General features: G+C 50.2%; 50 protein-coding genes (1 of these 50 cut by a window edge). 26 read left to right on the forward strand and 24 right to left on the reverse strand.

Annotated features, from left to right (window positions below; translation table 11 throughout):
- The 3 genes from AACS05_RS15195 to bglX all read right to left on the reverse strand — a co-directional run.
- On the reverse strand, positions 1-761 hold a 761-nt coding region (locus AACS05_RS15195), incomplete at its 3' end, for an osmoprotectant uptake system permease (protein ID WP_071829078.1).
- Between the two features lie 72 nt (positions 762-833).
- Positions 834-1,751, reverse strand: a complete 918-nt coding sequence (gene osmF, locus AACS05_RS15200; RefSeq protein ID WP_045444969.1) for a glycine betaine ABC transporter substrate-binding protein OsmF — start codon at positions 1,749-1,751, stop codon at positions 834-836.
- Between the two features lie 196 nt (positions 1,752-1,947).
- Positions 1,948-4,245, reverse strand: coding sequence for a beta-glucosidase BglX (gene bglX / locus AACS05_RS15205; RefSeq protein ID WP_071828986.1), 2,298 nt, complete (start codon positions 4,243-4,245; stop codon positions 1,948-1,950).
- A gap of 231 nt (positions 4,246-4,476) precedes the next feature.
- Here bglX and dld point away from each other — a divergent pair, with 231 nt between their 5' ends.
- Positions 4,477-6,216 (forward strand): D-lactate dehydrogenase, encoded by a 1,740-nt coding sequence (gene dld / locus AACS05_RS15210; RefSeq protein WP_045444972.1) that lies wholly within the window; start codon positions 4,477-4,479, stop codon positions 6,214-6,216.
- Between the two features lie 66 nt (positions 6,217-6,282).
- Here dld and pbpG read toward each other — a convergent pair whose 3' ends face one another.
- Together pbpG and AACS05_RS15220 are read right to left on the reverse strand one after the other, a co-directional pair.
- Positions 6,283-7,230 (reverse strand): D-alanyl-D-alanine endopeptidase, encoded by a 948-nt coding sequence (gene pbpG, locus AACS05_RS15215; protein ID WP_045444975.1) that lies wholly within the window; start codon positions 7,228-7,230, stop codon positions 6,283-6,285.
- A gap of 179 nt (positions 7,231-7,409) precedes the next feature.
- Entirely contained in the window at positions 7,410-7,997 is a 588-nt protein-coding gene (locus AACS05_RS15220) for a Yip1 family protein (protein WP_045444978.1), read from the reverse strand.
- Between the two features lie 163 nt (positions 7,998-8,160).
- Between AACS05_RS15220 and AACS05_RS15225 the strand changes: the two genes are divergently transcribed.
- A complete protein-coding gene (locus tag AACS05_RS15225; protein WP_045444981.1) occupies positions 8,161-8,730 on the forward strand; it encodes a DedA family protein in 570 nt (189 codons plus the stop codon).
- A gap of 37 nt (positions 8,731-8,767) precedes the next feature.
- Here the strand turns inward: AACS05_RS15225 and mdtQ are convergent, their stop codons facing one another.
- Positions 8,768-10,207 (reverse strand): multidrug resistance outer membrane protein MdtQ, encoded by a 1,440-nt coding sequence (mdtQ, locus tag AACS05_RS15230; protein ID WP_045444984.1) that lies wholly within the window; start codon positions 10,205-10,207, stop codon positions 8,768-8,770.
- A 169-nt stretch (positions 10,208-10,376) separates the two neighbouring features.
- Here mdtQ and AACS05_RS15235 point away from each other — a divergent pair, with 169 nt between their 5' ends.
- On the forward strand, positions 10,377-11,111 hold the full coding sequence (locus AACS05_RS15235; protein WP_045444987.1) for a class I SAM-dependent methyltransferase: 735 nt from the start codon (positions 10,377-10,379) through the stop codon (positions 11,109-11,111).
- Between the two features lie 71 nt (positions 11,112-11,182).
- Positions 11,183-11,266: a small membrane protein YohP gene (gene yohP / locus AACS05_RS15240; RefSeq protein WP_015572324.1), complete on the forward strand. Its 84-nt coding sequence runs from the start codon at positions 11,183-11,185 to the stop codon at positions 11,264-11,266.
- Positions 11,267-11,388: 122 nt separating this feature from the next.
- On the opposite strand, the gene dusC is transcribed toward yohP, so the two are convergent.
- Positions 11,389-12,327: a tRNA dihydrouridine(16) synthase DusC gene (dusC, locus tag AACS05_RS15245; protein ID WP_045444989.1), complete on the reverse strand. Its 939-nt coding sequence runs from the start codon at positions 12,325-12,327 to the stop codon at positions 11,389-11,391.
- A 217-nt stretch (positions 12,328-12,544) separates the two neighbouring features.
- On the opposite strand from dusC, the gene AACS05_RS15250 reads away from it, so the two are divergent.
- From AACS05_RS15250 to preA, 7 genes are all read left to right on the forward strand, one after another.
- The gene (locus AACS05_RS15250) at positions 12,545-12,943 is read left to right on the forward strand and encodes a CidA/LrgA family protein (RefSeq protein ID WP_045444991.1); all 399 of its coding nucleotides are present in this window, start codon (positions 12,545-12,547) and stop codon (positions 12,941-12,943) included.
- Positions 12,940-13,635, forward strand: a complete 696-nt coding sequence (locus tag AACS05_RS15255; protein WP_045444993.1) for a CidB/LrgB family autolysis modulator — start codon at positions 12,940-12,942, stop codon at positions 13,633-13,635. Before AACS05_RS15250 ends, AACS05_RS15255 begins: the two co-directional genes overlap by 4 nt.
- Positions 13,636-13,783: 148 nt before the next feature.
- Positions 13,784-14,668, forward strand: coding sequence for a cytidine deaminase (cdd, locus tag AACS05_RS15260; RefSeq protein WP_045444996.1), 885 nt, complete (start codon positions 13,784-13,786; stop codon positions 14,666-14,668).
- A 130-nt stretch (positions 14,669-14,798) separates the two neighbouring features.
- Positions 14,799-15,518: an outer membrane permeability protein SanA gene (gene sanA, locus AACS05_RS15265; protein WP_045449709.1), complete on the forward strand. Its 720-nt coding sequence runs from the start codon at positions 14,799-14,801 to the stop codon at positions 15,516-15,518.
- A gap of 2 nt (positions 15,519-15,520) precedes the next feature.
- Positions 15,521-15,760: a DUF2542 family protein gene (locus tag AACS05_RS15270; RefSeq protein ID WP_045444999.1), complete on the forward strand. Its 240-nt coding sequence runs from the start codon at positions 15,521-15,523 to the stop codon at positions 15,758-15,760.
- A gap of 245 nt (positions 15,761-16,005) precedes the next feature.
- Positions 16,006-17,247: an NAD(P)-dependent oxidoreductase gene (locus AACS05_RS15275; RefSeq protein ID WP_045445002.1), complete on the forward strand. Its 1,242-nt coding sequence runs from the start codon at positions 16,006-16,008 to the stop codon at positions 17,245-17,247.
- Positions 17,241-18,476: an NAD-dependent dihydropyrimidine dehydrogenase subunit PreA gene (gene preA, locus AACS05_RS15280; protein WP_045445005.1), complete on the forward strand. Its 1,236-nt coding sequence runs from the start codon at positions 17,241-17,243 to the stop codon at positions 18,474-18,476. The genes AACS05_RS15275 and preA overlap by 7 nt, the downstream gene beginning before the upstream one ends.
- Before the next feature lie 59 nt (positions 18,477-18,535).
- Here preA and mglC read toward each other — a convergent pair whose 3' ends face one another.
- From mglC to folE, 6 genes are all read right to left on the reverse strand, one after another.
- Entirely contained in the window at positions 18,536-19,546 is a 1,011-nt protein-coding gene (gene mglC, locus AACS05_RS15285) for a galactose/methyl galactoside ABC transporter permease MglC (protein WP_003027393.1), read from the reverse strand.
- Positions 19,547-19,561: 15 nt separating this feature from the next.
- Positions 19,562-21,082, reverse strand: coding sequence for a galactose/methyl galactoside ABC transporter ATP-binding protein MglA (gene mglA / locus AACS05_RS15290; protein WP_045445012.1), 1,521 nt, complete (start codon positions 21,080-21,082; stop codon positions 19,562-19,564).
- A 195-nt stretch (positions 21,083-21,277) separates the two neighbouring features.
- Positions 21,278-22,276: a galactose/glucose ABC transporter substrate-binding protein MglB gene (gene mglB, locus AACS05_RS15295; protein WP_045445015.1), complete on the reverse strand. Its 999-nt coding sequence runs from the start codon at positions 22,274-22,276 to the stop codon at positions 21,278-21,280.
- A gap of 296 nt (positions 22,277-22,572) precedes the next feature.
- Complete coding sequence (gene galS / locus AACS05_RS15300; protein WP_045445018.1) at positions 22,573-23,595, reverse strand: HTH-type transcriptional regulator GalS; 1,023 nt, start codon at positions 23,593-23,595, stop codon at positions 22,573-22,575.
- A 144-nt stretch (positions 23,596-23,739) separates the two neighbouring features.
- Positions 23,740-24,897: a DUF418 domain-containing protein YeiB gene (gene yeiB, locus AACS05_RS15305; RefSeq protein WP_045445021.1), complete on the reverse strand. Its 1,158-nt coding sequence runs from the start codon at positions 24,895-24,897 to the stop codon at positions 23,740-23,742.
- A 15-nt stretch (positions 24,898-24,912) separates the two neighbouring features.
- Positions 24,913-25,581, reverse strand: a complete 669-nt coding sequence (folE, locus tag AACS05_RS15310; RefSeq protein WP_043000121.1) for a GTP cyclohydrolase I FolE — start codon at positions 25,579-25,581, stop codon at positions 24,913-24,915.
- A 321-nt stretch (positions 25,582-25,902) separates the two neighbouring features.
- Here folE and fghA point away from each other — a divergent pair, with 321 nt between their 5' ends.
- Together fghA and AACS05_RS15320 are read left to right on the forward strand one after the other, a co-directional pair.
- On the forward strand, positions 25,903-26,739 hold the full coding sequence (gene fghA / locus AACS05_RS15315) for an S-formylglutathione hydrolase (RefSeq protein ID WP_045445026.1): 837 nt from the start codon (positions 25,903-25,905) through the stop codon (positions 26,737-26,739).
- Positions 26,740-27,199: 460 nt separating this feature from the next.
- Positions 27,200-29,185, forward strand: a complete 1,986-nt coding sequence (locus AACS05_RS15320) for a ligand-gated channel protein (protein ID WP_045445030.1) — start codon at positions 27,200-27,202, stop codon at positions 29,183-29,185.
- A 106-nt stretch (positions 29,186-29,291) separates the two neighbouring features.
- Here the strand turns inward: AACS05_RS15320 and lysP are convergent, their stop codons facing one another.
- Both lysP and yieE read right to left on the reverse strand, forming a co-directional pair.
- Positions 29,292-30,761, reverse strand: a complete 1,470-nt coding sequence (gene lysP / locus AACS05_RS15325) for a lysine-specific permease (protein ID WP_045445033.1) — start codon at positions 30,759-30,761, stop codon at positions 29,292-29,294.
- A 207-nt stretch (positions 30,762-30,968) separates the two neighbouring features.
- Positions 30,969-31,850 (reverse strand): DNA-binding transcriptional regulator YeiE, encoded by an 882-nt coding sequence (yieE, locus tag AACS05_RS15330; protein WP_045445036.1) that lies wholly within the window; start codon positions 31,848-31,850, stop codon positions 30,969-30,971.
- Positions 31,851-31,981: 131 nt separating this feature from the next.
- On the opposite strand from yieE, the gene AACS05_RS15335 reads away from it, so the two are divergent.
- Entirely contained in the window at positions 31,982-33,031 is a 1,050-nt protein-coding gene (locus AACS05_RS15335) for a YeiH family protein (protein WP_045445039.1), read from the forward strand.
- Between the two features lie 65 nt (positions 33,032-33,096).
- Entirely contained in the window at positions 33,097-33,954 is an 858-nt protein-coding gene (gene nfo / locus AACS05_RS15340; protein ID WP_045445042.1) for a deoxyribonuclease IV, read from the forward strand.
- Between the two features lie 47 nt (positions 33,955-34,001).
- Here the strand turns inward: nfo and hypT are convergent, their stop codons facing one another.
- Positions 34,002-34,907 carry a hypochlorite stress DNA-binding transcriptional regulator HypT gene (gene hypT / locus AACS05_RS15345; RefSeq protein ID WP_075261762.1) on the reverse strand — a complete coding sequence of 302 codons (906 nt, stop codon included), beginning with the start codon at positions 34,905-34,907 and terminating at the stop codon, positions 34,002-34,004.
- A gap of 339 nt (positions 34,908-35,246) precedes the next feature.
- Here hypT and AACS05_RS15350 point away from each other — a divergent pair, with 339 nt between their 5' ends.
- A complete protein-coding gene (locus AACS05_RS15350; RefSeq protein ID WP_045445049.1) occupies positions 35,247-35,966 on the forward strand; it encodes an aspartate/glutamate racemase family protein in 720 nt (239 codons plus the stop codon).
- 77 nt (positions 35,967-36,043) lie between these two features.
- Positions 36,044-37,342: an anaerobic C4-dicarboxylate transporter gene (locus AACS05_RS15355; protein ID WP_045445052.1), complete on the forward strand. Its 1,299-nt coding sequence runs from the start codon at positions 36,044-36,046 to the stop codon at positions 37,340-37,342.
- A gap of 109 nt (positions 37,343-37,451) precedes the next feature.
- Here the strand turns inward: AACS05_RS15355 and fruA are convergent, their stop codons facing one another.
- From fruA to fruB, 3 genes are read right to left on the reverse strand one after another with little or no spacing between them, the layout of a single operon-like run.
- Entirely contained in the window at positions 37,452-39,140 is a 1,689-nt protein-coding gene (fruA, locus tag AACS05_RS15360; RefSeq protein ID WP_045445055.1) for a PTS fructose transporter subunit IIBC, read from the reverse strand.
- 16 nt (positions 39,141-39,156) lie between these two features.
- The gene (gene fruK, locus AACS05_RS15365; protein WP_003027446.1) at positions 39,157-40,095 is read right to left on the reverse strand and encodes a 1-phosphofructokinase; all 939 of its coding nucleotides are present in this window, start codon (positions 40,093-40,095) and stop codon (positions 39,157-39,159) included.
- A complete protein-coding gene (fruB, locus tag AACS05_RS15370) occupies positions 40,095-41,225 on the reverse strand; it encodes a fused PTS fructose transporter subunit IIA/HPr protein (protein ID WP_045445058.1) in 1,131 nt (376 codons plus the stop codon). Before fruB ends, fruK begins: the two co-directional genes overlap by 1 nt.
- 368 nt (positions 41,226-41,593) lie before the next feature.
- Here fruB and setB point away from each other — a divergent pair, with 368 nt between their 5' ends.
- Entirely contained in the window at positions 41,594-42,775 is a 1,182-nt protein-coding gene (gene setB / locus AACS05_RS15375) for a sugar efflux transporter SetB (RefSeq protein ID WP_045445061.1), read from the forward strand.
- 19 nt (positions 42,776-42,794) lie between these two features.
- Here the strand turns inward: setB and AACS05_RS15380 are convergent, their stop codons facing one another.
- Positions 42,795-43,049 carry a YkgJ family cysteine cluster protein gene (locus AACS05_RS15380; RefSeq protein WP_045445064.1) on the reverse strand — a complete coding sequence of 85 codons (255 nt, stop codon included), beginning with the start codon at positions 43,047-43,049 and terminating at the stop codon, positions 42,795-42,797.
- A 281-nt stretch (positions 43,050-43,330) separates the two neighbouring features.
- Here AACS05_RS15380 and yeiP point away from each other — a divergent pair, with 281 nt between their 5' ends.
- The gene (yeiP, locus tag AACS05_RS15385) at positions 43,331-43,903 is read left to right on the forward strand and encodes an elongation factor P-like protein YeiP (RefSeq protein ID WP_045445067.1); all 573 of its coding nucleotides are present in this window, start codon (positions 43,331-43,333) and stop codon (positions 43,901-43,903) included.
- Between the two features lie 55 nt (positions 43,904-43,958).
- Here yeiP and torD read toward each other — a convergent pair whose 3' ends face one another.
- The 3 genes from torD to torC are packed head-to-tail and all read right to left on the reverse strand — an operon-like array spanning position 43,959 to position 48,222.
- Complete coding sequence (gene torD, locus AACS05_RS15390; RefSeq protein ID WP_045445070.1) at positions 43,959-44,591, reverse strand: molecular chaperone TorD; 633 nt, start codon at positions 44,589-44,591, stop codon at positions 43,959-43,961.
- The gene (torA, locus tag AACS05_RS15395) at positions 44,581-47,079 is read right to left on the reverse strand and encodes a trimethylamine-N-oxide reductase TorA (protein WP_045445081.1); all 2,499 of its coding nucleotides are present in this window, start codon (positions 47,077-47,079) and stop codon (positions 44,581-44,583) included. Before torA ends, torD begins: the two co-directional genes overlap by 11 nt.
- Positions 47,080-47,082: 3 nt before the next feature.
- Complete coding sequence (gene torC, locus AACS05_RS15400) at positions 47,083-48,222, reverse strand: pentaheme c-type cytochrome TorC (protein ID WP_045445084.1); 1,140 nt, start codon at positions 48,220-48,222, stop codon at positions 47,083-47,085.
- 166 nt (positions 48,223-48,388) lie between these two features.
- On the opposite strand from torC, the gene pdxR reads away from it, so the two are divergent.
- Positions 48,389-49,864 carry a MocR-like pyridoxine biosynthesis transcription factor PdxR gene (gene pdxR, locus AACS05_RS15405; RefSeq protein ID WP_045445087.1) on the forward strand — a complete coding sequence of 492 codons (1,476 nt, stop codon included), beginning with the start codon at positions 48,389-48,391 and terminating at the stop codon, positions 49,862-49,864.
- A 42-nt stretch (positions 49,865-49,906) separates the two neighbouring features.
- Here the strand turns inward: pdxR and uxuA are convergent, their stop codons facing one another.
- Complete coding sequence (gene uxuA, locus AACS05_RS15410) at positions 49,907-51,097, reverse strand: mannonate dehydratase (protein WP_045445090.1); 1,191 nt, start codon at positions 51,095-51,097, stop codon at positions 49,907-49,909.
- A 202-nt stretch (positions 51,098-51,299) separates the two neighbouring features.
- Here uxuA and AACS05_RS15415 point away from each other — a divergent pair, with 202 nt between their 5' ends.
- From AACS05_RS15415 to AACS05_RS15440, 6 genes are all read left to right on the forward strand, one after another.
- The gene (locus tag AACS05_RS15415) at positions 51,300-52,766 is read left to right on the forward strand and encodes a mannitol dehydrogenase family protein (protein WP_045445093.1); all 1,467 of its coding nucleotides are present in this window, start codon (positions 51,300-51,302) and stop codon (positions 52,764-52,766) included.
- Between the two features lie 267 nt (positions 52,767-53,033).
- Positions 53,034-54,020, forward strand: coding sequence for a CobW family GTP-binding protein (locus tag AACS05_RS15420; RefSeq protein ID WP_045445096.1), 987 nt, complete (start codon positions 53,034-53,036; stop codon positions 54,018-54,020).
- 33 nt (positions 54,021-54,053) lie between these two features.
- Positions 54,054-54,767 carry a phosphatase PAP2 family protein gene (locus AACS05_RS15425; protein WP_045445099.1) on the forward strand — a complete coding sequence of 238 codons (714 nt, stop codon included), beginning with the start codon at positions 54,054-54,056 and terminating at the stop codon, positions 54,765-54,767.
- Positions 54,768-55,180: 413 nt separating this feature from the next.
- On the forward strand, positions 55,181-55,750 hold the full coding sequence (mepS, locus tag AACS05_RS15430) for a bifunctional murein DD-endopeptidase/murein LD-carboxypeptidase (protein WP_045445102.1): 570 nt from the start codon (positions 55,181-55,183) through the stop codon (positions 55,748-55,750).
- A gap of 184 nt (positions 55,751-55,934) precedes the next feature.
- Positions 55,935-57,491, forward strand: a complete 1,557-nt coding sequence (locus tag AACS05_RS15435) for a cyclic di-GMP phosphodiesterase (RefSeq protein ID WP_045445105.1) — start codon at positions 55,935-55,937, stop codon at positions 57,489-57,491.
- A 112-nt stretch (positions 57,492-57,603) separates the two neighbouring features.
- Positions 57,604-57,671 carry the 5' portion of an extracellular solute-binding protein gene (locus AACS05_RS15440; protein ID WP_045445108.1) on the forward strand. 1,747 nt of this gene lie beyond the right edge of the window, so only the first 68 of its 1,815 coding nucleotides appear in the window; it begins with the start codon at positions 57,604-57,606; its stop codon lies off the right edge, out of view.

Below are 57,671 nucleotides of genomic sequence, written 5' to 3' on the forward strand. Positions count from 1 at the left end.
AGCGGTAATAATGCGTACAACACCAGAGCAATGAGCGCCGGTGTCAGACCGGTTCCCGCAATCCCAAGCCTGCCTAGCCAGGGAAAATGATTAACCAGACCGGCGAGCGGTGCGATCAGCAGGCCGAACAACGCCACAGAAGGAATGGTTTGAATGATGTTCAGTACGGCAAATACCGGCCCCTGCCGCGATGCAGATAAAGCGCACCAAATCCCCAGCGGCACGCCAATCAACAGCGCAGGAACAACGGTTCCAACCAGGATAGTCAGATGCTGCGCCAGTGCATCATCGAAGACGTCCTGGCGATTGGTATACTCTTTGAGCAGAGAAAGATCGTTGAATGTGCCGAAGAACAACAGCGCCAGCGGTACGACAGCAATTTGTGTATGCAGAATCCAACGCCAGAGTGGCTGAGATGTGATACGGCGAACGGCGTCACTGCATGCCAGCAGCATTAACCCCAGTCCAAGCCAGAACCCACTACCGAGGCTGGTTCTGGCCAGCGGGCTTCCCGTCTGAGCAAGCCAGGTTGCTATTTTCCCGGCGGTCATGAGTGCAGCAATCACCAGCAGTTGCATGACGACAAGCGTGAATACGCTGCCGGACTTACCGGGTTGCAAGCACAAAAAAAGCAGCAGTAAAAATAGAACCACCAGCCCCCACGCACTTGCGGGCCAGATATCCCAGAGCTGGCGACCTTCGCCGGAGACCAGGCGATTAGGGGCATAGCTGATGAAAGGAAGCGCCGCGGCAGCCATCATAAGAAGAACCAGCAGCAACAGCACCCGGTTGACTGATATCTTTGACACGACACTCACCTGCTGCAAAATCCGTTACTTCACCCATCCTTTTTGCTTCAGGTAGTCTGCTGCAACTTTTTTCGCATCCAGCCCTTCAACGGCGATACTGGCATTAAGTTGTTGCAGCGTTTTTTCATCCAGGCTGGCAAATACCGGTCGCAGCCATTCCTCTATTTGCGGATAAGTCTTCAATACCGATTCACGCACGACCGGCGCAGGAGCATAAATTGGCTGAACACCTTGCGGATCACTTAAAGTTTGTAATCCCAGTGCGGCTACGGGACCATCGGTTCCATAGGCCATTGCTGCATTAACGCCCGATGTCTGCTGCGCAGCGGCTTTAATTGTCACCGCCGTATCTCCCCCAGCCAGCGATAAAAGCTGGTTCTGATTAAGCTTGAAGTCATACGCTTTTTCAAAGGCGGGAAGTGCGTCAGTCCGTTCAATAAATTCCGCGGAGGCAGCCAGTTTGAATGTTCCGCCCTCTTTCAGGTAGCGCCCCAGATCGGCCAGTGAAACGAGTTTGTTCTTTTCAGCAACGTCCTGACGTACCGCGATGGTCCAGGTATTGTTAGCAGGCGCTGGTGTTAACCAGACCAGTTTATTCTGTTCTGCATCCAGCTTTTTGACCTTTTCAAATCCAGCCTGAGCATTTTTCCAGGCCGGATCATTTTCATCTTTAAAGAAGAAGGCACCATTTCCGGTATATTCCGGGTAAATATCCAGCTCACCAGACGTTATTGCCCCACGCACCACTGGTGTGGTACCCAGTTGCACTTTATTGACAGTTTTCACGCCGTGGCTTTCAAGTACCTGCAAAATAATATTGCCGAGCAGCGCCCCTTCGGTATCAATTTTTGAACCGACCGTTACGGGTGACGCGGCCTGCAAGGGTAAGCTCACCGCAGCTAACAACACCAGCGATCCCGCCCATACCTTTGAGATTGTCATGCTGCTCTCCTCATCCTTTTATTGCCCTTTTCAGAGACTTGAGGAAAAAGCATAGACGAAAAATCTGGCATTAACCTGCCAGCTAAGAGGTCACGAAGGAAATTATTCGCACTAACCCGGTGATTAATCCCCCCTGACGCAATATCTGCGCCCATAAAAAAGGCCGGTTTCCCGGCCCTTTATTCATCTCTAATGTTTACAGTAGCTCAAACTCACCCTGTTTCACCCGGGCGGAATCAACGCCGATGAAGACGTTAAATTTGCCCGGTTCAGCATCATATTTCATGCGCTGGTTCCAGTATTTCAGTGCCTCAATATCAATCGGGAAACTGACGGTCTGAGTTTCGCCAGGTTTAAGGTTCACTTTCTCAAACCCTTTCAGTTGTTTTACCGGACGGCTCATTGACGCGGTAACATCCTGTAAATACATCTGGATCACCGTCGCACCTTCGCGCTTACCGGTGTTGGTCACCTGCACGCTGGCCGTTACTGTTCCGTCACGTTTCATCGTCGGCGAAGAGAGCTTCACATCAGAAACCGTAAACGTGGTGTAGCTCAAACCATAGCCAAATGGATACAACGGGCCATTCGCTTCATCAAAATAGCGCGAAGTATATTTATTTGGCTTATCAGCGTTATATGGACGCCCGGTATTCAGGTGGCTGTAATAGACCGGGATCTGCCCGACAGAACGCGGGAAGGACATCGGCAATTTGCCAGACGGGTTGTAATCGCCAAACAGCACGTCAGCTATGGCGTTACCGCCTTCCGTTCCGGCAAACCAGGTTTCCAGAATCGCATCGGCCTGCTGATCTTCCTTCACCAGCGCCAATGGACGACCGTTCATCAGCACCAGTACCAGCGGTTTACCGATTGCTTTCAGCGCAGTAATCAGATCGCGCTGACTCTGCGGGATAGTGATATCGGTACGACTGGATGCCTCATGCGCCATACCCTGCGCCTCGCCGACCACTGCGACAACCACATCGGACTGCTTCGCCACATTGACTGCTTCATCAATCATCGCCTGCGGCGAGCGCGGGTCAACTTTCACCGCCTCTTCATACAGATTGAGGAAGTCCACAATACCTTTATCGTTGGTGATATTCGCCCCTTTGGCATACACCACTTTGCCCTTCTCACCCAGTGCATTTTTAATACCTGTCAGCACCGTCACGGACTGATCGGCAACACCGGCAGCGGACCAGCTTCCCATCACGTCACGTTTGCTGTCCGCCAGCGGCCCGATAACAGCAACGGTACCTGATTTTTTCAGCGGCAACGTTTCCAGACGATTTTTCAGCAGCACCAGGCTTTCACGCGCCACGTCACGCGCTTCTTTACGGTGTAAACGACTTTCGGCGTTTGTGTCCTGCGGGTCTGACTCTTTTGCCCCCAGATGGCTGTAAGGATCGTTAAACAACCCCATATCATATTTCACATTCAGCACGTGACGCGCAGCATCATCCAGTTCTGCCATAGTGACTTTTCCTGATTTAATCAGGCCTGGCAGATACTTACTGTAATACTCATCGCTCATGCTCATGTTAATGCCGGACTTGATCGCCACGCGCACAGCATCTTCAGGATCGGACGCGGTGCCGTGCTTTATCAGCTCTTTAATTGCACCGTGGTCGGAAACGGTGATGCCTTTAAAGCCCCAATCGTCACGCAGTACGTCTTTTAGCAGCCAGGCATCGGAAGTCGCAGGCGTGCCGTTAAGTGAATTAAGTCCCACCATCACTGCACCGCTCCCGGCGTCAAGTCCGGCTTTGTACGGCGGCATATAGTCGTTAAACAAACGCTGCGGACTCATATCCACGGTGTTGTATTCTTTGCCGCCCTCTACTGCACCATAGGCGGCAAAGTGCTTGACGCTGGTCATCACGGAATAGCGATCGGCCGGGCTTTTACCCTGCATCGCTTCCACCATGGTTTTCCCCATCGTGGCGGTTAAATAGGTATCTTCCCCAAAACCTTCAGAAGCGCGTCCCCAACGTGGATCGCGCGAAACATCGACCATCGGCGCCCAGGTCATATTCAGGCCATCGTCTGCGGCTTCATAGGCGGAAATACGCCCCACCGTTCTGACGGCATCCAGATTAAAAGACGATGCCAGGCCGAGGCTTATCGGGAATACGGTACGTTGGCCATGCAATACGTCATAGGCGAAAAAGAGAGGGATTTTCAGGCGACTGAGTTCCATCACCTGATCCTGCATTTTGCGGATATCCTGGCGCGTAACGGTGTTAAAAATCGCCCCTACCTGCCCGTCTTTGATCATCTCGCGGATGGCTTCTTTCGGGTTATCAGGCCCGACGCTTATTAAACGTAATTGCCCGATCTTCTCATCCACGGTCATCTGTTTGAGCAAATCGGTAACAAAGGCATCCCGCGCGTCAGGCGTCAGCGGATGGTTACCAAACAGGGAGCTCGCCAGCGCTGGCTGCAACGCCAGGCTCACCGCGACACCTACAGAACATAGCCATTTCATGTTGATTCTCTCTTTATTTTTTCCCGATGAGGCAGCGAAAATATAACAAAAACCGCAGTTTGCCGTAAGCCTAAACGTGAGAGGCAAAGAAAGCTAAGGTTATTCTCTGAATTTTCAAAATCGTGGTGAATGAACACGGCCAACCCAGAGACAAGCTGAATGAGAAAGCGTATTGTCATACAAAGCGCTATGCTTGTTCCTGATATTGAGTCCCACCACAAGGAGTGGAGAATGTCTTCCATTACAACAACTGAAAATAAAGCTTTTCTGAATGAACTAACCCGCCTGGTGGGTCATTCTCACCTGCTCACCGAACCTGCTAAAACCGCCCGCTATCGCAAGGGCTTTCGCTCCGGTCAGGGCGACGCATTAGCCGTTGTCTTTCCGGGTACGTTATTAGAACTGTGGCGTGTCCTGAACGCCTGCGTCAACGCCGACAAAATTATTCTGATGCAGGCCGCCAATACCGGTCTGACAGAAGGCTCTACGCCGAGTGGTAATGACTACGATCGCGACATTGTCATTATCAGTACCCTGCGCCTCGACAAGCTACACGTCATTGGCAAAGGCGAGCAGGTGCTGGCCTATCCGGGCACCACGCTTTACTCGCTGGAAAAAGCGCTTAAGCCTTTTGGTCGTGAACCGCATTCGGTTATCGGTTCTTCGTGCATTGGCGCATCTGTTATTGGCGGCATCTGCAACAATTCCGGCGGCTCGCTGGTGCAACGTGGTCCGGCATACACTGAAATGTCGCTGTTTGCACGCATTGATGAGCAGGGAAAATTACAGCTGGTAAACCATCTGGGTATCGAACTGGGCCAGACACCGGAACAGATCCTCAGCAACCTTGATGATGAACGCATCAAAGATAACGATGTACGTCATGATGGCCGTCATGCACACGATCATGATTACGTCACTCGCGTCAGAGATATTGAGGCCGATACCCCGGCACGTTATAACGCAGATCCGGATCGTCTGTTTGAATCATCCGGCTGTGCGGGAAAACTGGCGGTATTCGCCGTGCGTCTGGATACGTTCGAGGCCGAGAAAAATCAGCAGGTCTTTTATATCGGCACCAATCAGCCAGAAGTGCTGACAGAAATCCGCCGCCACATTCTGGCAAAGTTTGAGCATCTGCCGGTCGCGGGTGAATATATGCACCGCGATATTTACGACATCGCAGAGAAGTACGGCAAAGATACGTTCCTGATGATCGACAAGCTCGGCACCGATAAAATGCCGTTCTTCTTTACTCTGAAGGGCCGTACCGATGCGATGCTGGAAAAAGTGAAAATTTTCCGCCCGCACTTCACCGACCGGGCGATGCAGAAGTTTGGCCATTTATTCCCCAGCCATTTACCGGCAAGAATGAAAAGCTGGCGCGATAAGTACGAACACCACCTGTTGCTTAAAATGGCAGGTGGCGGTGTAGCAGAAGCGCAAAACTGGTTGACCGAGTTTTTCAAAACCGCCGAAGGTGACTTCTTTGCCTGTACACCGGAAGAAGGCAGCAAAGCCTTTCTGCATCGCTTCGCGGCGGCTGGCGCGGCAATCCGCTACCAGGCCGTTCATGCGGATGAGGTGGAAGATATTCTGGCGCTGGATATTGCATTGCGCCGTAATGACACCGAATGGTACGAACATCTGCCGGCAGAAATTGACAGTAAGCTGGTACACAAACTCTATTATGGTCACTTTATGTGCTACGTCTTCCACCAGGATTACATTGTGAAGAAAGGCGTGGATGCTCATGCGTTGAAAGAGCAAATGCTTGAATTACTGCATGCGCGCGGGGCGCAGTACCCAGCAGAACATAATGTGGGACATTTGTACAAAGCACCGGAAACACTGGCTCGTTTTTACCGCGAAAACGACCCTACCAACAGCATGAATCCGGGTATCGGTAAGACAAGTAAGCAGAAGTTCTGGAAAGAAAACGTTTCGGACGAAACAAAACTTTCTGATTGATTTTTCTGTAAAAAGGCCTGACAGCGTTATGCTATCAGGCCTCTTTTTATTACCATCCCACGCTATTTAATCGTTCTGCGCAGTTTGCTCGCCCGTTGCCGAACCAGTTGCCGCCATCTGTGCGGCTTTCTGTTTTTTATAGCTCAGCGCCGCCGCCGGAACCGGCATCACTTTACCGGTCTCGATCCAGGTACGTAAGCGGCTGGCATCGGCAAAGTGGGTATATTTACCGAAGGCATCCATCACCACCAGCGCAACCGGTTTGTTATTGATAACCGTACGCATCACCAGACAGTGGCCTGCAGCATTGGTAAAACCTGTTTTGGTTAACTGAATATTCCAGTTATCGCGATAAACCAGATGGTTAGTGTTGCGGAACGGCAACGTATAAGCCGGATTAGCAAAGGTCGCCATGTCTTCACGCGTCGTACTTAGCTGACCAATCAGCGGATATTGTTTGCTGGCAATCAGTAGTTTAGTTAAGTCACGGGCGGTCGAAACGTTGTGAATGGATAACCCTGTAGGCTCCACAAAACGTGTCTGGGTCATACCCAGCGCTTTTGCTTTAGCGTTCATCGCTTTGATAAATGCGTTATACCCACCAGGGTAATGATGCGCCAGGCTTGCCGCCGCACGGTTTTCTGATGACATCAGCGCCAGCAGCAGCATGTTTTTACGGCTGATTTCACTGTTCAAGCGCACGCGGGAATAGATGCCTTTCATTTCCGGCGTCTGGCTGATATCAACTTTTAGCTTTTCATCCAGCGGCAGTCGTGCATCAAGCACCACCATCGCCGTCATTAATTTGGTAATCGACGCAATCGGACGCACAAGATCCGGGTGGTTCGAATAGATCACTTTGTTGGTATTCAGATCGACAATCATCGCACTACCAGACGCAATCTCAGGTTGAGAGGCGCTCGCGGTAGTCGCCGTTTTCGCCACGGCTTGAGGTGCAAAAGGAACGGCCAGCACCAGGGCAAGACTTAATAATGAAACTCGGAATTTCAGCATGATGAGATTTCTGATAATGGTTCACGCACGTCACAACGCACACCGCCAGAAGTAAGGGTTACCTCTGGCTAGCTCAGGCATCATAACGACCCGACAGCGTCACCGCTACTGGATAATCATCTCGAAATGCTGCGTTGCTGGCTTTTACAGCAGCAACGCAGCGTAGACAGGTTTGAACGTCAGAATAACCGATAGCCGTAACCCCACAGGACCACCGTAATCGCCAGCAGAACTTCCAGCACCAGCACACCAATCGCCAGTGTCGAACTGGAAAAACTTAGTCCTTCCTCTTTGCTGATATTCAGGAATGTTGGAATGCCGAGATACAGTAAATATCCGGTGTAAAACAGCGCGATAGTCCCAATTAAGGCACACAGCCAGACCAATGGATAAAGCGCTACGAGCCCGCTTAAAAACAGCGGCGTGGCAACATATCCGGCAAAGACCATACAGTGCGCCAGCGATGGACGCTGCGGATAATTGCGCGCCATCCACCAGATCACCCGCCCCATAACGGCCACGCCCGCCAGCATCACACCGTAGAACAGAATTGCCATCGCAAATCCGGTAAACAGGGATAGTTGCAGTATGTTTCCGTCGCCAAAATTCCAGCCGATCTGTGTCGTACCAATAAAGGCACAAATAACCGGGATTGCCGCCATCAGCAGTACATGGTGAGTATAGTGATGCGAAACACTTTCGTTTTCGCTGTTGATCACGTGCATTTCACGATCGGGATGGGAAAACAGCCCCCAGACATGGTTCATACCGCCCCCTTCTTGTCAGCTCCGGACCTCAACACTTCAAGTATAATTCACCTTTTGATTATTTTATGTACACAACAAAAATACCGATGCGCTACGCTGAGGCTTTTCCGGCATCAACAATTTATAGGGTGTATGCTAAGAGTTGTGGAGGTCATACAGACGTATGGATATAAACAGTCTTATTGCGCAGTACGGCTATGCGGCGCTAACTATTGGCAGCCTGGCCGAAGGTGAAACAATTACCCTGTTAGGTGGCGTTGCAGCGCATCAGGGATTACTCAAATTTCCACTGGTTGTCATCTCCGTCGCGCTGGGTGGGATGATAGGCGATCAGTTACTTTATTTACTTGGACGGCGTTATGGCGGCAAAATTTTACGTCGTTTCTCGCGTCATCAGGCAAAAATTCATTACGCACAGAAAATGATCCAACGACGTCCCTACCTCTTTGTGGTCGGGACACGTTTTATGTACGGATTCCGCGTCATTGGTCCCCTGCTGATTGGTGCCAGCCACCTGCCACCAAAAATCTTTTTACCGTTGAATATTCTGGGAGCGCTAGTCTGGGCACTGCTGTTCACTTCGCTCGGTTACGTGGGTGGTGAAGTGATTGCCCCGTGGCTGCACAGCCTCGACCAGCATATTAAACACGGAATATGGCTGGTTCTGGTTGTCGGCCTGGTGGTGGCTGCCCGTTGGTGGATGAAGCAGCGAAATAAACAAAAAACGCAATGAAACTGGCCCGACAACAAATATCTGCCGGGCCGGAAAGTCAGGAGGCGTGGTATCCGCCACCCAGGGCGCTGGTTAACTGAATAGAAGCATCCAGCCACTGACCTTGTAAAATCAGAGCGTTACACTGCTCACGTAATGCCGGAATTTTTGCCTCGCTGACGCGGGACCCCGCAATGATACCGGCATTAAACCGTGCCTGGGCGAGTCCCACTATACGCTGCGCGTCATGTTCAATCTTTTGCTGTTGCTGATTCTTCTGCGCCAATGTTTCCACCTGCGTTGCCGCACGTGCCACATCATTCACCGCGTCCACTACGGCTTTGTTGTAACTGGCAACCGTCAGATTGCTTTGCGCGGTGGTCATATCGAGATTTGCATTCAGTCTGCCACTATCAAAGACAGGCAACGTCAGCCCGGCAGACACCCCCATTTGTTGCGCGGAATGACGGAACAGATCGCTCAGATGTAACGCGTCCTGCTGTAAAAATGCCATCAGGTTAACGTCGGGATAAAACGCAGCTTTCGCCGCATCAATACTGCTCATCGACGATTCAATATACCAGTGTGCAGCCTGTAAATCAGGGCGGCGAGCCAGTAGTGAGTAACCTAACCGGGACGGCAACTGGCTTTCCACCACCGGCATAGTCGCGGCATTAAGCTTCAGGGAGGTGGATTGTGTATTGGTCAGGGCGAGCAGTCGCGCCTCGATCACCTTCATTTTTCCACTGACATCGTTCAGTTGCTGCTCTGTTTTGCTGGAATCGATATCGGTTTCCACCCCCTCCACCGAAGAGGTAATACCGTTTTGATACAGTTGGCGATCCGCTGTGATGACATTCTGTTGCTCATTTTTAATCTGCGTTAGCACGGTTTTCAGCGCCGCCTGTGTCTGCCACTCCCAGTACAGACGAGACACACTGCTTGCCAGCAGTTGTCGGGTTTGCTCACGCTCGGCCTCACGCGCTTTAACCTCACCAATGCGCGCCGCGACTTCTGCCCGGTTTTTGCCCCATAGATCCAGGTCCCAGCCTGCGGTTAAACCAAATGTTCCATTGGTGTACCACGGCCCCGTAGTACCAGCAGCGGGATCGGTAATGGCAAACGGTCCCATCACACCTTCGGCAGACATTTTCTGACGCTCAACGCCTGCGGAAAAATCAATCTGCGGTCCATCCTGCGCTTCTATGGCCTGAGCCTGCGCTTCCGCCAGCTGAATACGCTGCTCCGCCACTTGCATATCAGGAGAGTTTTGTAACGTACTGTCAATCAACGCATTAAGCTGTGGATCGTGATACGCCTTCCACCACTGGCTATCTGGCCAACCGTTTTTCAATGCCGCTGGTAATGTGGAATCAACGTTTGCAGAGGGGGTCTGCTGTGACAGTAGCTGGCGGTTATCGTGCATAGGGGCGCAGCCCGCCATCAGAATAAAAAGCGGCAAACATGCCGTAGCGACAAGAACAGAATTACGATTCATGGAGGTACGCAGATAAGAAAAGAGGTGCAGAGATTACGACTTGTCGCACTCGCTTTTTTAGTTACGCGTGGCAATACATCTTTGGAAATTAAAATATATAATCAGAAAAATATATACCAGTTAAATATTATGGATAATATTATTCTAATAATTTATGAATGGAGCCGATATGTCACAAAATATCTATGATGATCCTGAGTTCTTTGCCGGATATGCCACACTGGATCGTTCAGTAAAGGGGCTCGACGGTGCACCAGAATGGCCAACAATACAAACGCTGCTTCCTCCGCTACAGGGTAAAAATATTCTTGATTTAGGCTGCGGATATGGCTGGTTTTGCCGCTACGCGAGAAATAACCACGCTGCAAGCGTTGTGGGTCTGGATATTTCAGAGAAGATGTTAGCCAAGGCGCGCAGTATGACCCATGGCGATGGGATCGTGTACCAGCGCGAAGATCTTGAAACACTCACACTCTCGCCGGGCTCATTTGATCTGGTCTATAGCTCACTCGCCCTGCACTATTTGCATAATATTGAACGATTACTGACAACGATTTATCAGTCACTAACACCGGGCGGAATGCTGGTATTTTCTGCCGAGCACCCTATTTATACCGCACCACTGACCCAGGGCTGGATCAAAGATAAAACCGGTCAACAATCCTGGCCGGTTAATCACTATCAGCAGGAAGGCGAACGCATCAGCAACTGGTTCGCCGAAGGCGTCAAAAAACAACACCGTAAACTGGCCACGTGGATTAATGCGCTGATTGCCGCCGGTTTTCAGATCATAAGCCTTAATGAATGGGGTCCGTCTGCTGAACAGATTGCCGCTAACCCGGCGCTGGATGAAGAGAAAGAGCGTCCAATGATATTTCTTCTCAGCGCACGTAAGCCGGAGTAATGAAACCGCCAGGCAGAATTGCTGATGCTTTCCTATACTCAACCTGAACTTACCAAAAATAAGGAAAGTTAATGAAAATTCTGCTGTGGGTTATTTTAATTATTTTTCTGATTGGGCTGTTGGTGGTGACGGGTGTGTTTAAGATGATTTTCTGATGTCGATTCCGGATCCAACACGCCTGATAAGCGAATTGCCATCAGGCAATATCTCAACTCTGATGCCGGATGGTGGCATAACCGCCATATCCGGCTTACTAAACAGAGGTATCAGCGCTCAGTTAACACTCAATGGCCTGAATCGCACGCGCGATATCCGGTGAATTATTTAATGCGCGAATTTCCTGAAACAGCGTTGTCGCCTCTGAATACTCTTTACGTAAATATCCCAGCCACTGTTTGATACGCGCCACGTGGTATAGACCGGTATCGCCCTGTTTTTCCAGCCGGGTATATTTTTTCAGCAACGTCACCACATCAGGCCACGGCATACGCGGTTCGTTGTATTTCACCACACGACTAAGATTAGGGATGTTGAGTGCACCACGTCCTATCATCACGGCGTCACATCCGGTAATAGCCATGCAATCCTGGGCACTCTGCCAGTCCCAGATTTCTCCATTAGCGATAACCGGGATAGTGAGACGTTTGCGAATTTCACCAATAGCCTGCCAGTTAATGTGCTCAGCCTTGTAGCCCTGCTCTTTGGTTCGGCCATGAACCGCCAGCTCGCTGGCACCTGCCTGCTGAACGGCATCGGCAATTTCAAACTGTCTGTCGCTGCTGTCCCAGCCGAGGCGTACTTTTACCGTCACCGGCAAATGGTCCGGAACGGCCTCGCGCATCGCTTTTGCCCCCCGGTAGATAAGCTCCGGATCCTTTAATAACGTTGCGCCGCCGCCACTGCCGTTAACCAGTTTCGACGGGCAGCCACAGTTCAGATCGACACCAAACGAGCCCAGTTCAACCGCGCGGGCCGCATTCTCCGCCAGCCACTGCGGATACTGCCCCAGCAGTTGTATGCGCACCCGTGTGCCGGATGTCGTACGGCTGGCGTTGAGCAACTCAGGACAAATGCGATGGAACACTTTTACCGGCAGGAGTTGATCCACCACCCGGACAAATTCGGTGATACAGAGATCATAGTCATTGACTTCAGTCAGCAACTCGCGAACCAGTGAGTCGAGCACACCTTCCATCGGCGCCAGTAAAACACGCATATTGTTACCCGCAAAAAAGAGAGGCGCTATGGTAACTTCTCTGAGATAGGGTTTAAAGCACAGAGAAGCGGTTACTTACCGCTATTCTGTATTCAGCGCAGAGTTTAGCCGATGTTCCCGTTATCTATTTCCACTATGCTTAGAATTCATGATGTGATCGGTAGCACGTTTTAAAGTTTAATTGTATGATGAATCAGTCTCGTCAAGGGTTTCTACTATGAGCAAGTCACTGAATATTATCTGGCAATATATACGCGCTTTCGTACTGATTTATGCCTGCCTCTATGCAGGTATTTTTCTTGCTTCCCTGCTCCCCATAACTATTCCGGGCAGCATTATCGGCATGCTAATCCTGTTTGTCCTGCTGGCGCTGCAAATCTTGCCTGCGAAATGGGTTAATCCGGGTTGCTATGTCCTGATTCGCTATATGGCCCTTCTGTTTGTCCCAATTGGTGTAGGGATCATGCAGTACTTTGACTTGCTCCGTGCGCAATTTGGTCCGGTGGTGGTGTCCTGCACCATTAGTACACTGGTCGTTTTCCTGGTAGTGAGCTGGAGCTCGCATCTTGTGCACGGTGAACGAAAAATCGTTGGGCAGAAAGGATCTAAAGAATGATGTCGTATATCTGGTGGTCGTTACCACTCACGCTGGCGGTATTTTTTGCCGCTCGTAAGCTGGCTATGCGGATCAAAATGCCGCTGCTGAATCCACTGCTCGTCGCCATGGTGGTCATTATTCCCTTTCTGATCCTGACCGGTATTCCCTACGATCACTATTTTAAAGGAAGCGAGGTTCTCAACGATTTACTGCAGCCTGCGGTGGTCGCGCTGGCCTATCCGCTGTATGAGCAATTGCACCAAATCCGCGCCCGCTGGAAGTCCATTATTGCTATCTGTTTCGCAGGCAGCGTAGTGGCGATGGTTACCGGCACATCTATTGCTTTGCTACTGGGGGCTTCACCGGAAATTGCCGCGTCTATCATGCCTAAATCAGTGACAACACCTATCGCCATGGCAGTAGGAGGAAGTATCGGCGGCATCCCGGCAATCAGCGCTGTCTGCGTTATTTTTGTCGGCATCCTCGGTGCCGTATTTGGCCATACTCTGCTGAATGCAATGCGGATTCGCACCAAGGCTGCACGTGGGCTGGCAATGGGTACTGCCTCGCACGCCCTGGGCACCGCACGCTGTGCTGAGCTTGACTACCAGGAAGGCGCATTTAGTTCTCTGGCGCTGGTCATTTGCGGGATAATCACTTCACTGGTGGCTCCGTTCCTGTTCCCGGTTATTCTGGCACTGTTCGGCTAATCCTGATTTTTAGGTCATTTATTTGCGATGCGTTGCACATTTTTAATTTAAGTTTCATAAGTTGCATACATAATGAGATATGAATCACATATAAAGGCGTAACAGGCCCGTAAACTACGATTCCATTACATTGTTATGAGGCATCGCCATGCATCCACGTTTTCAAACTTCTTTTGCCCAACTCGCGGATAACTTGCAATCAGCCCTGGCTCCCCTTCTGGCGGATGTTCATTTCCCCGCCATGTTAACTGCTGAGCAGGTCTCTGTGCTTAAACGCGAATCGGGACTGGACGAAGACGCGCTGGCATTCGCTCTGCTGCCGCTGGCTGCTGCCTGCGCTCGTACCGATCTCTCCCATTTTAACGTTGGCGCAATTGCGCGTGGTATCAGTGGTACCTGGTATTTCGGTGGGAATATGGAGTTCCTTGGCGCGACGATGCAGCAAACTGTTCATGCCGAGCAAAGCGCCATCAGTCACGCCTGGTTACGCGGTGAAAAGGGACTCGCCGCCATCACCGTAAACTACACCCCTTGCGGTCACTGCCGTCAGTTTATGAATGAACTGAACAGCGGGCTGGATTTACGCATTCACCTGCCAGGACGTGAGCCGCACGCCCTGCGCGACTATCTGCCGGATGCTTTCGGCCCGAAAGATTTAGACATCAAAACCTTGTTGATGGATGAGCAGGATCACGGCTTCGCGCTGGAAGGCGATACGCTGACCCAGGCGGCGATTACCGCGGCTAATCATTGTCATATGCCATACAGTCGCTCCCCGAGCGGTGTTGCGCTGGAGTGCAAAGATGGCCAAATCTTCAGTGGCAGCTATGCTGAAAACGCCGCCTTCAACCCAACTCTGCCTCCGCTGCAGGGCGCATTAAACCTGTTGAACCTCAACGGCTATGATTACCCGGACATTCAACGCGCGGTGCTGGCAGAAAAAGCCGATGCGCCATTAATCCAGTGGGACGCCACTTCCGCTACCCTGAAAGCATTGGGATGCAATAACATCAGTCGCGTACTGCTGGGTTAATTTCCTGATGGCTCGACGCTTATCACGGCTGGATTGTTGAAAATCCCCTCAATCAGGTTGCTGTTTCTTGCGCTACGCCGTCGGGTACAGTAGCCTGATTGAAATTCCATCCAATTATCGAGTTTTCCGCATGTTAAAGCGCGTGTTTTACAGCTTGTTAGTCCTGATCGGCTTGCTGCTGTTAACTGTGCTTGGTCTCGACAGATGGATGAGCTGGAAGACAGCACCTTACATCTACGACGAATTGCAGGATTTACCCTATCGCCAGGTCGGCGTGGTATTAGGCACAGCGAAATACTACCGTACCGGCGTCATTAACCAGTATTACCGCTACCGCATTCAGGGCGCATTAAACGCTTATAACAGCGGTAAGGTGAATTACCTGCTACTCAGTGGCGATAACGCACAGCAAAGCTATAACGAACCGATGACGATGCGTAAAGATCTGATTGCCGCAGGCGTCGATCCTGCCGACATCGTGCTCGATTATGCCGGATTCCGCACGCTCGACTCCATTGTGCGGACCCGCAAAGTGTTTGATACCAATGATTTCATCATCATTACCCAGCGATTCCACTGTGAACGCGCCTTGTTTATTGCACTTCATATGGGCATTCAAGCCCAGTGCTACGCGGTGCCTTCACCAAAAGATATGCTGACCGTACGGGTACGTGAATTCGGCGCCCGTTTTGGGGCGCTGGCCGATCTCTATCTCTTTAAGCGCGAGCCTCGTTTTTTAGGCCCGCTGGTGCCGATCCCGACAATGCATCAGGTACCGGATGATGCTCAGGGTTATCCGGCGGTAACGCCAGAACAGTTACTTGAATTACAAAAGAAACAAGGAAAATAAGCATGGATGTGCAAACACTCTTCGTCGTTTTGGCCTTTCTTCTCATCCCTGTGTTTTGCTTTCGTGAAGCATGGAAAGGCTGGCGCTCTGGGGCCGTTGATAAAATAAAGAAGAACGCACGTGAACCGGTATATGCCTACCGCAATGAAGATCCACTGCAATTCTGGTGTTACATTCTTGTTTATGCCGGGTGCGGATGCTTATCTTTTGGGATGGTTATTTATTTAGTCTTTTATCGATAAGGACATTTATGTAATATTAGTGTTTGAGAATAACTAATATTATGAGAACAATTGTTATTTCAACATAAGGGATAAATGCTGTCCACCAGCATTTCCCTGACACTGTCCTCTATTTGTGAATCCTTTCACAGAATACTCTTCCTGCAGTGCTAGCCTTGAGAATAGCCTTAGAAATTATTTTTTCTAATTTTATATTTTGTTATTAACGGTTCGCCTTAATTTACTCAAGCATTAAGGAAGAAAATATGCCACAACAAAATTATCTGGATGAGCTGACGCCTGCTTTTACGCCATTATTAGCAATAAAAGAGGCCTCCCGCTGTTTATTATGTCACGATGCCCCCTGTAGCCAGGATTGTCCGGCGCAAACCGATCCCGGGAAATTTATTCGCTCTATTTATTTTCGCAATTTTAAAGGCGCAGCCGAAACGATCCGTGAAAATAATGCGCTCGGAGCCGTATGCGCCCGGGTATGTCCAACCGAAAAATTATGTCAACGCGGGTGTACGCGTTCAGGAATTGATAAACCTATCGATATCGCACGTCTGCAACGTTTTATTACCGATTTTGAACAGCAGACGGCAATGAAAATTTATCAACCCGGAACGAAAACGCTGGGCAAGATTGCCATTATCGGCGCAGGCCCGGCAGGGTTGCAGGCCAGTGTAACCTTGAGCAATCTGGGTTACGACGTGACAATTTACGAAAAACAGCCTCAGCCAGGCGGCTGGCTGCGCTATGGCATTCCTGAGTTTCGGCTGCCGCAATCTGTTCTGGATGTCGAGATTGCTCGTATCGTTGAAATGGGCGTCACCATTAAATGCCATTGTGAAGTCGGCAACGCCCTCTCCGTTGAGCAACTTAAAGCGGAAAATCGCGCTGTACTGCTTACCGTAGGCATGTCCTACGGCTCGACCCTGCCATTGTTTAACAATGCAAATAATGTCGAGATTGCCGTCGATTTCCTGCAACGTGCCCGCCAGTCCGGCGGCGATATTGGCGTACCGCAAAGTGCGTTGATCATCGGTGGCGGCGATGTGGCAATGGATGTCGCCAGTACGTTAAAACTCCTTGGCTGTCCGTCAGTCACCTGTGTCGCACGTGAAGAACTCGCTGAACTCCCCGCCAGCGACAAAGAGTTCACCAGTACGCAAGCGTTAGACGTATCGATCATTGACGGCTTCACACCCGTAGAGGTTACCGGGAATAGAGTCACCTTTAAGCATGTTCGTCAGCCAGGAGAACTCACGTTTGAAGCCGAAAAGATTATTCTCGCCGTTGGCCAACACGCTCAACTTGATGGTTTCGCGGCATTAAAGCCAGAGCGTAATCTTATCGATACGCAAAATTATCAAACCGCCGATCCGGTTCTGTTTGCCGCGGGCGATATCGTTAAAGGCGATAAAACCGTCGTCTATGCCGTGAAAACCGGGAAAGAAGCCGCTCAGGCTATTCATCACTATTTAGAGGGAGCTTGCTCATGTTAACAAAAGATCTTTCTATTACTTTTTGCGGCGTAAAATTTCCCAACCCGTTTTGCCTCTCTTCTTCTCCGGTGGGTAACTGTTATGAGATGTGCGCCAAAGCCTACGATACCGGCTGGGGCGGAATTGTTTTTAAAACAATTGGTTTCTTTATCGCCAATGAAGTCTCCCCACGCTTTGACCATCTGACCAAAGAAGATACTGGCTTCATTGGCTTCAAAAATATGGAGCAAATTGCTGAACACCCACTGGAAGAGAATCTGGCCGCCATTCGTAGGCTGAAGCAAAATTACCCGGATAAAGTGCTAATCGCATCGATCATGGGGGAAAATGAGCAGCAATGGCAGGAGCTGGCACACCTGGTCGAAGAAGCGGGTGCGGATATGATCGAGTGCAACTTCTCGTGTCCGCAGATGACATCTCATGCGATGGGCAGCGATGTGGGACAAAGCCCGGAGCTGGTCGAGAAATATTGTCGGGCAGTTAAACGCGGTTCTTCACTGCCAATGTTAGCCAAAATGACACCCAATATTGGCGATATGTGTGAAGTGGCTCTGGCGGCTAAACGCGGAGGTGCCGACGGTATTGCCACCATCAATACCGTAAAATCTATCACCAATATCGACCTGAACCGGAAAATCGGCATGCCAGTAGTCAACGGCAAATCCAGTATTTCCGGCTACTCCGGCAAGGCAGTAAAACCCATCGCCCTGCGTTTTATACAACAACTGTGTACCCACCCTGAACTACAAGATTTTCCGATTAGCGGCATTGGTGGCATTGAAACCTGGGAAGATGCTGCTGAATTCTTGCTCCTGGGTGCCGCTACGCTGCAGGTCACTACCGGGATCATGCAGTATGGCTATCGGATTGTGGAGGATATGACCAGCGGGCTGTCGCACTATCTTGCCGATCAGGGCTTTGATTCGCTGGAGGATATGGTTGGCCTTGCCAATACCAATATCATTCCCGCCGAGGATCTTGACCGCAGTTATATTGTCTACCCACATATCAACCTCGATAAATGCGTTGGCTGCGGGCGCTGCTACATCTCCTGCTATGACGGTGGACATCAGGCGATGGAATGGAATGAAGAAACCCGTACACCACACTGCAACACCGAAAAATGCGTGGGTTGTCTGCTGTGCGGTCACGTCTGCCCGGTAGCCTGTATCGATTTAGGGGAGGTAAAATTTAAAGCCGGTGAGAAAGAACATGCGCTAACGCTGTAACACGAAGAACAGAAAAGCCCGGGGCAGATTTCTCTGCACCGGGCTTTTGCATAGTTACGTTACTTCTTACGTGCGTATTTCAGTGAGTCCAGCGCCACAGCGAAGATGATAATGCCGCCCTTAATAATGTACTGCCAGTAAGGGTTCACGCCGATATAGGTCAGACCGTAGTTGATAACGGTGAAGATAATAACACCGGTCACAACACCAAATACGGTACCGACACCACCACTGAACGACACGCCGCCGACCACGCACGCCGCAATCGCATCCAGCTCATACATAAAGCCGAGGTTGTTGGTCGCAGAGCCGATACGTCCGGCTTCCAGTAAGCCACCGAAAGCATAGAACACGCCAGACAGCGCATAGATAATCAGCAGGTTCAGCGCGACGTTAACGCCAGATACTTTCGCCGCTTCGGGGTTACCGCCGATAGCGAAAATGTTTTTACCAAAGCGGGTCTTGTTCCAGAGTACCCAAACAAAGGCCACTGCAATCAATGCGTAGAAAGTGATATAGGAGAGTCGGAAACTACCCAGCGCAATAAAGCCCTGCGCAAAGGTGGAGAATCCGCTGTCAAAGCCAGAAATTGGCGAGGCCCCGACAAAGTCGTAATACAGTGAGTTGATACCGTAAACGATGATCATCGTACCGAGAGTGGTAATAAACGGGGTCACATTCAGGTACGCAATGATGATACCGTTCACCAGACCAATAATGGCACCGATAACACAGACAATCAGCACCACCACAATGATCGGCATGGTGGCCATTTCCGGGAACACCTTATTGGCATTCTCCATCGACTGCAGCAAGGTAGCAGCGACCACCGCAGCCAGACCAACCTGACGACCTGCAGACAGGTCTGTCCCCTGGGTGACAATCAGTCCGGCAACGCCCAGTGCGATAATAATACGCACCGAGGATTGCGTCAGAATATTACTCAAGTTCAGCAAACTTAAGAAAGTAGGGTCCTGGAAAATAATAATCGCCAGCAAAACTAAAAGAACAACGTAAATTCCGCCTTCTTTCAGGTAAGTAAGAAAACTTTTCTTATTTAACGCACTCATGAGGAGCCCCTAATCTTAAAGGTGCAAAGACGCAAGACGGAGAATTTCGTTTTGCGTTGTCGTTTTAGTTTCAACAATTCCAGCCACAAGACCATTGCTCATAACCAGAATACGATCGGTAATACCTAACAGCTCCGGCATTTCGGAGGAAATAATGATAATCCCCTTCCCTTTTTTCGCCAGCTCCGCAATTAACTGATAAATTTCAAATTTTGCACCAACATCGATCCCACGTGTTGGCTCATCCAGCATCAGTATTTCTGGCTGTGTTAACAACCAACGGCCAATAACTACCTTTTGCTGGTTGCCACCGGACAGTGAACCAATTTGTGTACGGTGACCTGGTGTTTTCACCCTCATGGAGTCAATTACCCATTGGGTATCGCTTTTCATACGGGTATTATCCAACAGGCCAACTTTATTTTTATAGTTTTGGATATTGGATATTAACGAGTTAAAACCGATATCCAGATAAGCATAAATGCCCGTTGAGCGACGTTCTTCCGTCACCAGCGCAAAACCATGGTTAATGGCTTCATTCGCGCTGTGGTTATTAATTTTTTTACCGTGTAGCGTAATCGTACCTGATGATTTCTCACGAATACCAAAAAGTGTTTCAACAATATCTGTGCGTTTTGCACCAACCAGACCGGCAATGCCAAGGATCTCCCCTTTATGCAGGTCAAAAGAGATATCACGAATCGACGGCTGACGCAGAGATGTCAGGTTACGCACTTCCAGAATCACTTCGCCAGGCTTGTTCTCTTTATCCGGGAAACGTTGGTTCAGCGAACGTCCCACCATCATGGCGATGATCTTATCCATATCCAGCCCTTCCAGTGGCTGGGTCGCAATCCACTGACCATCACGTAGCACGGTAATTTCATCGCACAACTGGAAGATTTCTTCCATTTTGTGAGAAATATAAACGATACCGCATCCACGCTCTTTCAGTTTACGAATAATCGTGAACAGATGATTAACCTCTTTCTCCGTCAAAGACGAGGTAGGTTCATCCATGATGACGATTTTGGCATCGTACGAAAACGCTTTAGCAATTTCTATCATCTGCATTTGCGAAACTGACAATGTACCGACGCGCGCACGCGGATCGATATCAATATCCAGTTCATCAAATATCGCTTTGGTATCCCGGTACATTTTATCCTGGTCGACAAACATGCCTTTGGTGGGATAACGCCCTAGCCACATGTTGTCCATTACGGAACGTTGTAATACCAGGTTCAATTCCTGGTGTACCATCGAGATACCATTTTCAAGCGCTTCTTTAGCAGAATGAAAATCGATTTCTTTACCCTGAAATAAAATACTACCGGAATCTTTTTGATAGATTCCAAAAAGACATTTTAATAATGTTGACTTTCCAGCTCCATTCTCCCCCATTAAGGCGTGAATAGAATGTGGGCGGACTTTTAAATTGACATTATCAAGAGCCTTAACGCCGGGAAAGGACTTGTTGATGCCGCTCATTTCCAACAAGTATTCGCCTGACGACTGAGTATTAGTGCTGACCATAATTATACCTTGTTGGCCTTGCTGAGTGCGTAATTGAGGGCGCAACAGAATTGCGCCCACAGACATATACACTAAAAAATTCGAGTTGCAGGAAGGCGGTGAGTGAGTGAATCCCCAGCCACATAGATAACTATGTAACTGGGGTGAACGAGCACAGCCAACGCACAGGCAACTTGATGTATGGTGTGTATAGACTTATTTATTGGTGAACTCAGCCAGATTGTCTTTATCGACACCTACATACGGAACGCGAACAATTTTGTTCTCAATTTTCCAGGTTGTGCCGTCTGCCGCACCTTTGCCTTCAGCCAGGTTTTTCGCCAGATCGAAGGTTGCTTTCGCCTGGTTATTGGCGTCGTTCAGCACGGTACCGGCCATTGCACCAGATTTCACCAGAGCCAGAGCTTCAGGCAACGCATCCACGCCAAATACCGGAACGCTGGTTTTGTTGTGTGCTTTCAGCGCTTCAACTGCACCCATTGCCATTGCGTCATTATTCGCAATCACAACTTCAATTTTGTTGGCGTTTGGACCGGACATCCACGCATCCATTTTATCTTTCGCCTGAGCGGTATCCCACATGGCGGTATCTAACTGCAGCTGCTCAGTTTTAATGCCTTTGTCGTTCAGCTCTTTAATCACGTAGGTAGTACGTGCTTCAGCATCCGGATGTCCCGGCTCGCCTTTCAGCAGAACAAACTGAATTTTACCGTCTTTGTTCAGATCCCAGTTCGGGTTTGCTGCCCAGTGTTTAGCAATCAAATCACCCTGGATGATGCCAGATTCTTTAGAGTCGGTACCGACATAGAAGGCCTTGTCATAGCTGTCCAGCGCTTTACGTGAAGGTTCTTTGTTGAAGAACACAATCGGTACGTTCTGGCCACGAGCTTTCTCAATTACCGTGCCTGCTGCAGCCGGGTCAACCAGGTTGATAGCCAGTGCTTTAACGCCTTTTGCCAGCAATACATCAATCTGATCGTTTTGCTTGGATTGATCGTTCTGGGAGTCGTTCATCAGCAACTGGACATCTGGCGCCGCTTTGGCATCTTTCTCAATAGCCTTACGCACCACAGACATAAAGTTATCGTCATACTTATAAATCGTCACACCAATGCGGGTATCAGCAGCGTGCGCAGCCGCGCCGAATAACATGCTTGCCATTACAGCAGACAGGGTCAACACCTTCTTATTCATGGTATCTCCGGTTTTATTATGCAGGGTAGTACTTGAGATAAATACTCGGCAGGGCAGAACGTTACTAAACTGTTACTGAACGCCGAAGCTCACTTTTAAAAATATTTCTTCCGTGTCTGGCAACGCTCCAAAAACAGGCTTTAATTTTTGTTTAAGACGCCTATACCTCGATGAAAGTGATTATTCACCGTTACATAGTAGTTACAGCGCAACAAACAGTGTCATCATAGCTATGGCATTGTTAAGATACTGTGAATTTACTCACATATTGAAAACGGTTACATCGAGTGACATTATCAGTTAGTGATCGGTGCCGCATTCTGCCGCAACGCCACAGAATGACGACGCACCAGCGTTGGCATAAAGCAATGGGTCGCCGCAGGATCCAACGTACCCGCAGCGCCTTGTAGTGCGAGCTCTGTCGCCATTTTTGCCATTGATGCAATAGGATAGCGCACGGTCGTCAGCTGCGGATCGGTGTAACGCGCAATAGGGATATCATCGAAACCAATGATAGACAGATGTAACGGAATGGCGATACCGTTGTCTTTTAGCGCAGTAAGCGCCCCGGCGGCCATATTGTCGTTGTAAGCGAAGACCGCCGTCAGTTGCAAATTACGTCCCAGCAGTTCCACCATCGCTGATTCTCCGCCCTGCATATCGGGCGAACCGGTGCCAACCCAGCTTTCTGCCGGAGTAATTCCGTTTTCTTTCAACGCGCTTAGCCACCCTTCTCTACGCATCGCGTCATCTTCAATACGATGACTTGACGCCAGATACCCTATGCGTTGGTGCCCGTTATTGAGCAGCATGCGGGTCGCCATTTTGGCCCCGCTGATATTGTCCAGGCAGACACAACGGTGGGCGTAGCCCGGCACAATACGGTTGATCAATACCATTCCGGGGATCTGATCCATAAACTCCCCCAGTTCCTGGTCACTCAACGCTTTTGAGTGAACAATCAGCGCGTTACAACGCTGACGGATCAGGACTTCGATGGCATGACGTTCTTTTTCTGCTTCATGATAACTGTTACCAATCAGCACATACTTCTGATGCTGCTGGGCAACCATATCTACGGCTTTCACCAGCGCACCAAAGAACGCATCTGAAACATCCATCACCACTACACCAATAGTGTCACTCACCTGCGTGGCCAGCGCTTGCGCATTAGCATTGGGCCGATAGCCTAGCTGAGTCACTGCCTTCATTACCGCTTCGCGAGTATCTGGACTCACCAACGCGCTGTTATTCAGTACGCGGGAAACGGTCGCCACAGAAACGCCAGACTGACGTGCCACATCACGTATGGTGATCATATTCACTACCCTGTTTGAGATTGCGGTTGCCCACAGACACCCTGGATTGTGTATTTTGTCAGCACGATGAATAGCACTGCGTGAGTCATGTCACAGGAATGAAAACGCTTACATCCGTTTTGTTAATGAATGTGATCCAGATCGTTATCTGGATGTTCCCGGCAATGACGCCCCTGAGGCACGCAGGGTTAGTTGACGCCACAGCCACTCCACCGGACCTTGCCGATAAAAACGTAGCCAAATGACGGAGAAAAGAAGGTTTATAGCCCAAACAGGGATAACGAAATACAGCAGTTCCAGCCGGTCAAACTTCATAAACAGACCAAACTGATAGAACAGTGTGGTGCAGATGAGCGTTTGCAGAAGATAATTGGTCAATGCCATGCGTCCTACGCAGGCAATGGCAATAACAAATTTAAAGCGGTTAAGTTGCGGCCAGAAACCAAACATCAATGCGGCGTAACCGATAGTCTGAAACGGTGCGCTCAGTTCTCGCGGGGCTTGTAACAGAAAAGCACACCAGCGATATGCCCACTCCAGATGCCATTGGGCGACGATAGCCGGCAGGTTAATCGCCATTCCGATGATGACCAACAACGCGCCGGTACGACGATAATGCGACAAACTGTATTGTCCTTTCAGCCAGCCGCTGCGCATCAATGCCGCGCCGAGCAGCATCATTCCCGCAAGCTGCCAGCCGTACTGCGCCCCCAGTGCCAGCAGGCTGTTCGACAGCATATCCACGCGGTTACTGACCGCTTCCATACCGCCGTTAATCTTCCAGAACTTTTCATACAGCAGTGCAGAGGCATCCGGCGTCCAGGCCCGGCTGGTTTCGCCCCCGGAAATAACGCCAAGCAGCAGCAATACGCCGATACCTACGAGGTAGAGCAGCACACCGGTATTAAACAGGCTTTTGACCGAAGGAGCGTCGCGGATCAGCCGCCAGCAGATAAGACCAATTAAGCCGTATGCCAGCAGGATATCGCCATCCCATAATAATAAGCCGTGAATAAAACCCAGCAAAACTAGCAGAGTGAGTCGCGACTGGATCCAGCGTTTGCCGCGCGGCAATAACATTTGCAGGCCTGCGCCGAACAACAGCGCAAAAAGAGTAAGGAACTTCACCTGCGCGAAGAGATCAAGCACCGCCCAGGTCCAGGCATCCGACAGGGTAATGTTGCCGTACCAGGCAGGGTTCAGGTATGCCGCCTTCGGCAAACCAAAGGCGCTAATATTGAGAAGCAGGATACCAAGGATGGCAACGCCACGAATAAAATCCAGCGTGACATTACGCTCCATGGTTCCCTGCCCTAATCAGTTGTGGTGACGCACGGCGCGCAGGAATTCCTGACGCGTATTCTGGCTGGACTTAAACAGCCCGCCAAGCGAGGTGGTAGTGGTCGCACTGGTCGCATCACGGATACCGCGCGCTTTCACGCAGTAATGCACCGCATCAATTGAAACCGCAACATTATTAGTACCGAGCAGCGTTTGCAGCGCGGTCAAAATTTGCTGAGTCAGACGTTCTTGTACCTGTGGACGCTGCGCAAAGAATTGCACAATGCGATTAATCTTCGACAGGCCAATCACAGACTCTTTCGGGATGTACGCCACCGTCGCTTTGCCATCAATTGTGACAAAGTGATGCTCACAGGTGCTGGTCAGCGTGATATCACGAACCGTGACCATCTCATCAACCTTCATTTTATTTTCAATGACGGTAATTTTCGGGAAGTTCGCGTAATCGAGACCGGAGAAAATCTCATCAACATACATTTTAGCGATGCGATGTGGGGTTTCCATCAGACTGTCATCGCTCAAATCAAGATTGAGCAATTGCATAATCTCGGTCATATGGCCGGAGATAAGACGTTTGCGCGTTTCGTTATCCATCTCATGCACGGGCGGGCGCAACGGGGTTTCGAGACCACGTGCGACCAGCGCTTCATGAACCAGGGCCGCTTCTTTACTGAGTGATGACATTTCTTCTTCTCCTGCAGGTGTGGCGCCTCTGCCCTGCGTGGGGCAAAGTTTTTAGGCTGTGTCACAGCCAGAACATTGTGCGTGAGGCGGCGCACATAATCCAGTATTCACCGCGATAATTATTGAAATTGGTGCAGCCTGTTAATGCACAGATCCTACTTGCCGTTCAACCCGGTGAGTATGAGTGTTAATGTAAAGTTATATAGATGATGAAGTATGTTTGCCCAATGCGGAAGTGAAAGTTACTCACAGTGCAATGAATAATCTGTATTATGATTGGTTCGCAAACACATTCAGATTCGACACAACAAGGAGCCACGCATGGAAATGCTTGAAGAGCACCGCTGTTTTGAAGGCTGGCAGCAACGCTGGCGTCACGACTCCGCTACGTTAAATTGCACCATGACTTTCAGCATTTTTCTCCCTCCGCCGCGCGATAACACCCCGCCTCCGGTACTGTATTGGTTGTCGGGTCTGACCTGCAATGATGAGAATTTTACTACCAAAGCAGGCGCGCAGCGTATTGCAGCTGAGTTGGGGATTGTTCTGGTGATGCCAGATACCAGCCCGCGCGGTGAACAGGTGGCCAATGATGACGGGTACGATTTAGGTCAAGGTGCCGGATTTTATCTCAATGCCACACAGCAGCCATGGGCTTCGCATTTCCGCATGTATGACTACTTGCGCGATGAGCTTCCGGCACTGGTTCAGTCACAGTTTAACGTCGGCGATCGCTGCGCCATCAGCGGACACTCCATGGGCGGTCACGGCGCACTGATTATGGCACTGAAGAACCCCGGTAAATACACCAGTGTTTCCGCGTTTGCGCCAATCGTAAACCCATGCCGTGTTCCGTGGGGAGAAAAGGCATTTAGTGCCTATCTGGGCGATGATAAGACGACCTGGGCCGCATGGGATAGCTGCGCGTTAATGTTAGCCAGTAAGCCAGAAGATGCCATTCCAACACTCATCGATCAGGGTGACAGCGATCAGTTCCTTGCCGATCAACTTCAACCTGCGGTGCTGGCAGAAACGGCTCGTCAGACGGCGTGGCCGATGACGTTACGCATTCAGCCCGGATACGATCATAGCTATTATTTTATTGCGTCGTTCATTGAAGATCATCTGCGCTTCCACGCACAATATCTGTTGAAGTAACGCACTGAGGGCGTCCGCCCTCTTTGTTTCTCCATCATTTCCTCATTTTTTCTCCATTTTTATTTTGCCGCTATCTCATTGACTGAAAAAGCTTTTCCTTGCCAATTATATCAAACACAAATGATTCCAATTATCATTTGTGTTTACAAACATTCACACTTTTGTACAATCTCCTAGCTTCTTTACTTAAAAGAGTCCTTAAAAGACAAATACATATAATTGTCATGGCCTTTGTCATGACGAGTTGATCGTTACCCTAAGAATTCGAGTTGTAGGACAAAATGCAATTGCATTTTGAACAGTGCTGGCCCCGAAGGGGTGAGGCCCTCTTGCCGGATCATGCGGCAGGGGAGTAAATCCCAGGAACGCACATAAGTACGTTCCTGGGGTGAACGAGCTTAGTCAGCACACCTGCAACTTGAAGTATTACGGGTAAATTCATTTAAATGGAATGATACAAATGACTATACCTCACGTTAAGGCTGTTGCTGCCGCAGTATGCGTCGCCAGTCTCCCATCACTCGTCTATGCTGCTGACCAGGATACCGTCGTTGTTACAGCCACCGGGTTTGAGCAAAAAATTCAGGACGCCCCCGCCTCTATTTCTGTGATCACCAAGCAGCAGATAGAGGATAAAGCTTACCGTGATGTCACCGATGCGCTAAAAGATGTACCTGGCGTCGTCGTAACAGGTGGTGGTAGCAGTAGCGATATCAGCATTCGCGGGATGGCTTCGCAATACACGCTTTTCCTGGTAAACGGTAAACGTATCAGCACGCGTGGTACACGTCCCAACAGCGATAACTCTGGCATTGAGCAAGGCTGGCTCCCGCCGCTGGAATCCATTGAACGTATCGAAGTGATCCGTGGCCCTATGTCTTCGCTCTACGGCTCTGATGCAATGGGCGGCGTCATCAACGTAATTACCAAAAAAGTCTCGAATACCAAAGCCTGGACCGGCTCCTTGCATGGCGATGCCACTTTCCAGGAAGACCGGGATTCTGGCGATATTTACCAGACTAACGCTTATGCTTCCGGGCCGCTGATTGACGGGTTACTCGGCGCAAAAGTCACCGGTTTATTCTCTCACCGTGCGGAAGATGAAATCGTCAATGGTTACAATGAGCAGCGTATGCGTAGCGGGGGATTAACCCTGAACTTTACGCCGGATGATAAAAACGATATTGACTTCGATTACGCACGTGAACTGCAGGATCGCGACAGCACGCCAGGCAAGTCAATGGCCGCAGAGAGCTGCCGCAACGGCACCTGTAAGCCAAACAGCAAAAGCGAAAGCAAGTATGTGCACACCACCTATTCATTAACCCACAGCGGTTACTATGACGACTTCAATACCACCAGCTATGTTCAGCAGGAAGAGAGCGAGAATCCCGGTCGCCAGATGAAGTCCTACAACACCATCTTCAATAACCAGAACCAGATCTTCCTCGGGGCACATACCCTGACGGCGGGTGGACAGTACCGTTATGAAAAACTGCGCGATAACGGTAACCAGTTGCAAGCGGCAGATGGTCTGAATAAGCTAACTCGCTGGAGCTGGGCGCTGTTTGCCGAAGATGAATGGGCCGTTACCGATACCTTTACGCTGACCGGTGGTCTGCGTATGGACAAAGATGAAAACTACGGTGATAACTGGACGCCGCGTGGCTATGGCGTATGGCATCTTAGCGATCAATGGACCTTAAAAGGCGGTGTTTCAGCAGGCTATCGTGCACCAGACCTGCGTCAGTCATCTGCCAGTTGGGGACAGGTCACCGGCGGTGGTCGCCTGAACGGTATCATTGTAGGTAACCCGGATCTGAAACCGGAGAAAAGCCTGAGTGAAGAAATCGGGTTGCTGTGGGACAACGGTAACGACCTCAACGCAGGCGTCACTCTGTTCAACACTGACTTCAAAAACAAAATTACCGAAGTTCGCCGCTGTAACAGCAGTTCCGATCCTGCCTGCACCATCGGCACAACCAGTTACGATTTTGTCAGCGATCGGGTTAACGTTGATAAAGCCAACATGCGCGGCGTAGAGTCCACCTTCGGCTGGAAGATTACCTCTGACCTCAACTGGACAGCTAACTACACCTACACCGAGTCTGAGCAGAAAAGCGGTCAGTTCTCTGGTCAGCCGCTGAATAAAATGCCAAAACATATGTTTAACACTACGCTGGACTGGCAGGCTACGCAGGATGTCGGCTTCTGGAGCCGTCTGAACTTGCGCGGTAAAACATCCGAGTACCTGAGCCGTACCTCAATGGCACAAGGAACCCCTTCCTATACTCAGGTTGACGTCGGCTTGCGTTACTACGCCAACAAAGATCTGTTGTTGACTGCTGGCGTGTATAACGTTCTGGATAAGCAAATCAATTACGATACCTACGACACCGTTCTCGATGGTCGTCGCTATACCGTTGGCCTGACTTACAACTTCTAAGTACAGTGCAATAAAAAACCCCGGCACGAATAATGCCGGGGTTTTTGTTATTTTGTCTGCCGGATGACGGCATAAATGCTTGATCCGGACAGGTCTGTCTAACAGGTTATTTCTTCACTCGCCCCGGGAAGTGCATTTCGCTGTAGCGAACAAAATGGGTTCCTTTTGTCAGCTTGTAGCCAAACCAGATAATCAGGAACAGCGGGATACCGATATAGGTTGCCATCACACCGCCCCAGTCAATGGTATCTTTCAGGAATGCTTCGTAGTTTTGTCCCAGCGTAATAATCAGGCACAACACGAAAGCAAAGATCGGACCCAGCGGGAAGAAACCTGAACGATACGGCAGATCCTTCACATCATGCCCCTGCAGCACATAGCCACGACGGAAACGATAGTGGCTAATGGCAATCCCCAGCCAGGCGATAAAGCCCGTCATCCCGGAGGTATTCAGCAGCCACAGGTACACAGTCTGGTTGCCAAACATTGAAGTCAGGAAGCACAACCCTGCCACCACCGTGGTCGCATATAACGCATTACGCGGTACACCGCCACGAGACAGCTTAGCGAAAATACGCGGCGCTTTACCATCACATGCCAGGGTATAAAGCATACGCGTTGACGCATACATCCCGGAGTTACCCGCCGACAATACCGCTGTCAGGATAACAGCGTTCATCACCGCCGCCGCAGAAAGCAGGCCGGCGTGCTGGAATACCAGCGTGAACGGACTGACGCTGATGTCTTTAACATCATTGCGCAGCAGGCTTGGGTCAGTGTATGGAATAATCAGGCTGATGATCAAAATAGCGAACACATAGAACAACAGGATTCGCCAGAACACCTGACGCACAGCGCGAGGAATGTTCTTCTCAGGATCTTCAGATTCGCCTGCAGCGATACCAATCAACTCGGTGCCCTGGAAAGAGAAACCGACGATCATCGCCACGCCAATCATCGCCGCAAAACCACCGGCAAAAGGAGCCTCACCTGTCGTCCAGTTGCTCCAGCCCACCGGTTGAGCGCCTTTAAAGATACCGACGATCATCATCACGCCAACCACAATGAAGATAATAACGGTGGTAACTTTGATCAGCGAGAACCAGTACTCCGCTTCACCAAAACCCCTGACCGAGATGTAGTTCAGCAGGAAGATGACGCACAGGAACAACGCACTCCAGATCCAGCCGGGCGTATCCGGGAACCACCAGCTCATCACCAGTTGTGCAGCCACAAGGTCAACGGCAATGGTTACCGCCCAGTTGTACCAGTAGTTCCAGCCCAGCGCGAAGCCAAAGCCTTCTTCTACATAGTTCTGACCGTAGGTGGAGAACGAACCGGAAACCGGCATATACGCGGCTAATTCACCAAGACTGGTCATCAGGAAGTACACCATCAGACCAATCAGAATATAGGAAAACAGCGCGCCGCCAGGACCCGCCGCAGAAATGGTTGCACCAGATGCAACGAAAAGACCCGTACCGATGGAGCCACCAATGGCAATCATCGTCAGGTGACGCGCTTTCAGTTCACGACGTAGCGTGGGCGCTTCTGTGGTTTTAGTTTCGGAAACCATGTGAAAATGCTATCCATCCAAAAAATGAGGCGCGATTGTAGCAGACGAAACGGCATTCTTCCGGCACAAATGCGCTGTTATAAGAGACCTTCATGACTGGCCGCGGATTATAAGTAAAGCAGAGATTTGAAAGCGTGCAGGCCAGATAAACATAGCCCCATCAGGTAAGAGCGTGTCGGCACTACCTGCTTCCGCCACACCTGCGCCTTACCCGGCCTGTTCCACCTGATCGCTATAACGTAAAAAACGCAGCAGCGCATTGGAGAGGTGTTTTTGACGATGATGGACACGCCAGAGGGTGCGAACTAACCGCGGTAGTGGCACGGGAACTTCGCTCAGCGTTCCGGCCCGCAACTGTTCCTCAATGACACGACGCGACAGACAGCTAATACCTAATCCATGACGCACAGCATGTTTAATCGCTTCTGAATTACCCAGCTCCATGGCCATTTGAAACCTCGGCAAATGCGACAACAGCAGGTAATCAACAAGCTCACGCGTACCGGAACCACGCTCGCGGAGGATCCAAGGCGACGCTGCCAGTTGTTCCAGCGTAACGGGCCCCTTCGTTAATGGCGAAGACGGCGCAGCAAAGACCACCAGCTCATCTTCCAGCCACGGTTCAGAGATAATTTCCGTGCTGTGGCAAGGGCCTTCGATAAGCCCAATGTCTACCCGAAAATCCAGTACGGCGTTGATAACATCCTGACTGTTGCCCACGCTCAGCTCCAGTGGCAAATCAGGAAAATCCTGCCGGTAGCGGGCGATCATGGCAGGAAGAATGTAATTACCAATGGTGCTGCTGGCGTATACGCGAATAGCGCCATTATCTTCACGAAAAAGCTGCTCAATTTCAGTTGTTTGCTCAAGCAGCGCCAGCGCGCGAGGATAGAGTAATCGCCCGTGCTCATTAACGACCAGGCGCTTACCCACGCGGTCAAATAGCTGGACACCAAGTTGCCCCTCTAAATCGGTAAGCGCGGCGCTAACCGCCGACTGCGACAATGACAACATCACAGATGCCTGAGTCGTCGAGCCGCTTTTCAGTACCTCAGCAAACACTTCAAGTTGTCGTAGGGTGATATGCATAGTCGTTTTCCACCAGGTAGCCGTGCTTACCACTTATAAAGATTAATTATAAATATATAATCAATTTTATTTTTAAGCCACTTCACCTTACTATTTTGTCAAAGATTTCATTCCAATTCACAGGAGGGGTCATGACAGAACTCGCCCTACAGAATCATCGACGTACAGTGTGGCATTTTATTCCGGGGCTTGCCCTGAGTGCAGTTATCACCGGGGCCGCTTTGTGGGGTGGTTCCATTCCCGCCGTAGCGGGTGCCGGGTTCAGCGCCCTCACCTTAGCCATTTTATTGGGGATGGTTCTCGGTAATACCATCTATCCACACATCTGGAAAAGCTGTGACGGTGGCGTACTGTTTGCCAAACAACATTTATTACGCCTGGGGATAATCCTCTACGGCTTCCGCCTCACATTCGCGCAGATTGCTGACGTTGGCGTCAGCGGTATCGTGATCGATGTGTTGACGCTGACCAGTACCTTTATGCTTGCCTGTTTCCTTGGGCAGAAAGTGTTTGGCCTGGATCGGCACACCAGCTGGCTCATTGGTGCCGGGAGCAGCATTTGCGGTGCAGCCGCGGTGCTGGCAACAGAACCGGTAGTCAAAGCAGAAGCCAGTAAAGTGACGGTCGCTGTCGCAACTGTGGTTATCTTCGGTACGATTGCAATCTTCCTGTACCCGGCAATGTATCCACTGCTGGCGCACTGGTTTAGCCCGGAAACCTATGGGATTTACATTGGCTCTACCATGCATGAAGTAGCACAGGTTGTCGCCGCCGGACATGCAATTACTCCGGATGCAGAAAACGCGGCAGTGATTGCAAAAATGTTGCGCGTTATGATGCTGGCTCCATTCCTCATCATCCTGGCTGCCCGTGTGAAACAGCTGTCTCCGGCGACCGGAGGGGAAAAAAGTAAAATCACTATTCCGTGGTTTGCCATCCTGTTTATTGTGGTTGCGATTTTCAACTCGTTCCACCTGCTACCAAAGTCCGTAGTGGACATGCTGGTTACGCTGGATACAGTTCTGCTGGCGATGGCGATGGCCGCACTTGGGCTTACCACTCACGTCAGTGCACTGAAGAAAGCAGGTGCTAAACCCTTACTGATGGCGCTTGTTCTGTTTGTCTGGCTGATTGTGGGCGGCGGTGCGATTAACGTTGCCATCCACGCGCTGATGGCATGATCGATCACGACTAACCCTTGTTAACCCGCTATACTCTCCCCTTTTGAGTATGGCGGGTTTAACTTATGAAATATATTGGAGCGCACGTAAGCGCCGCTGGCGGTCTGGCTAACGCCGCTATTCGAGCCGCGGAAATCGAAGCGACCGCATTCGCCCTGTTCACCAAAAATCAGCGCCAGTGGCGCGCCGCGCCGTTGACGACAGAAGTCATAGATGACTTTAAGTCAGCCTGCGAGAAGTACCATTTTTCTCCGGCACAAATCCTGCCTCACGACAGCTACCTGATTAACCTCGGACACCCGGTGAGCGACGCGCTGGAAAAATCACGCGATGCCTTTATTGATGAAATGCAGCGCTGTGAGCAGCTTGGCTTATCTCTGCTTAACTTTCACCCCGGTAGCCATTTGATGCAGATCCCGGAAGATGAGTGCCTGGCGCGGATCGCGGAGTCGATCAATATTGCCCTCGCTCAGACTCAGGGCGTGACGGCAGTCATTGAGAATACCGCCGGACAGGGCAGCAATCTTGGGTTTAAGTTTGAGCATCTGGCGGCCATTATTGATGGCGTAGAAGATAAAACCCGTGTCGGTGTCTGCATCGATACCTGCCACGCCTTCGCTGCCGGATACGATCTACGCACTACTGCCGAGTGCGAAAAGACCTTTGCGGAATTTGAACGCATCGTCGGCTTTAATTATTTACGCGGGATGCATCTCAACGATGCCAAGTGCACATTTGGCAGCCGTGTTGACCGCCACCACAGCTTAGGCGAAGGCAACATCGGTCACGATGCCTTCCGCTGGATCATGCAGGACAAGCGTTTTGACGGTATTCCACTGGTACTTGAGACCATCAACCCTGATATCTGGGCAGAAGAGATAGCCTGGCTGAAAGCCCAGCAAACAGAAAAAGCAGTCGCGTAACATCGTTCCCGCGCGCCAGACTAACTGGCGCGCCTCAGAAGTGAAAATCAAAGCTCTGGCATATGGTTACGCAAGATGCCCCAGAAATTTTCAGCTGTTTTATTCAACCGGGTATCCATCCTGTAAATATAGGCCTGAATTGGCACCATTAGCTCCGGTACCGCCAGTGAAACCAACCGTTTTGTGCGCAGTTCGTTAACAATCGACCATGCGGGCAACCAGGCGATACCATGTCCATCAAGCGCCATATTTTTCAGCAACTCACTCATCGAAGACATAAATAACGTGCGTCCCGTAATACCGCCCACTTCCGCCAGATGGCGGTTAACCAACCGCCCCATATAAGATGTACTGGTGTAGTTCAATATCGGCACCTGCGGCTGCCAGATATCAAACAACGGTTTACCCTGCTCATCAGCAGCACAAACAGGGTACAGCTCTGATTCAAAAACTTTCAGACCACAAAAAGGTGACTGCATCAGGTCTTCATCGCGAAATGAGATAATAAAATCACTTTTCCCTTCTCGCAGGGTGTTAACCGCCTGCACAACATCAATGGCCTCAACGTGATAAACAAATTCTTCGCCGTAGGCTGCCATCGAGTGAACTAATCTGGGTAGCATGGTAAGCGACAGCGAATGTGCCGCCGCAACTTTAATATTCGGCACTCCTAGCAAGTTATGACCGCTTAGCTCATCCAGATTACATTCCAGCTGTTGCAATAAGCTTCGTGTCTGCGAGTGAAACAACTTCCCCTCTTCCGTAAGTTGCAACGGCGAAGTGGTGCGATCAAATAACATGACTCCTACCGCCGACTCGAGCGCTTTGATCCGTCGGCTAAATGCTGGTTGAGATATATTACGTTGCTCAGCAGCCTGGGAAAAATGACGACAGGCTTCCAGTGTCAAAAAATCATATAACCATTTTGTCTCGATGTTTTTCATATCGGTCACACAGGTATTTAAATATGTCCATGAGCATATAACATCATGCCTGAGAATTTCAGGACATATCATTGACTCTCAGCAATTAGTGATTCGTTTTTTGCATGACACCTTCGTTTTTGACATTAACCTCCTGATGGTTTCTCCCATATGTTCGCGCTCGATTCTGACCAGAACCCATACTCTTTGCCGGGCGCTGGCATTCTGCCCCTGACTCAACACTCACAATCATGCGGTTTTTGCATTACAGCAAACATTATTGCATTTCTCATCGCCGTCATCAGCTGTTAAACATTAGCGAAAGAAAAAATACAGATTATTTATTAACGGTTAAATGAGGTATAAATCGTGAAAGGTTTAATTGGCGTACTTGGCGGAATGGGTCCTGCTGCAACCGTCGATCTTTTTAATAAATTTGTCACTTATACGGCAGCACAGTGCGATCAGGAACATATTCCATTAATTATTTCATCTATTCCTGATATTCCCGACCGGACCGATGCTCTGATGCATCATGGTCGCTCCCCTCTTCCCGCTATGCGTGATTATCTGCATAAACTGGAAGATGCCGGGGCGGAGTGTATTGTGATTCCCTGTAATACCGCCCATTTTTGGTTCAACGAATTAAAAGATTCCTGCCATATAGACCTGCTAAGCATTGTTGATACAACGATGAATGAGGTTGAAAAATGCAGAAAAACCCGTATTGGGCTGCTGGCAACCAACGCCACACTCTACATGGGACTTTATCAAAAAGGTATAGAATCTCTTGGCTTAAGCTGCATCAGTCCTGATACGTCCAGTCAGGAAAAAGTGATGGAAAGTATTTATTGCTTAAAAGCAGGTGATCTTAAGCACGCGCAAAAAATGATGCTTGAACAAGCCGAAATACTTTTCTCACGCGGTGCTGAAGTTATCGTTCTGGGCTGTACGGAAGTTCCTGTGATCCTTGCCGAAGCGGTTAAACAGTCACCGGATAAATATATTGATTCAACCGGATCATTAGTTCGTGCAGGTATTAAGTGGTACGAAAAAAGAGTAGGAAAGCACCATCTCCTGGCGCAATAAAAAACAAACCTAACTAAATAAACATATTAACTAAACACTCACCTTTAACGACAAATTATTGTCTGGCGGAGATCATTATGATTTGGCTAGAAATTATCGTGGTATTAGGATCAATATTTTTTGGTATTCGTCTCGGCGGGATTGGCATTGGTTTATGCGGTGGACTGGGACTGGCAATTCTGACGCTGGGATTTGGTCTTTCCATCGGTTCCCCGCCCGTAGATGTTATTCTTATTATTATGACGGTTGTTGTAGCAGCATCTGCACTACAGGCCGCAGGAGGCATGGATTATCTGGTACGCATCGCCGGCAATTTTATGCGACGAAATCCAAAATATATTAATATTATTGCGCCAATTATTACCTGGTCGATGACCATTATGGCGGGAACCGGGTTTATCGTCTTTTCTACCTTGCCGGTAATTGCAGAAGTGGCAAAAGAATCCGGCATACGTCCCTCTCGCACGCTAGCTGGCTCCGTAGTCGCCTCCCAAATTGCGATATCTGGCTCGCCGATTAGCGCCGCCATGGCCGCGATGCTGACGATCATGGAAGGGAATGGCGTCAGCTTTATTCAGGTAATGGCGGTTTGTCTTCCGGCCTCATTCGTTGCCGCGATGGTTGCCGCATTAATCGCTTCACGCCAGGGATGCGAGCTGGAAGATGACGAAGTATATCTGGAGCGTCTGCAAAAAGGTCTGGTCCGTAAATATGAAGGGCAGCACAGCACTACGCCGGGAGCCAGGCTTTCTGTCGGCCTGTTTATGCTGGCAACAGTCGTCATCGTTATTCTTGCCGCATGTCCTCAGCTACGCCCCGGCTTCGACATCGGTAGCCCAATGAATACGCGGGATATCATTATTATCTGCATGCTGTCCGCCGCTTGCCTGATGGTAGTGTTGTGTAAAACATCCACAGATTCCATTGTGCTGACATCCACTTTTCGCGCGGGCATGAGCTCACTGGCAGTAATTCTCGGGATCGTAACGCTGGGCACAACATTTATTGATGCGCATCTGGCGGAGATTAAAAGTATCGCGGGCGATATTCTGCAGGCCTATCCGATGCTGTTGGCACTGGTACTCTTTGGTACCTGCGCGCTCCTCTATTCACAAGGAGCAACCACGCCACTGATTATCCCTCTTGCCGTCGCCCTCGGTGTACCAACCTGGGCCATACTGGCTTCGTACGTCGCGGTAACCGGGGTGTTTGTTCTGCCAACTTATCCCACGTCGCTGGCAGCAATGGAATTCGACACCACAGGGACAACGCGGGTTGGCAAGTATGTCTTAAACCATCCGTTTATGTTGCCAGGGTTAGGCGGCATTATTGCTGGTGTTGCCTTCGGCTTTATCATTGCACCCATGATTGCCTGAACCGCATAGCAAAAGGATTCGTTATGCCTCGCCCCATAGAATTTCAATGGATAACGCTTTAAGCATAAAAAAAGGGCAGAGAAATCTCTGCCCTTTGATGAGAGGAGGGTTATGCCGCTTTAGCGACAGCGTCCTCTTCCGGACGTTTCAGGAACGCATAGGCCAGACCCGCAACCAGCGTACCTGCGATAATTGCCAGCAGATATCCAAGAACCGGTGTAATTGCGCCAGGAATCAGCAGTACGAACAGACCACCGTGCGGAGCCATCAGCTTAGCACCTACCGCCATGGAGATTGCTCCGGTCAACGCACCACCGACGATACAGCACGGCAGAACACGCATCGGGTCACGGGCTGCGAACGGAATCGCCCCTTCGGTAATGAAGCACAGACCCAGAACCAGAGCGGCTTTCCCCCCTTCCTGTTGTGCTTTGTCGAATTTACGACGCGCAACAAGGGTAGACAGACCCAGTGCCAGCGGTGGCACCATACCCGCCGCCATGATTGCAGCCATTGGCGCATACGTTTGTGTACTCAGCAGACCCACACCGAAAGCATATGCGGCTTTGTTTACCGGTCCCCCCATGTCAGTACACATCATACCGCCAAGAATTGCACCGAGTAGTACCGCATTCGCCGTCCCCATGGTTTGCAGCCAGTGAGTCAGACCTTCCAGGATGCCAGCAACCGGTTTGCCAATGAGGTAAATCATCGCCAGACCCACCACCAGGCTCGAGAGCAGTGGAATGATCAGGATCGGTTTCAGCGCTTCCATACTTTGCGGCAGTTTCAGCTTAGTGCTGATTAACTTCGCCAGGTAACCCGCAAGGAAACCGGCAATGATCCCGCCGATAAAACCGGAACCGGTGCTTACCGCCAACATACCGCCGATAAGACCCGGCGTCAGGCCAGGACGGTCGGCGATAGAGAACGCAATGTAACCCGCCAGAACCGGAACCATCAGCGCAAAGGCTGAGCCACCGCCAATCTGCATCAACGCCGCTGCCAGCGTGTTAGGCTCTTTAAATGCTTCAATACCAAACGCGAAAGACAGCGCAATACACAAGCCACCCGCAACCACCATTGGCAGCATGTAAGAAACGCCCGTCAGCAGGTGACGGTATGCACCAGCACTCTCTTTCTTACCCTGTGTCGCTGTAGACTGTCCTTTCCCCGCAGGCTGGTAGAGGGTCGCTTCGTCGACGGCTTTATCCAGCTCTTGCTTCGTTTTCTTCAGTGCCAGACCGGTCGAGGTACGGTACATCGGTTTTCCGGCAAATTTCGCCAGATCCACTTCAATATCAGCAGCCACGATCACCAGATCAGCTTCGGCAACTTCTTCCGGGGTTATGGCATTACCCGCCCCAACAGAGCCACGGGTTTCAACCTTCACCCACCAGCCGCGTTTTTTGGCCTCGGTTTCAATGGCTTCAGCAGCCATAAAAGTATGCGCTACGCCCGTTGGACAGGCCGTTACCGCAACCACACGTTTCGGACCACTGCTTGCCACAGGTGCGGCAGCAGCTGGCGCGCTGTAGGGTTTTGCATGACTTTTCGCTTCGCTAAGGAATAACTCAGGATGAGCAACCGCACGACCAATATCACCCAACCAGACATTTTTTCCGTTCAGCGAAGTGTCATTCGGGAGTTTGTCGCCCAGAACAATCGCCAGCTCAGCATCATTAGGATTATCAATAATATCCAGATGCGCTTTATGCGCCGCCGCTCCAAGCAGGGTTTTCGCCATGTAAGCACGAGCCTGGCCGAGATTAGCGTCAATAATCAGCAGCGTTTTCATTATGCCTCTCCTGCTGTCAGTTAAACGGTTTTAAGTCGACACGCGCCATCATTGCGGCCAACTGAGGACGATCGGTAATACCCACATTACTTTGACTTACGGCCAGTGCAGCAACAGCGGTCGCCAGACGTAAGGTGTGTTCACTGGACTCACGCATCAGCAGGCCGTAAATCAGGCCGCCGACCATTGAGTCTCCCGCACCTACGGTGCTGACCACCTCAACGGATGGCGGTTTCGCAATCCATTCGCCTGAAGCGTTAACCCACAGCGCACCTTCCGCACCGAGTGAAATCACCACATGAGCGATACCCTGCTCGCGCAGTGCATGTGCAGCATCAATAACATCTTTCATTTCCGGCAGTTTACGGCCAGCCCAGATCTCCAGCTCGCGGCGGTTAGGTTTTACCAGCCACGGAGCCGCTTTCAGACCCGCAACCAGTGCTTCACGGCTACTATCAAAGATAATGCATGGACACTGGCTGCGCAGGCGCGTCATCCAGTCGGTGAATGCTTCCGGACTAACACCGGTCGGCAAGCTGCCGCTGACACACACCATGTCGAACTGGCCCAACCAGCTCAAGGAGTCATTCACAAAGCGTTCCCAGTCGGCTGGGGTGACTTCAAAACCAGAGAAATTGAAGTCTGAAACTTCGCCGTCTTTTTCAGTCAGTTTGACGTTAATACGGGTACGCCCCTGCACCACCTGAAAACGGTTAGCAATACCCAATTCGCTGAACAGTTGCTGAAAGCCATCCTGGTTGTCTTTACCCAGGAAACCGCCAACCGTAACGTCGATACCCAGATCTTTCAGAACTTTCGCGACGTTGATGCCTTTTCCAGCCGCGTGCAGACCGGTCGTTTTAACCAGGTTTACTTCACCGCGTTCAATTTCCGGGCAAAAACCGACAAGGTCGTAAGCCGGGTTCAGGGTGATAGTTGCAACACGTCTGCTCATTACGCGCCCTCCCCAAGACCTGCCGCGATAGCATCGCCAATCGCTTTTAGCGCCTGTTCAGCATCATCACCCTGTGCGGTAAAGCGCAGGTGATGTCCTTTCTTCACGCCTAAGGCAACGACTTTCATCAGACTACGTCCATTTGCCGGTTTTCCGGTTCCATCAAGATTTGTCACGGTAATTTCACTGTTAAATTGTTTAATCGTATTCACCAGCATGGTGCCCGGACGGGCGTGTAAACCATGCTCATTGCGCACCACAAACTCAGCGCTTAATACATCGTCAGTTAATGCGTCATCGCTGGTCAGCAGCGCCAGCACGGTAGCTGCGTCAGCTTTCAGTAAACGGTCAGCTTTATTGTTCAACAACAGATCGCCAAGGCGCTTCAGCACCGCGACGGGCTGCTCATCATTCATAGCAACGGTAATCAGTGCCGCAGCCGTTTCACCTTGAACCTCAAATGCGTTGGCCGCACGACTGACCGCGATAGCGCTGCGCACATTGCCTTCAGCACAGTCATTCAGCCAAATCCCTTGACCGAGATTCATCGGTTGTTCGTTAACCGCTCTGGTGACGAATGTCGCATCGACCGCTCCAGCTTCTTTCAGCCGTGCAGCATTCAGCGCCTGCAGCGTCATCAGAGAGTTGGCGGCAACGTCCAGCGTCAGCATGTCATTATCAAGCTTCAGCTGTTCACTTTGCTTTTCGCCCATCAGTAAGGCGCGCAGTTCTTCTGCTGTAGTGGCTGATTTCAGTTGCTCAGCCACCGAATCATCACTCAGCACGTGCGTCAGTTGGCGCAGTAAACCGAGGTGTTCATCCGAGCTGGCTGCAATACCGATAGCCACATACGCGACCTGGTCTTCACCCCAGGTCACGCCTTGCGGGAACTGAAATACCTGCACACCGGTTTTCAGCACGCGGTCGCGCGTATCCGTTGTACCGTGAGGTATAGCAATACCGTTGCCAAGGAAAGTGGATGTCTGTTGTTCGCGTGCCAGCATGCCATCGACGTAGCCCTCCGCGACGTTGCCCGCTTGTACTAACGCGGCTGCAACCTGACGAATGGCCTCTTCTTTGTTTCCGGCCTGCTCGCCCGGGTGTATATCCTGAACAGATAACTGGAACATGGTTCTCCTCCCCTGCCGAATTGAAACGATTCAGCTAACATGAGAAAAAAGGCGCCACCCGACTCCATCATTTAAAATCTGATAGCGCTGAAACGTTTCAAGAAGTTTTGATCTTTCTGCTTCAGCACGCAAGTAAAGTTGTAGATTTGCTTGCTGAATTTAGATGTAACGCACATTTTTTCTTCTATGTGTGAAAATTGCTGACGCAGAAATCAGGGTTACCCTATCAGGTTCAGCATCGTCAGCATGCTGTTTTCTCAGACTGAAATGCGATTTTGATTTTTCATGCTGATTTTGATTTAGCTCCTTGTTTGTTTTCTGACAAGCAGCGTAAACTCCGCCTCTCTTCACACCACTGATATCGAAACATGCATAACACCCCCGTAGCCGCCACACCAAAGGCGTTTGATTTAACGTCTTCGGCGTTTTTGCTTGTCGCTTTTCTGACGGGTATTGCTGGCGCATTGCAGACTCCTACACTCAGCCTTTTTCTGACCGATGAAGTCCATGCCCGCCCAGGGATGGTGGGTTTCTTTTTTACCGGCAGTGCCGTCATCGGCATCCTGGTAAGTCAGTTTCTGGCCGGGCGCTCTGATAAAAAAGGCGATCGCAAGAACCTGATTGTTTTTTGCTGTGTGCTGGGGATGCTGGCCTGCGTGTTGTTTGCCTGGAACCGTAACTATTTTATTTTGCTGTTTGTCGGTGTTTTTCTCAGTAGCTTTGGCTCTACCGCTAACCCACAAATGTTTGCCCTCGCCCGCGAGCATGCCGACCGCACAGGCCGGGAAGCCGTGATGTTCAGCTCAATTTTACGCGCACAGGTTTCACTGGCATGGGTGATCGGTCCCCCTCTGGCCTACGCACTGGCGATGGGGTTCAGCTTTACGGTGATGTATCTCAGCGCTGCGGTCGCATTTATTATCTGCGGCGTCATGGTCTGGCTGTTCTTACCGTCCATGAACAAAAACGTCCCACTGGCAACCGGCGTAGTCGAGGCTCCAAGGCGTAATCGTCGTGATACGCTTCTGCTTTTTGCAATCTGCACATTAATGTGGGGCACCAACAGCCTCTATATTATTAATATGCCGCTGTTCATCATCAACGAACTGCACCTGCCGGAAAAACTCGCAGGCATCATGATGGGTACCGCCGCCGGGCTGGAAATACCGACAATGCTGATCGCCGGATACTTTGCTAAACGGCTGGGCAAACGCCTGTTAATGAGGATCGCTGTAGTCGCCGGTTTTTTATTTTATGCCGGTATGTTGCTGGCGCACTCACCGATTATTTTGCTCGGTTTACAACTATTGAACGCGATTTACATCGGCATTCTCGGCGGAATTGGGATGCTCTATTTTCAGGATTTAATGCCGGGACAGGCTGGTTCAGCCACCACCCTGTATACGAACACCATCCGCGTGGGGTGGATTATTGCAGGTTCGCTGGCGGGCATTGCCGCTGAAATCTGGAATTATCATGCCGTGTTCTGGTTCGCGCTGGTGATGATTATCGCCACCGTATTTTGCCTCGCGCGCATCAAAGACGTTTAAGAGCCTGATGGGACTGGCTCTAGGGTGCGGTCAGCGCTTCGAGTTCAATAAGATACAGCATTGCCTGGTGCGTTGTTTGCCCGCACATTTCCGCGCTGGGCTGCAAACCTGCACACACTTTTGGGCGCAACTCAGAACCAAAGAGTTTACAGCGCAGTGATTCATCAAGCTGAACGCACGGTGTATTGGCAGGCTTGCCATCAGGCATGCCAGGGATAGGGCTGGAGATAGAAGGCGCAGTGCAACATGCACCACAATCCGGACGGCATTCCATACAGTATTCTCTTTAACGTAAACCATCGGATGGTGCAGGTAGTGAACAGTATACACACAATCACTCAATAAGCATCGGGGCAGCAAGTGAATGAGTCCCGGAAGCGTACACGTAAGACGCCCCTGGAGTTATAAGCGCAGCCAACAAAGAGGCAACGTCAAGGATGAAGTGTGTATCCCCTTTTTTGCACCAGCAAAAGTGACAATTCCGCTTGCCTGAATGGCCCGGCGCGAGTAGTTTGACGCGATATTTTAGACACTCCCCACTACAGGATTTTTTCGATGCCAAGAGCGAACGAAATTAAAAAAGGTATGGTACTGAACTACAACGGCAAACTGCTGATTGTAAAAGATATTGATATTCAATCACCAACCGCACGCGGTGCAGCTACGCTGTACAAAATGCGTTTTTCTGATGTCCGTACCGGTCTGAAAGTTGAAGAGCGCTTCAAAGGCGACGATATCGTAGATACCGTTACGCTGAGCCGCCGTGGCGTTGATTTTTCCTACGTTGATGGCAACGAATATGTCTTTATGGATAAAGAAGACTATACCCCGTATACCTTCACCAAAGACCAGATTGAAGAAGAGCTGCTGTTCATTCCGGAAGGCGGGATGCCGGACATGCAGGTTCTGACCTGGGACGGCCAACTGCTGGCGCTTGAACTGCCACAGACCGTAGATCTGGAGATCGTTGAAACGGCACCGGGCATCAAAGGCGCTTCAGCAAGTGCGCGTAACAAACCCGCCACTCTGAGCACTGGTCTGGTGATCCTGGTTCCTGAATATCTGAGTGCGGGTGAAAAAATCCGTATTCACATTGAAGAACGCCGCTATATGGGCCGTGCAGACTAACTTTTCGCAGCGACACAAGTTAAAAGGGACAGCATCTGCTGTCCCTTTGTTATTTTCAGCTCTGGCTGCTGAGGTAAAAATCGTCCATCAAAAGAGATTCCAGATACAACTCATCTTCACGCATAAAATGCGTTATGACATTAACCGCCTGAGGATAAAATCCCTCTTCGTCCCGGTGCAAGCAGCTTTCCCGTAACAGCGGTGCCCAGCACATGATGTGATGATGCAAAAAGTAATATTGCGCGGACAGCTTCTCTTTATTGGCAACCATTCTCGCCATCAATGACAACTGTACAGCAATATGGTCGGCAGTCTCATTTTCATGCGGTGTCAGCCCATACTCAACTAACAGCACATTCATTTCCCTGCGTTCTTCGGCCGCCGTCGTATGTGGATAATGTCCCGCATAGGGAGAAACACCGCCGGGAGGCGCCAGCAAAAACAACGAGGCAAAATCCGCCGCCAGCTCCAGTTGTCGGTCTTCACGGCGCAGCACCCGGGCAAGGCTGCGTTCCAGATTTTTGATATCAAAAGACAACCCAGGGATCGCCGTTAGCGACGCCAGCCACTTTCGGTTTTCCCCACTTTCCAGGCTGGTGAGTTGCTCCTCGTGCAGCTCACGGAACAGCAGTTGCGAAAACCACTGGTATACCGCTGCACGCTGCTGAAAAATGTGATTATGCTGCACTAACCTTCTCCTCTTTCATGACCTCCGGACCACCGAAACCCGTGACCTGTGGGGCACTCCCCTGGTATCGTTCCACCTCGACCAGTACCGTATGCGCTGAAGGTCCCTGCGCCAGTTGCGATGTACCGACATCCGCACTCAGCACATTCGGATCGCCATAGGTGCATAACGTGCCCGATTTCCCACCTTCTTGCGGCGAATACCACGCTCCCTCATGAATTCGGATAACGCCAGCCGCGTAGTCAGGGCTGATTACCACGCCCGCCAGCACCTGACCACGGGCATTAAATACGCGCGCAATATCCCCGGCTTTTAAGCCACGCGCACGGGCATCCGCCTCGCTCATGTACAACGGCTCTCTTCCAGCAACCGCATAGGTATTACGAAACGCATCGCTGGAACAGAGCTGGGAATGAAGGCGTTTATCCGGGTGGCAGGATTGCAAATGCAGCGGATATTTATCTTTCTTACCAGAATGGCTGCGCTCAAATGGCTCCATCCACACCGGATGTCCAGGACAATCCTGATACTGGAAACCAGCGATGGTTTTACTGTAGATTTCAATCAGACCGGAAGGCGTTCCTAACGGATTGATATCCGGCTGTTCGCGAAATTCTCCATGTCGCACCCACGGCTTCCCGACAGGATATTCAATGTATCCTTCGCCCTGCCAGAAGGTTTCAAAGTCCGGCATACTGACGCCAAGTGATGACCCGGTTTTCACGCCCTCTTCATAAATGGATTTTATCCACTGCATTTCATCGCGCTTTTCGCGATATGTCTCTTCCTGACCAAAGCGTTTGCACAGACCGGCAAAGACATCAAAGTCGTGTCGCGCTTCAAACTGGGGTTTGACAACCTGGCGGACGGCCATCAGCCCTTTATTCGAATGTGTACCAAACTGCTCAATGTCGTTACGCTCAAAGCGCGTTGTCACGGGCAGGACGATATCTGCAAAACGACAAGATGCCGTCCACTGATGATCGAGAACTACCACGGTTTCCAGCTTCTTCCAGGCATCGATCATCCGGTTGCGATCCTGCTGGGCATGGAACGGATTGGCCGCGCTGAAAATCGCCATTTTGATGTCAGGAAAAGTTAATGTTTCACCATTGAAAGCGATCTTCTTGCCCGGCTCCAGCAGACAATCGATCATTCGTGAGGTAGGAATATGCTCCGAAGCGCCGCGAAAGTCCGCTTTGTATTTCGCAGCAGGCGGGTTGTTGATACTGCCGAGGCCACTCAGTACGGGGCCAGCAGAGGTGACTGTACCGCCACCGTTGTAATGCCAGCCAAAGCCCACACCGCCACCAGGCAGCCCAATTTGTCCGGCCATGCTGGCCAGTACCACCAGCATCCAGGGATATTGTTCGCCATGGTGCATACGCTGCACGCACCATCCACCCATAAATTGTGTGCGCCCCTTCACCAGCAAACGGGCAAAATCGCGAATTTGCTCCGCAGTCAGGCCGCAAATTTCCGCCGCCCACTCAGCGTTTTTCGGCTGTTTGTCGCTCTCTCCCGTCAGGTACGGCAAAAACTGCTCGAACCCAACGGTGTAATCGCTGATAAACGCGGCGTCGTATAGTTTTTCTTCGTACAAGGTATGTGCGAGCGCCAGTAGCAAAGCAACATCAGTTTGCGGTCTTATCGCCAGTTGTTCACAGCCAAGATAGTTTTGCGATTTGCTGCGTACGGGATCGACGCTGATAACCCGCATTTTACCCTGCGCGACGGCCTCTTTAATCTGCTGCCAGTATCCAAATGCGTCGTGATCGGGAACGAGGAATTCGATCTGTAAGTTCTTGATAGGATCGCAACCCCATAGCACGATTGTATTGGTATTTTCGATAACCAACGGGAGCGAAGTTTGCTGTTCATAGACTTCAAGCGAGCCAATCACGTGAGGCAAAATCACCTGCGCCGCTGCAGCTGAATAGTCGCCAACGGTAGTGACATAGCTACCGTGCAAGCCAAGTCCCCGGTCCATCGCGCCGCCGGCCTTATGGTATTTTCCAATCATTTGCCAGTCCGCCAGTCCGGTAAATACGCCCGAAGAACCAGAGGTCTTTTGCACCCGCTCCAGCTCCTCATAGAACAGATCCAACGCCTGATCCCAGCTCACACGGACAAAACGGTTATCGCCACGTTGGTTGCGATCTGACTTTTCACGTTTGCGTAACCAGTCCAGCCGCACCATCGGATAGCGCACGCGCGATGGGTTATAAACCACTTCCCGAACGGCATTGAGCATATCGCAGGGATATTTATCATGTTTGAATGGACGGGTATCTATCCATTCACCGTTCACGACTTTGGCTTCAAAAGCGCCAAAGTGCGAACCTGACTGGATCCATTGCTCAGGATTTTCACCTGCAGCCCAGACCTTTAAGATCAGGGGATTCGGCCCTAATGCGCTGGCGGCGCCAACGGCTAACATTCCGGTCAAAAACCGTCGACGTGACGGGTTAAAATCATGAATATCCATAAATTATCCTTTTGTATTGTTAGATTCAGGTACATCGCTGGCGTGAGTCTGGAGATATTTCAACAGCGTGCGATCTTCCACCGGATTAAGCCGGTAGTAGGTGGACATGGATTTCAAGCCGGCGATCCAGCCATTAGCGGTATAACGACTCGTTGGCGGTGTGCTATGACAGGCGCTACAGGTGGACTGCAACATCTGATCGGCGTATTGCCAGATGGAGTCAACATTGTCGGTAAAACCATCCGCAGAACTCCAGGCAATCACGCTCACCAGTTGCCATTCCTGATGTGACTCAGGATCAACCTGAGTTTGCTGAATCTTCACATTATTCATCAGCGAAGCATCTAATACGGCAGCGAAAACGCGTTTGCCCATATACTGAGTTATCACCCGACCACGTCCTTTGCTTTCCCGCCAGCCGGTCAGTTCTATCTGAACGTTTTTCCCCTCTCTTTTCAGCACACGCACTTCCGTTGCCGGGTACAGCATGGCTTTACCTGCAGCACTCTCTGCTGTGGCAGCCAGTGATTTTTCACCTAACGAATACAGCGTCGTCGCCTTGGGTAATTGTTCACCCTGACTCTGCAATTGCTTGTAACGATCGCGAAAACCGCTGCTCATATCGGGTTTGTGATGTGCAATGCCTTTGTGGCAGTCAATGCAGTTACTGTTCTTTGCCGCAGCCGCCGTCATTTGTGCCACCGCATTAGCAGACTGTTTAGCGTGATCCATCGCTTCATAGCTATGACACGATTTACAGGCCGCGGAATTGTTAGCGCTCATGCGCGCCCATTCCCGTTGCGCCAGTTCCGCACGCTTAAGATTGAATTTCTCAGGCGTATCGATCGAAGGAGAGATAATGGTGTGGTATAGATCGTTTAACGCTTCCGTCTTACGTATCAGAGTTGGAACAATACCCGGTGGAATGTGGCAATCCTTACATTCCGCGCGAACGCCAGAGGCATTTCGAAAATGCACGCTGGTTTTATATTCCTCCCCTGCAGTACCCATCGCGTGGCACGATAAACAAAACTCAGTGGTGCTGGTGTAATGTACGCCCTGCCACGTTCCCCAAATGACGAAGGACATTGCTACTGCTCCGCCGAATACGCACCAAAGCGCGTTTTTTCTTATCCACGACATACTTGCCTCCATTATTTTAATAGCGACACGCTAAGGGATATTAAAAATCAAAAATAGAGACACTGAAGGTGGGGCGTAGGAACAGCACCGACTCTATGAGGCGCGTCAAAATAGTGGAAAGCCGAAAGTCGTAATATGCCAATAATGTTTTAATAAGGAATTTCTCATGCTGACACTGTCTCTCAACAGAGAAAGCCGTACTCCACTGCAATTGCAGATCTTTCAATTTTATTTCCAGGCTATTCAGCAGGGAGATTTGCTTTGCGGTGACAAACTGCCCTCTATCCGTGAGCAAGCCCAAACATTAAATGTTGCCAAGATTACGATAGTTATGGCGTATGAAAAGCTCATGACGGCGGGCTTTATTAAGAGCCGGCAGGGTATTGGTTATGAAGTGATCTTTACGGCTCCGGTGCGTAGCCCCCCAACACACGTGACCTCTGCAGAAGGCTCTCCGCCAGTAAAGCCCAAGCCTGCGGGGGCTTCCACCGATGTCTACGGTGAGATGGGCAGAGAGTTCTATTGCCGGATGGGCGTTCCCGATCCCAATGCCTTTCCCTGGGCAAGTTGGCGAAAATGGAATAATGCTCCCAGTGTACTTAAGGAACAATTGCTTACTCGTTATCATTCACCAAATGGATTATTTCCATTACGTGATCAAATGGTCAGATACCTTAATTTATCCCGAGGTATTAATACTCGTGCAGAGAACATCATTATTACCAATGGGATTCAGGAAGGATTATCTCTGCTTAGCCAAATATTTATTATTCATCATGCTGTATCACAGAAAAAAAAGTGTCATGTTGTGACCGAATCCCCTTGTTATTCTGGCGCATGGCACCTGTTTAATTATTACGGCGCGGATATTACCCCTGTTGCAGTCGATAGCCATGGCCTACGCACTGATAATTTACCCGAAGTTGAAACCCAGCTTTGTTATGTGACACCAGCTCATCAATACCCGATGGGAAATGTTCTGTCGTTAGAACGACGAAAGTCATTACTGACCTGGGCACAGCGCGTTGGAGCCTACATCATTGAAGATGACTATGATGCCGTTTTTACCTACGGAGAGAATCCTCTTCCGGCACTGAAAGCCATGGACTATCACGATCGGGTTATCTATATGGGGACATTCTCAAAAACGCTGGGGCCGGGGGTGCGTCTCGGCTATCTCGTTTGTCCCGATGAGCTTCTACCGGCTGTACAGAATATGAAAGCGCTAAATAACAACGGCAGCCAGTGGTTATTGCAGCAGTTTTTAGCTGAGCTCATGCAAAATCAGGTGTTTTATACCCATCTTGGCAAACTTGCCTGCAGCTATGCAGCACGTCTTACCCTATTGCGTGACGGCCTTTCAGTTTTGTTTCCTGAAGGGAAAATCGATGGTGCGACGGCAGGCCTGCACCTCTCTTTGCGCATAGCCAGATCACCCGAGGTTATCGCAAAACTGCAAGCGCGCTGTCTGCAGGCAGGTATCCGTTTTGATACGCTGGAGAACATTGAAAATGGTTCGGAAGATGCCTGGCGTAAAGAGAACAGCGACGCTGTCATGTTTTTCGGTTTTGGTGGGTTGCAAATACAGCAGATAAACAAGGTACTGACGGTGCTGGAGCAGGCATTATTGCAGCCCTGGTGATGAACAGGGATCGAGCCTGACGCTCAATCCCTGTTAGCGACATTACAACAGATCGCGGAACTGTGTTTGTTTCAGTGCCAGTTCAACACCACGAACTTCAGCCAGCCCTTTCAGACGACCAATAGCAGAGTAGCCTGGGTTGGTTTTTTTGTGCAGATCGTCAAGCATCTGGTGTCCATGATCCGGACGCATCGGGATTGGACGCAGATCGCCCGCCTTCTTACGACGCTGTTCTTCGGTCAGAATGGCAGCCACTACCGATACCATATCCACATCACCTTGTAAGTGTGCGCCTTCGTGGAAAGTTTTCGGGTTTTCTTCACGGCAGGTTGAGCGCAAATGCGTAAAGTGGATACGATCGCCAAAGGTTTCAATCATTTTCACCAGATCGTTATCCGCACGCACACCGTATGATCCGGTACACATGGTGAAACCGTTATAGATGCTGTCTACCGTTTCTTTCAGCCACTGCATATCTTCAATCGTAGAAACGATACGCGGCAGGCCGAGGATCGGGCGTGGCGGATCGTCAGGATGTACGGCCAGGCGCACGCCAACTTCTTCTGCTACCGGTACGATCGCACGCAGAAAAACAGCCATATTATTACGCAGATCATCTTTGCTGATGCCGTCGTATTCCGCCAGACGCGCGCGGAATTGATCCAGGGTATAACCTTCTTCAGCACCTGGCAGACCAGCGATAATATTGCGGGTCAGCTTTTCAATATCAGCGGCGCTCATGGAATTGAAATAGTCCCGGGCCTGGCGCTGCTCTTCCACGGTGTAATCCGCCTCAGCACCTGGACGTTGCAGGATGTGCAACTCAAAGGCTGCAAACGCTATCTGATCAAAACGCAACGCTTTAGAGCCGTCCGGCAACTGATATTCAAGGTCAGTACGCGTCCAGTCGAGAATCGGCATGAAGTTATAACACACGGTATCAATGCCGCAGGTCGCCAGATTACGGATACTTTGCTGATAATTCTCAATCCACGTTTGATATTGCCCGGAGAGCGTTTTGATATCTTCGTGAACCGGAATACTTTCCACCACCGACCAGGTCAGCCCCTTTTCAGCCAGAATGGCCTGGCGTTTTTGAATCTCTTCGACGGGCCACACTTCACCGTTGGGAATATGGTGCAAGGCGGTCACAACACCAGTTGCGCCAGCCTGACGCACATCATCAAGCGATACCGGATCGTTAGGTCCGTACCAACGCCAGGTTTGTTCCATTGGTTCACCTCATAAGTTGTTATACCAAATTAAGTTGCGCGAATGACGACTACCATACAGGCATCCGTTGAATGATCAACAGAACGCCGATGATTGATTGATCAAGCTCACATTCCCCGGATAAATAAGGCATACCAATTTAATTTGCTGTCATATAACTTTATACTGGCATTGTTAATTAATGGTTAATCAGGTGTATTTAATGAAAACTATTGCCTCCGCCCAACTCCCGGAAAATGTACTGATGCCTCAGTACGATCGACAACAATTAAAAACGCGGATCGTACATTTTGGTTTCGGGGCATTTCACCGTGCTCATCAGGCCTTATTGACCGATCGGGTACTGAATGCACAGGGTGGCGATTGGGGAATTTGTGAGATCAGTCTGTTCAGTGGCGATCGACTGATGAGTCAACTTCGTGAGCAGGATCATTTATATACCGTGTTAGAAAAAGGCGCGCATGGCAATCAGTCAATTGTTATTGGCGCCGTCAAAGAGTGTCTGAACGCTAAGCTGGATTCACTGGCAGCCATTATTGAAAAATTCTGCGAGCCACAGGTGGCTATTGTTTCCTTAACCATCACCGAAAAAGGTTACTGTATTGATCCGGCGACAGGGACGCTTGATATCTCCAACCCGCGCATTGTTCACGATTTACAGACGCCGGATGAACCGCACTCAGCACCAGGTATCATTGTTGAAGCCCTGCACCGCCGACGCGAGCGAGGAGTGCCACCTTTTACCGTACTCTCCTGCGATAACATCCCGGACAATGGCCATGTGGTAAAAAATGCCGTACTGGGAATGGCAGAAAAGCGATCGCCTGAACTGGCGCTGTGGATACAAGAGCATGTCAGTTTTCCTGGCACCATGGTAGACCGCATTGTCCCGGCCGCGACCGAAGAGTCACTGGATGAAATTGCCCATGAATTGGGCGTTGCCGACCCTTGTGCAATCAGCTGCGAGCCTTTTATCCAGTGGGTCGTCGAAGATAACTTTGTCTCTGGTCGCCCCCAGTGGGAGCGCGCGGGCGTACAGATGGTCGATGACGTTCTGCCGTGGGAACAAATGAAACTGCGAATGCTCAACGGCAGCCATTCGTTTCTGGCCTATCTCGGTTATCTGGCCGGATTTCAACACATCAGCGACTGTATGCAAGACAGTGCGTTTCGTAAAGCCGCTTACTGCCTGATGCTCAATGAACAGGCCCCCACGCTGCAAATCACCGACGTTGATTTAGACCTGTACGCCACCAGCCTGCTGGAACGCTTTGCCAACCCGGCGCTAAAGCACAAAACCTGGCAAATCGCGATGGACGGGAGCCAGAAATTACCGCAGCGCATGCTGGAAAGCATCCGCGTACATTTAGCGCGCCAAAGCGAATGGCCCTTGCTGGCACTCGGTATTGCGGGCTGGATGCGTTACGTTAGCGGGGTGGACGATGCAGGCTCAGCCATAGATATACGCGACCCGATGAGTGAAAAAATCCGCACAATTGTCGAGCGCAGTACGGAATCAGAGCGTGTCACCGCATTACTTTCCTTGCACGAAATTTTTGCCACCGATCTGGTGCAAAATTCGCAATTTGTCAGCGCCATTGAGCAGGCATGGCAACGTATTGCCCAGCACGGTGCGCACCAGGCAGTAATTGATACGTTAAAAAATTAACGATCTCTGCCATTAAGAGCCTATCCCATTAGGCGTAGATTGTTGCAGTCAGTTTGGATACGAACAGCGCGGAACAACCGAAGCGTGCATGCAGTACGTGAGGATTATGGGCACTGCCAGGATACAAAATGACAAATAAAATAGCCTAATGGGATAGGCTCTAAACAGGACGAAGCATTCCTTCGTCGTCTCTCCCCTTCTCTTTTTCATTTTTTTTCGCCAGGATTATTGAACGCTATCACGGCATTTTATAATTCTGGAGCAAACGTGACTAAAACCAACCTCATTACCGGTTTTCTCGGCAGTGGCAAAACCACCTCGATTCTTCATTTACTGGCGAACAAAGATCCCGCAGAGAAGTGGGCCGTGCTGGTCAATGAATTTGGTGAAGTCGGCATTGACGGTGCTTTGTTGGCTGACAGCGGAGCGCTGCTAAAGGAGATCCCCGGTGGCTGCATGTGCTGCGTTAACGGTTTACCGATGCAGGTTGGTCTCAATACGCTGTTGCGCCAGGGAAAACCTGACCGGCTGCTGATCGAACCTACCGGTCTTGGGCACCCAAAACAGATTCTGGACTTACTCACCGCTCCGGTTTACGAACCATGGATCGATCTGCGCGCCACGCTCTGCATCCTTGACCCACGCCTGTTACTGGACGAAAAAAGCGTCGCTAATGATAACTTCCGCGATCAGCTAGCTGCCGCAGATGTCATTGTCGCCAACAAATCAGATCGCGCCACAATGGAAAGCAAGAATGCCCTGCAAACCTGGTGGCAGCATTACGGCGGAAATCGCCAGTTGATTCATGCCGAGCACGGAAAAATTGACGGGCAGTTACTGGATTTACCGCGACTGAATCTGGCTGAACTTCCCTCCAGCGCAGCGCACACCCACCAACATGCTGACAAAAAGGGGTTGGCGGCGCTGAGTCTGCCTGCACAACAACGCTGGCGTCGTAGCCTGAACAGTGGGCAGGGTCATCAGGCCTGCGGCTGGATTTTTGATGCTGATGCCGTGTTCGATACCATCGGCCTGCTGGAATGGTCACGTCTTGCCCCGGTCGGGCGCGTAAAGGGCGTTATGCGTATTAAAGAAGGACTGGTGCGGATTAATCGTCAGGGCGACGACTGGCATATTGAGACACAAAATGTCGCACCGCCGGACAGCCGTATTGAACTCATCTCAGACACTGAGACCGACTGGAATGCGTTACAGAGCGCATTGTTGAGGCTTCGTTTAGACGGTTGCGCGTAAGGTTGCCTGCGTTTTTAGCAATGGAAAACGACGATGAAAACTCGATACCCTCTTATCCTTATGCTCAACATCGCTGGCCTGGCGCTGTTTCTGTCATGGTACATTCCGACCGGGCATGGTTTCTGGTTTTCTATTGATTATGGCGTCTTCCACTTCTTTAATCAGAAACTGGTTGAAAGCCCGCTCTTCCTGTGGATTGTTGCAATCACCAACAATCGGGCATTTGACGGCTGCTCATTGTTGGCGATGGGCGCACTAATGCTGAGTTTCTGGTTAAAAGAAACACCAACCGGGCGCCGGCGTATTGTCGCTATTGGCCTGGTGATGCTGCTCACTGCGGTGGTATTAAACCAGTTGGGCCAGGCGCTTATTCCGGTTAAACGCGCCAGCCCCACCCTGATGCTGGATAATATTAATCGCGTCAGTGAACTGCTGCATATTCCAACCAAAGATGCGTCAAGAGACAGTTTCCCTGGCGATCACGGTATGATGCTGCTTATTTTTTCCGCATTTATGCTGCGTTATTTCGGAAAAGTCGCAGGATTAATCGGCCTTATTATCGCTGTGGTTTTTGCATTTCCGCGTGTAATGATCGGCGCTCACTGGCTCACTGATATCGTGGTCGGTTCAATGACGGTAGTATTGATTGGACTGCCCTGGTGGCTAATGACGCCATTAAGCGACCGGATGGTGACTCTTTTTGCTAATTATCTTCCGGGTAAAAACAAACATTTTTTAAACAAATAACGCAAAGTAATTAACATCATCAGGGATACTTCTGATTCCCTGATGATGTTGAACAATAATTCATCATTTTAACTGTCATTCTCCTGTCATCTTATTCCTGTTGAAAATGAATGGATTGCATGTTTCCCACCCTGATTGTTCTTATTTTGACCAATGCCGTTTATTCACTTTCTGTATCACTTTTTCTTATAAAAAATCACATAAAATGACTCGCAATGACCGTAGCGATCGGGTAATCTCGAACTCGTTTTGCCTCGCGGGATAATTATTCTCTTTATGAATAAATTTGTGCGTTCTGCCACAGATTTGACCTTAAAGAATTGTCTCATCGTGCGTGGGTAATTAGTCTCGTCACGTTTGGCATTTTTTATAACGATATTTATCGTTAAGGACTTCAAGGGAAAACAAACAAAATGGTCAAATCTCAACCGATTTTGAGATATATCTTGCGGGGTATACCCGCGATAGCAGTTGCGGTTCTGCTTTCTGCATGTAGCACAACGAACACCGCCAAGAATATGCATTCTGAGACGCATGCTGTGGGCAATGGAGATAACTCTTCACTGCAAGCCTCTCAGGATGAATTTGAAAATATGGTTCGTAATATCGATGTTAAATCACGAATCATGGATCAATATGCTGACTGGAAAGGTGTGCGTTACCGCCTTGGCGGCAGCACCAAAAAAGGCATCGATTGTTCGAGTTTTGTACAGCGTACATTCCGTGAACAATTTGGTTTAGAGCTTCCTCGCTCAACTTACGAACAACAAGAAACGGGTAAATCCGTTTCGCGCACCAATCTGCGCACAGGCGATCTGGTTCTGTTCCGTGCTGGCTCCACTGGCCGTCACGTCGGTATTTATATCGGTAACAATCAGTTTGTCCACGCCTCGACCAGTAGTGGCGTTGTTATCTCCAGTATGAATGAGCCTTACTGGAAAAAACGCTACAACGAAGCTCGCCGGGTCCTGAGCCGCAGTTAATTTTCGTTTGGCAGCTATCCCTTGGCTATCCTGATGAGACTTTTAAAAAGCACTGCTTAGGCAGTGCTTTTTGCTTTACGCCTTCACTTAAGAAAAATCTCACTATGTGAGTCATTCCAGGTTATAGTCATACAGATTAAGCGGTTTAATAATAAGCGGTTACTTCGGGTAAACATCAGGAACTATGTTCAAACGCGCCTCTTCTTCCGGTCGGAAAATCCTGCTCACCTGTGTTTTAACGGGGTTAATCGTTGCATTATTCGTCAGCATTCTGCAATTTTTCATGTCATGGCATAATCGAGAAGTTAAGTACGATACGCTGGCGTCCGATATACAGCATCATGTGGAAAAATACTTCGCAGAACTCAGCTATACTGCCCAGGCACTACAGCCTCTGATCCCCAAAAGCTGTCAGCAAGTTTCATCTAAGCTCACTTCCAGCGCGGCTTTTAGCCTGAATGTTCGCGCTTTTTTGCTGGTAAAAGACGGCATCGCGTTCTGCTCGTCAGCAACCGGAGCGATGGACTCCCCTATTCAGTCATTGATACCCGGCTTGGATATCAGTAAAAAAATCGATATGGAGATCCAGTCTGGTACACCGATGATGCCGACCAAACCAGCCATAATGATTTGGTACCCTCATCCATCACTGGATAATAGTGGCGTATTTGCCTCTCTGAATATCAACCTGGCCCCTTACCTTCTCTATACTGCCCGGCAGGATGATTTTAAAGGTTTTGCCCTGCTCATCGGCAACACCGCAATCTCGACATTTTCTGCGCGATTAATGACGCTTGCCGATCTCCCCGATACCCCCTCACGTGAGGTGGCAATAGGTGACCTGCCGCTAAAGATACGGTTGTATACCGATGAGTGGACATACAACGACGTATGGTATGCCGTAATGTTGGGCTGCATGGGCGGGGTCATTGCCGCTTTACTCTGCTATTACATTTACTCAGTCCGTTTACGACCGGGTAAAGAGATCCTGGCAGCTATCAAGCACAATCAGTTTTATGTGGTCTACCAGCCCGTTATGGATATGCAGACGCTGGAAGTTAAAGGTGTCGAAATATTATTGCGCTGGCGCGATCCTACCGCAGGGGAAATTCCCCCCGATGCGTTTATTCACTATGCCGAATCACAGCAGATGATTGTGCCGTTGACCCAGCACCTGTTCGAACTGGTGTCCCGGGATGCGCCTGTGCTGCAAAAAGTGTTACCTGTTGGGGCCAAATTAGGGATCAATATTGCACCGACTCATCTGCACGACGAAAGTTTTAAAGACGATATTCAGCAACTGAAATCCTCGATGCCTGCGCAGCATTTTCAAATAGTCCTGGAAATTACCGAACGCGATATGCTTGATCAGCATGGAGCGACTCAAATATTTGAGTGGTTGCATTCCGCCGGTTTCGAAATTGCCATTGATGATTTTGGCACCGGCCATAGCGCACTCATCTATCTGGAACGTTTCACCGTCGATTACCTGAAAATCGATCGCGGTTTCGTCAAAGCTATTGGTACAGAAACCGTAACATCCCCGGTACTGGATGCCGTATTGACTCTCTCGAGACGCCTCAATATGCTGACGGTTGCTGAAGGGGTGGAAACCCTGGAGCAAGCCCGTTGGTTACGCGCCCATGGGGTTAATTTTTTTCAGGGATATTGGGTCAGCCGTCCGCTGACTCTTGATAATTTCGTACGCTGGATGGCTAAACCCGATATGCCAAAATGGTGATGGCGTCATGTAATGTGTACAAACACGATACAATAGCCGACGAATCCCTTATTGTTCAGGCATGATATCTGTTGGATAGCGACAGGTGACTGGAAAAGGAAACCATCTTCATATGATCCGACGCGTATTATTACTTTTCATCGCCCTGATTGGTTTTAGCGTACAGGCCCAAACCATCAA

The organism is Citrobacter sp. S-77 (assembly GCF_963864895.1).
GTDB lineage: Bacteria > Pseudomonadota > Gammaproteobacteria > Enterobacterales > Enterobacteriaceae > Citrobacter > Citrobacter murliniae.

Coding starts and splice junctions, on each gene's coding strand:
- AACS05_RS15220 (WP_045444978.1), bottom strand. CDS start 7,997: ATGAACCATGTCTGGGGGCTGTTTTCCCATCCCGATCGTGAAATGCAC.
- yohP (WP_015572324.1), top strand. CDS start 11,183: ATGAAAATTCTGCTGTGGGTTATTTTAATTATTTTTCTGATTGGGCTG.
- torA (WP_045445081.1), bottom strand. CDS start 47,079: ATGGATATTCATGATTTTAACCCGTCACGTCGACGGTTTTTGACCGGA.
- setB (WP_045445061.1), top strand. CDS start 41,594: ATGCATAACACCCCCGTAGCCGCCACACCAAAGGCGTTTGATTTAACG.
- dld (WP_045444972.1), top strand. CDS start 4,477: ATGTCTTCCATTACAACAACTGAAAATAAAGCTTTTCTGAATGAACTA.
- yeiP (WP_045445067.1), top strand. CDS start 43,331: ATGCCAAGAGCGAACGAAATTAAAAAAGGTATGGTACTGAACTACAAC.
- AACS05_RS15435 (WP_045445105.1), top strand. CDS start 55,935: ATGTTCAAACGCGCCTCTTCTTCCGGTCGGAAAATCCTGCTCACCTGT.
- pdxR (WP_045445087.1), top strand. CDS start 48,389: ATGCTGACACTGTCTCTCAACAGAGAAAGCCGTACTCCACTGCAATTG.
- AACS05_RS15415 (WP_045445093.1), top strand. CDS start 51,300: ATGAAAACTATTGCCTCCGCCCAACTCCCGGAAAATGTACTGATGCCT.
- mglC (WP_003027393.1), bottom strand. CDS start 19,546: ATGAGTGCGTTAAATAAGAAAAGTTTTCTTACTTACCTGAAAGAAGGC.
- preA (WP_045445005.1), top strand. CDS start 17,241: ATGTTAACAAAAGATCTTTCTATTACTTTTTGCGGCGTAAAATTTCCC.
- yeiB (WP_045445021.1), bottom strand. CDS start 24,897: ATGGAGCGTAATGTCACGCTGGATTTTATTCGTGGCGTTGCCATCCTT.
- uxuA (WP_045445090.1), bottom strand. CDS start 51,097: ATGGAACAAACCTGGCGTTGGTACGGACCTAACGATCCGGTATCGCTT.
- AACS05_RS15380 (WP_045445064.1), bottom strand. CDS start 43,049: ATGGAATGCCGTCCGGATTGTGGTGCATGTTGCACTGCGCCTTCTATC.
- bglX (WP_071828986.1), bottom strand. CDS start 4,245: ATGAAATGGCTATGTTCTGTAGGTGTCGCGGTGAGCCTGGCGTTGCAG.
- AACS05_RS15250 (WP_045444991.1), top strand. CDS start 12,545: ATGAGCAAGTCACTGAATATTATCTGGCAATATATACGCGCTTTCGTA.
- nfo (WP_045445042.1), top strand. CDS start 33,097: ATGAAATATATTGGAGCGCACGTAAGCGCCGCTGGCGGTCTGGCTAAC.
- AACS05_RS15320 (WP_045445030.1), top strand. CDS start 27,200: ATGACTATACCTCACGTTAAGGCTGTTGCTGCCGCAGTATGCGTCGCC.
- lysP (WP_045445033.1), bottom strand. CDS start 30,761: ATGGTTTCCGAAACTAAAACCACAGAAGCGCCCACGCTACGTCGTGAA.
- fruK (WP_003027446.1), bottom strand. CDS start 40,095: ATGAGCAGACGTGTTGCAACTATCACCCTGAACCCGGCTTACGACCTT.
- dusC (WP_045444989.1), bottom strand. CDS start 12,327: ATGCGTGTTTTACTGGCGCCGATGGAAGGTGTGCTCGACTCACTGGTT.
- sanA (WP_045449709.1), top strand. CDS start 14,799: ATGTTAAAGCGCGTGTTTTACAGCTTGTTAGTCCTGATCGGCTTGCTG.
- AACS05_RS15275 (WP_045445002.1), top strand. CDS start 16,006: ATGCCACAACAAAATTATCTGGATGAGCTGACGCCTGCTTTTACGCCA.
- mepS (WP_045445102.1), top strand. CDS start 55,181: ATGGTCAAATCTCAACCGATTTTGAGATATATCTTGCGGGGTATACCC.
- fruA (WP_045445055.1), bottom strand. CDS start 39,140: ATGAAAACGCTGCTGATTATTGACGCTAATCTCGGCCAGGCTCGTGCT.
- galS (WP_045445018.1), bottom strand. CDS start 23,595: ATGATCACCATACGTGATGTGGCACGTCAGTCTGGCGTTTCTGTGGCG.
- yieE (WP_045445036.1), bottom strand. CDS start 31,850: ATGCATATCACCCTACGACAACTTGAAGTGTTTGCTGAGGTACTGAAA.
- mglB (WP_045445015.1), bottom strand. CDS start 22,276: ATGAATAAGAAGGTGTTGACCCTGTCTGCTGTAATGGCAAGCATGTTA.
- mglA (WP_045445012.1), bottom strand. CDS start 21,082: ATGGTCAGCACTAATACTCAGTCGTCAGGCGAATACTTGTTGGAAATG.
- fghA (WP_045445026.1), top strand. CDS start 25,903: ATGGAAATGCTTGAAGAGCACCGCTGTTTTGAAGGCTGGCAGCAACGC.
- cdd (WP_045444996.1), top strand. CDS start 13,784: ATGCATCCACGTTTTCAAACTTCTTTTGCCCAACTCGCGGATAACTTG.
- AACS05_RS15235 (WP_045444987.1), top strand. CDS start 10,377: ATGTCACAAAATATCTATGATGATCCTGAGTTCTTTGCCGGATATGCC.
- pbpG (WP_045444975.1), bottom strand. CDS start 7,230: ATGCTGAAATTCCGAGTTTCATTATTAAGTCTTGCCCTGGTGCTGGCC.
- torC (WP_045445084.1), bottom strand. CDS start 48,222: ATGTCGTGGATAAGAAAAAACGCGCTTTGGTGCGTATTCGGCGGAGCA.
- AACS05_RS15425 (WP_045445099.1), top strand. CDS start 54,054: ATGAAAACTCGATACCCTCTTATCCTTATGCTCAACATCGCTGGCCTG.
- AACS05_RS15225 (WP_045444981.1), top strand. CDS start 8,161: ATGGATATAAACAGTCTTATTGCGCAGTACGGCTATGCGGCGCTAACT.
- mdtQ (WP_045444984.1), bottom strand. CDS start 10,207: ATGAATCGTAATTCTGTTCTTGTCGCTACGGCATGTTTGCCGCTTTTT.
- fruB (WP_045445058.1), bottom strand. CDS start 41,225: ATGTTCCAGTTATCTGTTCAGGATATACACCCGGGCGAGCAGGCCGGA.
- AACS05_RS15335 (WP_045445039.1), top strand. CDS start 31,982: ATGACAGAACTCGCCCTACAGAATCATCGACGTACAGTGTGGCATTTT.
- folE (WP_043000121.1), bottom strand. CDS start 25,581: ATGTCATCACTCAGTAAAGAAGCGGCCCTGGTTCATGAAGCGCTGGTC.
- AACS05_RS15270 (WP_045444999.1), top strand. CDS start 15,521: ATGGATGTGCAAACACTCTTCGTCGTTTTGGCCTTTCTTCTCATCCCT.
- AACS05_RS15255 (WP_045444993.1), top strand. CDS start 12,940: ATGATGTCGTATATCTGGTGGTCGTTACCACTCACGCTGGCGGTATTT.
- osmF (WP_045444969.1), bottom strand. CDS start 1,751: ATGACAATCTCAAAGGTATGGGCGGGATCGCTGGTGTTGTTAGCTGCG.
- AACS05_RS15355 (WP_045445052.1), top strand. CDS start 36,044: ATGATTTGGCTAGAAATTATCGTGGTATTAGGATCAATATTTTTTGGT.